This is a genomic window from Labrys sp. Lb11, from assembly GCF_057554225.1.
Map to the genome: position 1 here is coordinate 170940 of NZ_BAAJOT010000007.1, position 56490 is coordinate 227429.

Genomic DNA, 56490 nt, shown 5'->3' on the forward strand with positions numbered 1-56490 from the left:
GACGGCCGGCGCGACACGATCGCCGGCTTCCTCGAGACCAGCTACAATGACGGACTGCTGGTGCTCGATCGCGGCACTGTCGCCGCCGAGCGCTACCACAACGGCATGGACGCGCGCACGCCGCATTTGTCGCAATCGGTGACGAAATCGGTCGTCGGCACCCTCGCCGGCATTCTCGTCGGCCGCAGCCTGGTCGATCTGGCGGCTCCGGTGACCGAATACCTGCCGGAACTCGAGGCGACGGCCTATCGCGGCGCCACGGTCCAACAGGTTCTGGACATGACGAGCGGCGTGGTCTTCGACGAGACCTATACGGCGCTCGATTCGCATATCGCCAAGATCGACGCCGCCTCCGGCTGGAAGGAGCGCCGTGCCCCGAGCTGGCCGTCGTCGGTCTGGGAGCTCATCCTGACGCTGACGGAGGCGGAATGCCCGCACGGCGCCTCCTTCCGTTACCGGTCGATCGAGACGGATGTGCTGTCATTCGTCCTGCAGCGCGCCACGGCGACGCCCCTGGCGGAGTTGGTGAGCCGCGAATTGTGGGCGCCGATGGGAGCGGAGGAAGACGCCTATTTCACCGTCGATCCCGCCGGCTATGCGCTGGGCGACGGCGGCTTCAACGCCACATTGCGCGACTATGGACGTCTCGCCCTTCTGCATCTGCGCGGCGGCGAGACGAATGGCCGGCGCATCGTGCCCGCCGCCTGGATCGGGGACATCACCGCCGGCGCGCGGCCGGACCTGTTCGGCGGCGCCTACCACGCGTTGCTGCCGCACGGCGCCTATCACAACCAGTTCTGGATCGAAGGCGGCGCAAGCGCGGCCTACATGGCGCGCGGGGTGTTCGGGCAGTTGATCTACATCGATCCCGCGGCGGACTTCGCCGCGGTGATCCTTTCGAGCTGGCCGGACTTCGTCGACGTGACGCGGACCCGCACCGCGCTGGCGGCCGTCAGGGCCATTCGCGACACGCTGATCCGATAAGGGACCGTTCACAGCAGGCGCTGAGACAGGGCGGACCATGGCGCTCCCGAGGGAGGCGACGCCCTCTCAGCCGTGCCAAGCAACAGGGCCTCGCGCCTTCCGCCGAACGCAGGCGCGAGCTTGGCGCGGCACGGCGCGCATTCGATGCGGTGCGGCCTCACGGCCGGCAGGATGCGGAAGCCGCCTGCAGCAAAGGCAACAGCCTCGCCCGTGAAGCGGGCTCCGGCAGCATCGGCCGCACCATCCAGCCCGAAACCGAAATCCGCACCGGACGCGATGCCGGCTTTGGCGCGGCCCCCGGACAGCGCGCCGACCGTTTCGTGGAGCGCTGGCGGAGGCTCGATCAGACGAGTCAGCGCCAATATCAGGCCGGCGACATGACTGGCGACAAGGCCACGCGCTCGCAGATGGGCGACATGGCCAACAGCCTGCAACGCGATCCGCAGCTTGAGTCCATTCTTGCCGGTCGCAAGAAAGACCTCGGCACCGGCGGAGGCTTCGACTCAGGGCGCAGCCTTGGCCGGGAACTGGCCTTTACCCACGGCCTCGACCTCGGCCGGGGCCGCAGCATCGGCATCTGAACCCGTCCCATGGGGCCGTTCGCGAACACGTGAATCAACGTGAGCGTCATGGCCGGACTTGACCCGACCATCTCGACGAGATCGCATGCGATCTCGTCAGGGAACGGGACGAAGGCGGGTCTCGGTGCAATCCTTGTCCCTATCCTGCACCGACAGTGGCCGCGTGGATGGCCGGGTCAAGCCCGGCCATGACGGTTGGGACGGAGCGCCCTACGAGCAACGAAGCACTTGTTCGCGAACGGCCCCTTACCTTCTGGTGATCGACCGCGCGCCGAAGGCCGTTCAGAAGGCATTGCAGGCGGCGTAACCCGTCCTATGTGCCGCCGTTCCTTCGCCATCGCCGCACGCTCGGGTTTTATGCCTTCACAGCCTGAATCCCATGCCGCTTCATGCCTGTTTGTCTCGGTTAAAACTCGGGCTTGATCCGGCCATCCACGCGACCGCGGATCTGGTAGAATGACACCGGGGTAGCCTCACAGGACTACTCAACTGTCGCATTCCCTCACGAGATCGCAGGCGATCTCGCCGGGATGGCCGGTTCCTTTTGATGACCGCCACCCCGCCTGCCACGCACCCCGCCCGGTCCCGGGAACTCCGGGGCCGGCCGCGCGTTGGGTTTTGTGAAGATCCGGGCGGCGCGAACGGGATGATCTCTCATCCGGGGCAAAAACAGCAAATCCTTCCCGATCGACGGGAAACGGCCGGCCGGGAGGGAAAAATCTCCGCTCCCCGGAAAAAGTTGATGTTGACAATGTCGACTGAGTTAGTCGACATAAGATCGACAACGCTCTCTCGGGGAGACCTCCGGACATGACGGTTTCATTTCGCCTCGCTCGCCTGCGCGACTTCGTCCTGGTCCTGCTGGCCCTCGGCTTCATCGCCTGGCTGACGGTCGGCGCCCATGCGGCCGAGCTGCTCAACGTCTCATACGATCCGACGCGCGAGCTCTACAAGGCGCTCAACCCGGCTTTCGCCGAGACCTGGAAGGCACAGACCGGCGAGGATGTCGTCATCAAGCAGTCGCATGGCGGCTCGGGCAAGCAGGCCCGCTCGGTGATCGACGGCCTCGACGCCGACGTGGTCACCCTGGCGCTCGCAGCCGACATCGACGCCATCGCCAGGAACGCCGGGAAGCTGCCGGCGGACTGGCAGACGCGCCTGCCGCACAATTCCTCGCCCTACACCTCGACGATCGTCTTCGTCGTCCGCAAGGGCAATCCGAAGGGCGTCAAGGACTGGGACGACCTGGTCAAGCCCGGCATCGCCGTGATCACGCCCAATCCCAAGACCTCCGGCGGCGCGCGCTGGAACTATCTGGCCGCCTGGGGCTACGCCAGCGACAAGTTCGGCGGCGACGAGGCGAAGGTGCGCGACTTCGTCGGCGCCCTGTACAGGAACGTGCCCGTGCTCGACACCGGCGCCCGCGGCTCGACCGTCACCTTCGCCCAGCGCGACCTCGGCGACGTGCTGATCGCCTGGGAGAACGAGGCCTTCCTGACCCTGAACGAGTTCGGCGCCGACAAGTTCGACATCGTCGTGCCGCCGACCTCGATCCTGGCCGAGCCGCCGGTGGCGCTGGTCGACGCCAATGTCGACGCCAAGGGCACCCGCAAGGTCGCCGAGGCCTATCTGAACTTCCTGTACACGCCCCAGGCCCAGAAGATCATCGCCCACAACTATTACCGCCCGACCGATCCGTCCGCCGCCGACCCGGCTGACCTCGCCCGCTTCCCCAAGCTGAAGCTGTCCAGGATCGACGACCCGGTCTTCGGCGGCTGGACCAAGGCGCAGGCCACCCATTTCGGCGACGGCGGCGTGTTCGACCAGATCTACAAGCCCAAGTCCTGAGGCGCCGTTCGAGGATTTCGCGCGAAGTCTGGAGGTCCTCCCCCTCCGAACCTCCTCAAGGGTTCCGACTTCGACCTTGGCGGCCGGCGTTCCGGCCGCCTTTTTTGAAACCAGGCCGGCAACGGGTTCGCCCCCGCGGCAGGCGGATCGGAAAGCTCTCGCCCATGGCATCGACCCTTGCGGCTCCGGGCATTCTGCGCCCCTCGGGCGGCAGCTTCGTCAAGCCGAGCGCCCTGCCCGGTTTCGGCCTCTCCTTCGGCTACACGCTGGTCTATCTCGGCCTGATCGTGTTGATCCCGCTGGCGGCGCTGGCGCTCAAGGCCAGCGGCCTCGGCCTCGCCGGCATCTGGGAGATCGCCCGCGACCCGCAGGTGGAGGCGGCGCTGCGCATCACCTTCGGCATCTCCCTGGTCGCCGCCCTGGTCAACGTCGTCTTCGGCCTGATCGTCGCCTGGGTGCTGACGCGCTACGACTTCCCCGGCCGCCGCCTGCTCGACGCCGCCGTCGACCTGCCCTTCGCCCTGCCGACGGCGGTGGCCGGCATCGCCCTCTCCTCGCTCTATGCCGGCAATGGCTGGATCGGCTCGCTGCTGGCCCCGCTCGGCATCAAGGTCGCCTACACCCCGGCCGGCATCGCCGTGGCGCTGGTGTTCATCGGCCTGCCCTTCGTGGTGCGCACCATCCAGCCGGTGCTGGCCGACCTCGACAGCGAGGTGGAGGAGGCTTCCGCCTCGCTCGGGGCCGACCGCTTCACCACCATCCGCCGCGTCGTGCTGCCGCCGCTGATCCCGGCCACCCTCACGGGCTTTGCCCTCGCCTTCGCGCGGGCCGTCGGCGAATATGGCTCGGTGATCTTCATCGCCGGCAACATCCCCTACGTCTCGGAGATCGCGCCGCTCCTGATCGTGCAGAAGCTGGAGGAGAACAACTACGCCGCCGCCACGGCCATCGCCGTGATCATGCTGGCCATCTCCTTCGCGGCGCTGCTGCTGATCAACCTGATCCAGGCCTGGAGCCGCAGGAGGTCCGGCCATGTCTGATCTCGCCGTCCCGCTCTATCGCGAGCCGCCGGTCTTCCGCGAACACCGCGTCACCACCGAGCAGCGCTGGGTGCGCCTGGTGCTGATCGGCGTCGCCCTGGCCTTCCTCGCCCTGTTCCTGGTCCTGCCGCTGGTCTCGGTGTTCTACGAGGCGCTGCGCCGCGGCTTCGGGCCTTATTTCAGCGCGGTCGCCGACAGGGACACGCTGGCGGCCATCCGCCTCACCCTGTTCATCGCCGCCATCGCCGTGCCGCTCAACCTCGTCTTCGGCGTGGTCGCGGCCTGGTGCGTCGCCAAGTTCGACTTCAAGGGCAAGAGCCTCCTGGTGACGCTGATCGACCTGCCCTTCTCGGTCTCGCCGGTGGTGTCCGGCCTGGTCTACGTGCTGCTGTTCGGCGCCCAGGGCTATTTCGGTTCCTTCGTCAAGGCGCACGGCATCCCGATCATCTTCGCCGTGCCCGGCATCGTGCTGGCGACGATCTTCGTCACCTTCCCCTTCATCGCCCGCGAGCTGATCCCGCTGATGGAGAGCCAGGGCAAGGCCGACGAGGAAGCGGCGCTGACGCTCGGCGCCTCGCCGTTGAAGATGTTCCTGACCGTGACGCTGCCCAACATCAAATGGGGCCTGCTCTACGGCGTGCTCCTGTGCAACGCCCGCGCCATGGGCGAGTTCGGCGCCGTCTCGGTGGTCTCGGGCCACATCATCGGCGGCACCAACACCATGCCGCTGCACATCCAGATCCTCTACGAGGGCAATGATTCCGTCGGCGCGTTCACCGTCGCCTCCCTGCTCGCCCTGCTCGCCCTGGTCACGCTGGTCCTCAAAACCGTCCTCGAATGGCGCTATGGTGACGAGCTGGCCCGCGGCTCCAAACATTGAAGGAGTGCGTCATGGACATCCGCATCCAGGGGATCGCCAAGACCTACGGCCAGTCGCCGGCCCTGCACGGCGTCGACCTCGATATCCGCTCGGGCGAGCTGATCGGCCTGCTCGGCCCGTCCGGCTCGGGCAAGACGACGCTGCTGCGCATCATCGCCGGCCTGGAGAACCCGACCGGCGGCAAGATCTTCTTCGGCAACGACGACGCCTCCACCCGCACCGTGCAGGAGCGCCAGGTCGGCTTCGTCTTCCAGCACTACGCGCTGTTCCGCCACATGACGGTGGCCGACAACGTCGCCTACGGGCTGACCGTGCGGCCGCGCCGCCTGCGCCCGTCCGCTGCCGAGATCGCCCGGCGCGTCGGCGAGCTCCTGGAGCTGGTCCAGCTCGGCAGCTTCGGCCAGCGCTTCCCCGGCCAGCTCTCGGGCGGCCAGCGCCAGCGCGTCGCCCTGGCCCGGGCGCTGGCCGTGGAGCCCAGGGTGCTGCTGCTCGACGAGCCCTTCGGCGCGCTCGATGCCAAGGTGCGCAAGGATCTGCGCCGCTGGCTGCGCGAAATCCACGACAAGACCGGCCACACCACCGTCTTCGTCACCCATGACCAGGACGAGGCGCTGGAGCTGTCCGACCGCATCGCCATCCTCGACAAGGGCCGCATCGACCAGCTCGGCGTGCCCGACGACATCTATGACCATCCGGCCACGCCCTTCGTCTTCGGCTTCATCGGCGAGTCCAGCCGCATTCCGGCGGCGATCGCCGGCGGCCGCGTCACGGTCGACGGCACCGCCCTGGCGTTCGACGCCTCGGGCCTGCCCGATGGCCCGGCGACGCTGTTCGTCCGTCCGCACGACGTCTTCCTGGCCGAGGCCGGGCACGGCATCGTCAACGGCCTGGCGCTGGCCCAGCGCCGCGCCGGCGCCACACGCCGCATCGAGGTGGCGCTCGGCGCCCAGCGCACGGTGATCGAGGCGGATTTGCCGGCCGCCCGCCTCAGCGAGATCGGCAAGCCGATCGGCCTGCGCTTCCTTGGCGGCAGCGTCTTCACCGCTTCCGGCGAAGCGCGGCACTTCCGCGCCACGGCCGGCGGCGACACCGCCGGCCTCCTGCGTCCGCACGCCTTCGGCCTCGCCGGCTAAAGCGCTTTGCGATTTGACGGAATCGCGTCAAGCCGCAAATACGTCTCGAAACAAAGAGTTAGAGCAAAGCGCGTTTCCACCGAAACGCGCTTTGCTCCAGGGCACGTGGACGGGGCGGAGAGAGGGACGGCGCGCCCGGACCGGCCTTCCCTCCGCCCGCCCAACCCATTAGGGTTCGGCGGGCCCGTCCCGTCCCCGCAGGTTTGCCTTGTTCTCCCGTCTCCGGCTCGATCCCTTCACCGTCGCCATCGTCGGCGCCGTGCTGCTCGCCAGCCTGCTGCCCGTCCAGGGCCGGGCCGCCCACGCCTTCGGCATCGCCACCGACCTTGCGATCGCGCTGCTGTTCTTCCTGCACGGCGCCCGGCTGTCGCGCGACACGGTGATCGCCGGCGCCACGCATTGGCGGCTGCACCTGACGATCCTGGCCTGCACCTACGGCCTGTTCCCGGTGCTCGGCCTCCTGATCAACTGGACCCTGCCGGGGCTGCTCACGCCGGCGCTGACCGCCGGCATCCTCTACCTCTGCCTGCTGCCCTCGACCGTGCAGTCCTCCATCGCCTTCACCTCGATGGCGCACGGCAACGTGCCGGCCGCGGTCTGCGCCGCCTCGCTCTCCAACATCCTCGGCATCTTCCTGACGCCGGCCCTGGTCGGCCTCCTGTTCCACACCCAGGGTGTCGGCTTCTCCTCCGACGTGCTGCTGACCATCCTGGCCCAGTTGCTGCTGCCCTTCGTGCTCGGTCAGCTCGTGCAGCCGCTGGTCGGAGACTTCGTCCGCCGCCACCGCAAGGTGCTGAGCCTGGTCGACCGCGGCTCGATCCTGATGGTGGTCTATCTCGCCTTCAGCGAAGCGGTGGCGACCGGCCTCTGGCACCAGTTCTCGCTCGCCGCGCTCGGCGGCATGGCTCTCGTCGACGCCGCGCTGCTGGCCGCCGTGCTCGGCCTCACCACCTGGGGCAGCCGCCGCCTCGGCTTCTCGCGCGAGGACGAGATCGCCATCGTCTTCTGCGGCTCGAAGAAGAGCCTGGCCAGCGGCGTGCCCATGGCCAACGTCATCTTCGCCGGCCAGAACATCGGCGCCATCGTGCTGCCGCTGATGCTGTTCCACCAGATCCAGCTGATGGCCTGCGCCTGGCTCGCCCAGCGCTATGCCGGCGAGCACGCCAGGCGCGAGGCGACGCGGCAGGAGGGCGCCGCCGTCACGCCTCGACCTCCAGCGCCGTGAGCGGCCGCGAGCAGCAGGCCAGGATGTAGCCCTCGGCGATGTCGTCGTCGAGGATGCCGCCATTGTGGGCCATCTCGACCTCGCCCGCGATCTTCCTCACCCGGCAGGTGCCGCACAGGCCGGACTCGCAGGCGGCGGGAATGCGCACGCCATTGGCGCGGGCCGCCTGCAGCACCGTCTGCCCGGTGCCGCAGCGGGCCTCCACGCCCGACCCGGCAAAGTGGACCGCCAGGGTCTCGCCGGCCGCCGGCTGCGGCGCTTCGGCAGGGGCGGGCTCGGCCGCGGGCGTACCGAAGCTCTCCTGGTGGTAGGCGGCCATGTCGAGGCCGGCCGCCTCGAGCATGCCGCGCACGGCCCGCATGAACGGGTCCGGCCCGCAGCAGAACACCGTGCGCTCGCAGAAGTCCGGCGACAGCAGCGGCAGCCGGGCCGCGTCGATGCGTCCGACATGGCCGGCCCAGCCCTCTCCGCCCGACCGTTCCTCGACCAGGAAGGCCAGGGCGAGGCCCGGCATGCGGCCGCCGAGCCACTCCAGCTCGCGCCGGAAGATGATCTCCTCCGGCCGTCGGGCGCAATTGACGAAGGCGACGTCCGCCTCCGGCGCGCAGTCGCTCAGCCAGCGCAGCATCGACATCATCGGCGTGACGCCGGAGCCGGCGGAGATGAACAGGTACTTTCCCGCCGGGCGGCCCTGGTGGGTGAAGTCGCCCGCCGGCCCGAAGGCCCGCAGGCGCGCGCCCGGCCGGAGATTGTCGAACATCCAGCGGGTACCGATGCTGCCAGGCTGGGCCTTGACGGTGACGGCGATCGAGAAGGGCCGCGACGGCGAGGACGACAGCGTGTAGGTGCGCATCAGCGGCCCCTCGGCGGTGGGCAGTTCCAGCGTGATGAACTGCCCCGGCTTGTAGCGGAACCAGGTTCGCGCATCCGAGCGGAAGGTGAAGGTCTTCACCGCCGGCGCCTCGTCGGCGACACCGATCACCTCCAGCGCCTGCAGCCGGTCGTTCCACGGCGCCATCTCGTCGAGAGGGCGCAGGAGATGCATGTCGGTCATCGCGTTCACCGCCATCCCCTTCTCACGCGACGCTGCGCAGAGCGGGCTTGCCGCCCTCGGCGAGGCGCGGCTCCATGAAGCGCGCATACCAGTCGACGAACTGGATGACGCCGCCCTCGTGCAGCTCCGAATAGGGACCGGGCTCGTAGGCCGGCGAGCGGATGCCGAACGCGTTCTCCTCGACGATCCGGCGATCCTCGTCATTGGTCTCGGTCCAGACGTGGATCAGCTCCTGCAGATCGTAGTCGACGCCCTCGACCGCGTCCTTGTGCACCAGCCACTTGGTGGTGACCGCCGTCTCGGTGGCGCTGAGCGGCAGCACCCGGAAGGTCACGGCATGGTCGCCCAGCACATGGTTCCAGGTAGTCGGGTAGTGATAGAGCATCAGCGTGCCGATGCGGTCCTCCCGCACCCCGTCGATGAGGCGGCGGCGCACGGCCGGGCGGCCGGTGGCGGTGTAGCTGACCGCGTCGCGCAGCAGCGGCGCCCGCGTGGCGCGGTACTGGCCGGCCGGATCGATGCTGAAGCGCGAGGGCAGCCCGGCCTCCTCGCACCGGCGCCAGTGCTCCAGCATCTCCGGATCGCTCTCGGCGCCGCTGACGCCGGTCACCGCCGGTGTCTCCGGGAAGGTCTTGCACAGCTCGGGATGATTGGCCGCGCAATGATAGCACTCGCGGTTGTTCTCCCAGACCAGCTTCCAGTTGCCCTTCTCGACGATCGTGCTCTCATGCGCGACCTTGGCATCGGCCAGGGCGTGCGGCGCGAAATAGGGCTCCATCAGCGTGCGGAACGGCGCGAAGTCCATCGGCTCGCGGGCGAGGCAGATGAAGATGTAGCCGCCGACATTCTCGCAGGCCACGGGCTTGAGGCCGAACTCGCCCTTGTCGAAGCCCTCGGCCATCTGCCGGGCGAACAGGAGCTTGCCGTCGAGGTCGTAGGTCCATTGGTGATAGGGGCAGACCAGCCGGGCCGAGGTGCCGCGGGTGCCGGTGCACACGCGGCTGCCGCGGTGGCGGCAGGAATTGTGGAAGGCGCGGATCCGCCGCTCGCGGTCGCGGACCACCACGACGGGATAGTCGCCGACCTGCACGGTGAAATAGCTGCCGGGGCGGGCGACCTCGCAGTCATGGCCGACGAACAGCCAGTCGCGGTACCAGATCAGCTCCATGTCGAGCTTGTGGAACTCGGGGTCGATATAGAAAGGCTGCTCCAGGCTGAACCCATCCCGCCGCTGGCGGATCAGCCTGAGCATCTCGTGGCGCGTATCCATGTCCTGTCCTCGCAAGGGACCGAGCACGGCGGTGGCGGAGACACGAAATGCCGCCGGGCGCAGAGCCTGCCCGGCGCATGCTTGCCCCCTGACCGCCCACCGCGATCAGTCGAGTATCTCGGGTTCAAGGCTGGTTTCCGGGCTCCGAAGCGGTCCTGACGGACTGTCCCGACACCTTCCCGGGCCCATGGCCCAGTGGTCGTCGTCGGGACGCAACGCTTCGCTACCGTTGCGGGGGCAGCGCCGGCATCACACCGGCTTCCCAATTATCCCGCCGGCGCATTGCCGGCGGGCACCTTGAACGCGGCGATGTAACCACGAACGCCCTGCGCCCGTCGATGCGAAAGCGACGCTTTGCAGTGGCAAACGCGACCTCCGGCGGGCCGCGGACGCGCCGCCGCGGCGGCGCCGGGACGTCTCGCGCGCCTACCGCGTCAGCAGCGGCGACCAGGCCGGGTCGGAGCCGAAGCCCGGCGTCGGCACCCGCTGCTCGGGGAAGCCCATGATCGAGACCTGCCATAGCTGCGGCCCCTGGCCGAGGTCGCGGAAGAACATGAGGTAGAGGCCGTTCGGGGCCCAGGTCGGCCCCTCATTGTGGTAGCCCTCGGTGAGGACGCGCTCGCCGCGGCCGTCCGGCTTCATCACGCCGATGGCGAACTTGCCGGCGGCCTGCCGGGTGAAGGCGATCAGGTCGCCGCGCGGCGACCACACCGGGGTGGAATAGCGCCCTGCGCCGTAGGATATGCGCTGGGGATTCGAGCCGTCGGCGCCCATCACATAGATCTGCTGGTTGCCGCCGCGGTCGGACTCGAACACGATCTGCGAGCCGTCCGGCGAATAGCTCGGCGCGGTGTCGATGGAGGAATCGCTGGTCAGCTGCTGCACGGCGCGCGACTGCAGGTCCATCACCTGGATATTGGCCGTGCCGTTGTTCTCCAGGCTCATGATCACCCGCCGGCCGTCCGGCGAGAAGCGCGGCGAGAAGGTCATGCCGGGGAAGTTGCCGACCATCTCGCGCTGGCCGGTCTCCAGGTTGAGCAGGTAGACGCGCGGGTCGGCCTGCCCGAAGGACATGTAGGTCACTTCCTGGCTGGTGGGCGAGAAGCGCGGCGTCAGCACCAGGTCGTCGCCGCGGGTGAGGTAGCGCACATTGGCGCCGTCCTGGTCCATGATGGCGAGGCGCTTGCGCCGGGCCTCCTTGGAGCCGGTCTCGTCGACATAGACGATGCGCGTGTCGAAGCAGCCCTGCTCGCCGGTCATCGCCTTGAAGACGGCGTCGGAGATGATGTGGGCGATGCGCCGCCAGTCGCCGGGATTGCCGAAATATTGCTGCCCCTCGACCTGCTTGCCGGCGACGATGTCCCACAGCCGGAACTGCGCCCTGAGCCGGCCGTCGCCCTCCTTCGACACCCGGCCGGCGACCAGGGCCTGGGCATTGATCACCCGCCAGTCCTGGAAGCGCGGCGGCGAGTCCGGATTGGTGATCTGCTCGATGAACGCCTTCCGGTCCACCGGCTGGAACAGGCCGGAGCGCCGCAGATTGTTGGTGATCACGCCGGAAATGTCCGTGCCCGACTTGTCGGCCGCGATGAAGTCGGTGACCGCGATCGGGATCGGCTGGACGCTGCCGCCGGTGATGTCGACATGCAGGCGCCCGCTCTCCTGGGCCCGGGCGCGTGGGCCGAGGCCGAGGGCGGCGGTGGCGGCAAGGCCGGCGAGGACGGTGCGGCGGGTGGGGATCAGCAAGGTGGTCATCGGCTCGGGCTCGGGTGGCTGTCGCGGGCTGCCATCAGCCGCTCATCAGGTGGCGAATTCCAATTCGATCTCTTCCCGGGATTCGGAGAGATCGGGCGGAAGCTTGAGCGGGCGCTCGGGGGTGACGCAGCGCTGCACGGCGCGCAGGGCCGCGGCGGCGCTCGTGGCGCCGACCGGATATTCGAGGGCTCGAGGCTTCTCCGCCGGCGTGCGGTCCCGGTTCAGCCTCGCGCCGACGACGACGGCAAGCCGGGTGCTGCGCCCCGACGGTGCCTCGGGCGTCCGGCAAGGCGCGACATGCCGGCGGATCGCCGCGGCCGGGCTGGCGCGATCGGCCGTCCCGACCTTCGGGGCCTCGCCCGTCCGGCAGGCCGATGTGGCGGCCGCCGCGCCGACGAAAGCCGGCGCGTCATGCGCTCCTGCCGGACTGCCTCCGACTCCGGCCATCAGCCACCCGCCTCCATCTCGGCCGGATTGAAGTTGATCTCGAGGTTCTTCCAGCCCTCGTAGAGATTGGCCGGAAGCCTGAGCGGCTTGGAGTCGGTGACGCAGCGCTGGATGGCGCGGATCGCCGCCCCGGCGACCGCGGCGCCCGAGCCGCCAGCCTGCGGATATTTGAGGACCGACGGCGCGGCCGACAGGGTCCCGTCCGGATTGAGATTGACCTCGATCAGCACGGAAAGCTTGGACGGATCGGCGGCGAAGGTCGGCGAGCTCCAGCACGGCGCGACCTGCTGCCTGATCGAGCCGACCAGCGCGTTGCGCTCCGACAGCGACAGCTTGACCGCGGCGCCGCGCGGCGAGCCGAGGGCCGCGGTGGTCGAGGTCCGCGCGTCGGCAGTGGCGGCCCGGGCCGGGGCTTCCTTGCTGTTCAGGGCGGCCCGCGCGGACGAGGGCTTGCCGGCCAGCAGCTTGCTGATGTCGGCGGCGTTGAACTCCCGCTGCTTGGACGACGCACCGTCCGGCTTGGACGGCTTGGCGTCGGCGGCCTTCTGGTCGTTCGCCGCGGCCTCCGCCAGCTTGGCGAGCTGCTCCGCAGCCTTGGCCTCGGCCGCCTTGGCCTCGGCGACCTTGTTCGGCTTCTCGGCCGGCTTCTCCACGGGCTTCTCGACCGGCTTCGGCGGCTCGGGCTTCTTGTCCTGCTCGACCGGCTTGTCCGGCTCAGCCGCCTTGAGCGCCAGCTCGTCGAGCTTCTGCGTCTCCGCCTTCGGGATCGGCTTGGGCTCGGGCTTGGGCGGCTCGACCTTCTTCGGCTCAGGCTTCGGCGGCTCGGCCTTGGCCACCGGCTTGGGCGGCTCGGGTTTCGGCGGCTCGACCTTGGGCGCCGGCTTCGGCGGCTCGGTCTTGGCGACCGGCTCCGGCGGCTTCGGCTCGGGTTTCCGCGGCGGCTCGGGCACCGGCGGCGTCGGCTCGAGCTTGGCCATCTGCTCCGGCTTCGGCTCGGGCAGCGGCGGGCGCTCGGGCGGCTGGGCGACGGCCTCGCGCTTGACGGTCTCGACCCGGCTTTCCTCCACCGGCGTCGGCTCCGCGGCCTTGTCGGCGCGGGTCTGCGGCTTCTCCTGGGGCTTGGCGGTCTTCTCGCCCTTGGTCAGGGCGTCGAACTGCTCCGGCGTCATGATCTCCACCGGCAGGCTCTCCACCGCAGGCGGCAGCGGCGCCGGCCCCGGCATGGCGAACAGCGCCGCCGCCAGGACCAGGACGTGCGTCGCCGCCGAGACGGGAAGCCCGTAATCCTTCATCGCGTCCTCAGCTCTCCGGATCGGTGATCAGCGCGACCTTCTTGAAGCCGGCACCGGAGATCTTGCCCATGACCTGCATGACCTGGCCGTAGTTCACGGCCTTGTCGCCGCGCACGAAGACCCGCTCCTCGTAGCCCTGCTGGGCGATCGAGGTGAGCTTCGGCACCACTTCGTCGAGGGTAACCTTGGTTTCCTGCAGGTAGATGTCGCCCTTGCCGTCGACCGAGACGGTGAGCGGATCCTTGTCCTGGTTCAGGGCGTTGGCCTCGGCCTTCGGCAGGTCGAGCGGCACGCCGGCGGTGAGCAGCGGCGCCGCCACCATGAAGATGATCAAGAGACACAGCATGACGTCGATGAACGGCGTCATGTTGATGTCGGCGATCGGCCCCTTGCGCCCCCCGCGCCTGCGCCGGCCGCCGGCCCCGCCACTCGTACCCGCAACTCCTGCACCCATCGTTCCAGTCTCCTCAGGCCGCCATCCGCTCATCGATCTGACGCGACAGGATCGCCGCGAACTCGTCGGCGAAGCCTTCGAGCCGCGCTTGCTGCTTGACGACCTCTGCATTGAACTTGTTGTAGGCGATGACCGCGGGGATCGCCGCCACCAGGCCCATGGCCGTCGCGAACAGCGCCTCGGAAATACCGGGCGCCACCGCCGCCAACGACGTGTTCTTCGATGCGGCGATCGACTGGAACGCCGTCATGATGCCCCACACCGTGCCGAACAGGCCGATGAACGGGCCGGACGAGCCCACGGTCGCCAGCACCAGCAGTTTCGACTCCAGCCGCTCGACCTCGCGCTGGATGGTGACGTCCATCACCTTCTCGATGCGCGCCTGCAGCCCCAGGAACGATCGGCCGGGCTGCTCGAGCGAGCGCTTCCACTCGCGCATCGCCGCGACGAACAGCGCCGCCATGCCGCTGGTCTGGCGCTGCGCCAGCGAGCGATACAGCTCCTCCAGGCTCTGCCCCGACCAGAAGGTCTGCTCGAAGCGGTTCATTGCACTGCGCGAGCGCGTGTAGAGGATCGACTTGTCGAAGATGATGGCCCAGCACCACACCGAAGCGCCGAGCAGGCCGAGCATGACCAGCTTCACCACCCAGTGGGCCTGCCAGAACAGGGCCCAAAGCGATACGTCGCTCGTCGCCGCCAGGGCCGTCGCGGCGATTTCGGGGGTTGAGTTCATGACATTCTTGTCCTCGTCCGGGCACCCGGGGGCCAGGATCGCGCCGATTGAAACGATGCGGGATCGTCGGGTCTGATTGTGCAACGCAACAACAGAAAACCCATGATTTCCTTCATCGCTGTCGAATGTGACCGCAGTACGGCACGAACCCGGCGCCGCAAAGGGCGGCGCTTTCCGGTTCCAGTGACGGTTTCTATGGTTAACAACCGGTTACAATCCAACGGCTTTTCAGCAAAATGTCCATATGCTGCAACGCAAAAACAAAGGATGGCCCGACTCGGCGAAGCAGCGTGCAGGGAAAAATTTACCATGACCGCGACGATCTCTCTCAGTCCTGTCCGGCAGGCTCGCGCATTTTTGGCCGGGAGTGAGGTTGCCGGGCAACAGTCGAACGGACTTCGCCGCCTGCCGACACGGGAACGGCAGGGCTTTGGGCGCGGCACAACTTGCCGGAGAGGGGGATCTTGCACCGATGCACTGTCCCCGCCCCCCGGGGCCTGGGATTCTTCACAATCCCCGCGCGGCCGAAACTGGGCGCGGCGCCGCATCTTCTATACCGCCAGCGGCGTCAGGCCTGGTCCCCGTTTCCGAGCGCCGCGCGCATGGCGGAGGGCAGGCGCTGCGGCCGGCCGGCCTTGATGCAGACGACCCGGACCTGCGCCGTGGTCAGCACCTCTTCGCCGCGGCTCAACGTCTGGACGAGGCGCAGGGACGACGCGCTGACCTCTCCCACCCGGGTCTCCACCACCACGACGTCGTCCATCCGAGCCGGCCTGACATAGTCGATCGTCATCGTGCGCACGGCGAAGGAGGCGCCGGTCTCTTCGTACAGCGCCTTCTGGTCGATGCCGATGGCGCGGACGAACTCGGTGCGGCCCCGCTCGAAGAAGCGCAGATAATTGGCGTGGTAGACCACGCCGCTGAAGTCGGTGTCCTCGTAATAGACCCGCAGCGCCAGTGTGTGGCGGCCGCCCTGCAGCAGGCCGCCCGAAACGGAAACGAAATTCTCGCTCATTCCCCGCAGGTAGCATGAGCGAACGGCGAACTTCAAAATTTCGCCGAACTCGATGGTTGTGCTATCGACGGCCAACCCTGTCGCCCAAGCCGCCGGTCCCTGATGAATCGCCTCACGCTCCGTCTCGCAGCAGCCGTTTTCGCCCTGTCCGCCGCCCCGGCCCTTGCCGGTCCCTTCGATCCGGGCGCGCTGCGGCCGCCGGCCCTGGTCGGCGACGACCATGTCGTGCAGGTCCAGGATGGCACCATCGGTGACCTCGTGGCGCGCGTCCAGCGCCTGGAGGGCCAGAACCGCCAGTTGACCGGACAGGTACAGGAACTGCAGAACCAGCTGCGCCGCACCCTCGACGACTTCAACCGCTATCGCGAGGACACCGAATACCGCCTCCAGGCGGTCGAGGGTGGCGGCAAGGCCGCTCCGGCGAAGCCGCAGAAGCGGACGGATATCGCCCCGCCGCCGGCGCAGCGCCAGGCCACCCTCGCCCCGCCGCCGCAGACCCTCGGCACCCTGCCGGCCGACCCCGGCCCGCCCATGCTCGACAATGGCGGGCAATATCCGCCCGACGACCCGCAGGCGATGGGCGACCCGAACGCGCCCATGGCCCTGCCGGGCGGCGCTCCCGCCCAGGCCCAGCCGAGGTCGTCGCTGACCCCGCCCGGCTTGCCGGGTGTCGCCGTCAACACGGCGGTGGCACCGCCGGTCTCGCCCCAGGCGGCGGCGCCGCGCACGCCCGAGGAGGAGTACGCCGCCGACTACCGCCTGATCGAGAGCGGCAACTACGATGCGGCGGAGACCGCCTTTCGCAGATTCCTCGCCTCCTATCCCAAGGATAAGCGCGTGCCGGACGCTATCCATTGGGTGGGCGAGAGCCTGTTCCAGCGCAAGCAGTACCGCGAGGCCGCCGAGCAGTTCCTGACGGTGACCAAGTCCTATTCGGGCTATCGCCGCGCGCCCTCCAGCATGTACCGGCTCGGCATGTCGCTCGCCGCGCTCGGCGAGAAGGAAGCGGCCTGCGCCACCTTCCAGGCCATCGGTTCCAAGTATCCGAACGCCGCCGCCACGGTGAAGAACGGCGTCGCCCGCGAGACCCAGAAGAACGGCTGCTGAGGCGGCGGAGCGCGGCCCGCCGATGGGCACGGCCGCCGCCCCGGTCGACGCGGCCGAGCTGCCGGCGCTGCTGCGCGGCTTCGAGGGCCGCCGCGGCGTGGTGCTGGCCGTGTCCGGCGGGGCCGATTCGACGGCGCTGCTGCTGCTGGCGGCGCGCTGGACCGCCGCCGGCGGCGCGACGCCGCTGACCGTCGCCACGGTCGACCATGGCCTGCGGCCCGAGGCGGCAGGCGAGTGCGCCGCGGTCGCGGCCTTGGCGGCGCGGCTGGCCCTGCCCTGCCGGATGCTGCGCTGGGACGCGGCCAGACCGGCCGCCCGCCTGCAGGAGCGGGCGCGCGAGGCCCGCTACGCCCTGCTGGCCGGCCTTACCCGCGAGGTCGGCGCCGATGCCATCGCCACCGCCCACACCCTCGACGACCAGGCCGAGACCGTGCTGATGCGGCTTGCGCATGGCTCGGGCATCGACGGGCTGGCGGCGATGCGCCCGCAGACGACGCGCTCGGGCCTCGCCCATCTGCGCCCGCTGCTCGACCTGTCCAGGGCGCGGCTGGTCGCGACGCTGCGCGCGGCCGGCGTCGCCTGGATCGAGGATCCGTCCAACGCCGATCCGCGCTTCGAGCGCGTGCGGGCCCGCCGGTTGCTCGCCCTCACCGCCGGCGCCGGGCTGACCGCGCCACGTCTCGCCGCCCTCGCCCGCCGGGCGGGGCGGGCCGCGGCGGCGCTGGACGAGGCTGCCGCGACGCTGCTCGACCGGCTGGCGCGCGCCGACGGCGAGCATCTGCACCTGGCCGGCCCGGCATTCGTCGCCGCCGCGCCGGAGCTGCGCCTGCGCGTGCTTGCGCTGGCGGTCGACCGCGTCGTGCCGGCGCCCGGCTACCCCCTGCGCCTCGAGCGCCTGGAGGCGCTCGAGGCCGCGCTCGCGGCGGCGAGCAGCCATGGCCGGCCGCTGCGCCGCACTCTGGGCGGCGCCCTGATCGCCGCCGCCGCCGACGGGAGCCTGACGCTCGCGCCGGAGGGGCCGCGACGCCGCGGCCGTCCCGTCGATCCGGCGGAAAGCCGTCCATGACGACGCTCCGCCTTGGCATTTCCACCACGGACGCCTAGATTAGGGCCAACGGTTGGTGGAACTCCCCGCACCGGCGGGTTGTCCGCCGCATGAAGGTTCGAGATGAACGCAAATTTCCGCAATTTCGCCCTGTGGGTGATCATCGTCCTGCTGCTGCTGGCGCTGTTCACGCTGTTCCAGAACCCCGGGCAGCGCACGGCGTCGAACGAGATCTCGTATAGCGAGCTTCTGACCCAGGCCGATCGCGGCAATGTGAAATCGGTCGAGATCGCCGGCTCGCAGCTGACCGGCGTCTATACCAACAACACCACCTTCACCACCAACCTGCCCAACGACTCCTCGCTGGTGCAGCGCCTGGCGGCCAAGAACGTCGACATCAGCGCCCGCGCGCCCGGCGACGGCTCGCCCTGGTTCCTGCAGATCCTGATCAACCTCCTGCCCTTCCTGGCGCTGATCGCCGTCTGGGTGTTCCTGTCGCGCCAGATGCAGGGCGCCGGCGGCAAGGCCATGGGCTTCGGCAAGTCCAAGGCCAAGCTTCTGACCGAGGCGCATGGCCGCGTCACCTTCGAGGACGTGGCCGGCATCGACGAGGCCAAGGAGGACCTGCAGGAGATCGTCGAGTTCCTGCGCGATCCGCAGAAGTTCCAGCGCCTGGGCGGGCGCATCCCGCGCGGCGTGCTGCTGGTCGGCCCGCCCGGCACCGGCAAGACGCTGACCGCCCGTGCGGTCGCCGGCGAAGCCAACGTGCCGTTCTTCACCATCTCCGGCTCGGACTTCGTCGAGATGTTCGTCGGCGTCGGCGCCTCGCGCGTGCGCGACATGTTCGAGCAGGCCAAGAAGAACGCGCCCTGCATCATCTTCATCGACGAGATCGACGCGGTCGGCCGCCATCGCGGCGCGGGCCTGGGCGGCGGCAACGACGAGCGCGAGCAGACGCTGAACCAGCTCCTGGTCGAGATGGACGGCTTTGAGGCCAACGAAGGCATCATCATCATCGCCGCCACCAACCGTCCCGACGTGCTCGACCCGGCGCTGCTGCGGCCCGGCCGCTTCGACAGGCAGGTCGTGGTGCCCAACCCCGATGTCGGCGGCCGCGAGAAGATCCTGAAGGTGCATGTGCGCAAGGTGCCGCTGGCCCCCGACGTCGATCTCAAGATCATCGCCCGCGGCACGCCCGGCTTCTCCGGCGCGGACCTGATGAACCTCGTCAACGAGTCGGCCCTGATGGCCGCCCGGCGCGGCAAGCGCATGGTCACCCATGCCGAGTTCGAGGACGCCAAGGACAAGATCATGATGGGCGCCGAGCGCAAGACGCTCGCCATGTCCGAGGAAGAGAAGAAGCTGACCGCCTATCACGAGGCCGGCCACGCCATCGTCGGCCTGAACGTGCCGGCCGGCGTGCCGGTGCACAAGGCGACGATCATCCCGCGCGGCCGCGCGCTCGGCATGGTCAAGTTCCTGCCCGAAGGCGACCGCTACTCCATGAAGTACAAGGAGTATACCTCGCAGCTCGCCGTCGCCATGGGCGGCCGCGTGGCGGAGGAGATGATCTTCGGCCGCGAGAACGTCACCTCCGGCGCGGTCGGCGACATCGACCAGGCCACCAAGATGGCGCGCGCCATGGTCACGCGCATGGGCTTCTCCAACGAGCTCGGCATGGTCGCCTATGGCGACAACCAGGAAGAGGTCTTCCTCGGCATGTCGATGGGCCGCCAGCAGAACGTCTCGGAGGCGACCGCCCAGAAGATCGACGCCGAGGTGCGCCGCCTGGTCGAGGAAGGCTATCGCGAGGCCCAGCGCATCCTCACCGAGAAGCGCCACGACTTCGAGACCCTGGCCGAGGCCCTGCTCGAGTACGAGACGCTGTCGGGCGACGAGATCCGGGAGCTGCTGCGCGGCAACCCGCCCCACCGCGACGCCGGCGACGAGCCGCCTTCCTCCTCGCGCGGCTCGGCCATCCACACCACCAAGTCCCGCAAGACCCCGCCCAAGGCGGATCCGGGCGGGCTGGAGCCGGCCCCCTCCGCCTGAGGGTCACGGACAATTCCAGGGGCGGGTCCGCAGGGACCCGCCCCTTTGCTTTGGGACGGTGCGGCGGTCGCCTTGCTCCGGCCGGCGTGGCATGACCGACGCGCCGCGTCGTGGCACCCGATAGGTTATCGAAGCGGCAGGGCTGCGACATGCTCCTGCCCGGGCGCGCCGCCGGACGGCGGAGGAGCCTGGCTCGCTTCCCGGATGGCGCAGGCAGGTGCCGCGTCGGTGCCGCTCGGCCCTACTGCGCGGGTTTGGCCGGTTCGGCCGCGCTGGCACGGGTCGGTACCGAGCCGACCACGTCCACCAATGGCGCACCGGCGGCTGCAGCCTGCGGCCGGGCCGGCGCATCGGCATAACGAAGATAGGTCGTGGCCGCCGCGGCCACGCAGGCTGCCACCACGGCGAAGGCGAGCACGGCCGGCACGAAGCGCCGCGCGAACAGGCCGAACCGGCCCAGCCACAAGATTGCCATGCCCAACTCCCGAGACTCCACGCTGACTTGCTGCGCCGGGAGGTAGACCAGGGTTTCGGGGCCGCATTAGGGCACAGGCCGGCCGATTTCTGGGAACAGCCTTTCCGCACCGTTAAGGCGATGTCCGGGACTAAGTGCTTCACCTCCATTTTGTGAAGCCCTCCTGTGGGCGAGATGGGCTCCATGCCGGACTTGCCGCGCCGCCCGCGTCTTCCCTCCCCCGGCAAGTCGGATGTTTCCGACTTGCCTTCCTTGTCTGCCCATCTCGGGAACACCCGAGATGGGTGGGGAGGGATACAGGGTGGGGGTCGTGCAGGATAGGATGAACCCTACGTCTACGACCCCCAGCCCTTCACCCCTCCCCGCAAAGGGGAGGGGACCGGCCGGCGTCGCGCCTGGAGCACTTATTCGCGGAACGCCTAAGAACACCAGGTTCGCGTCGCGCTCGGACGCGGTTCCTCACGCCCAACCGCCGCCGGACAAAGCGGAGACCCGCAGCTTCGAGGCAATCGAATGACCTCACGACGGGGCCGTCGTCGGCCAAACGACAAGGTTCGGACGGGTCTTGCCGCCGGATGGCACGAGTGTCTCAGGATGACGACGGGAAGTCGCGCCGATCGGATGCCCGATGCGGGCGGCAAAATGTCTCAATCTTCGGGCGGGCGTTGTCACTCACCTGTCGCCGACTTCCGGCCATGGAGCTTTCCGACCGCATGACGGTCGCATATCTGGACAGGTGCTCCATGACGCTCCGACTGATAGTCTTGCTGGCCTTGGCGAGCCTCGCCTCTGCGCCGGCATTCGCATCGCACGGCAACCCGAAGGACTTCTCCGCCGTGCAGCGATGGGTGCCGAAGAAGGCCGCCGACACGGTCGCGGCCCATCCCGACGCTCCCAAGTGCGCCGGAAAGGCCTGCCGGCATCGCTGATGCCGTCCGCCGGCGAACCCGCGGTCGCACCAGGGACGACGGCCACGAGCCCGACCCGATTCCGCCTGGCGAAACTGGGCGGGACGACGTTCCGGGACGGTCTTGTCCGGAACACCGGCGCCGTGGCCCGCCGGCGTCGCGGCCGCCTCAGGCGGCCGCGTCCTTCATGCCGAACTGCAACTCGGCCAGGCGGGCGTAGAGCCCGCCCCGGGCCGCCAGCACCGCATGGGTGCCCTCCTCGACGATGCGGCCCTCGTCCATCACCACGATCCGGTCGGCGGCCAGCACCGTCGACAGGCGGTGGGCGATGACCAGCGTGGTGCGGCCGTGCATCAGCCGGTCGAGGGCCTGCTGCACCGCGGTCTCGCTCTCCGAATCGAGCGCCGACGTCGCCTCGTCGAGCAGCAGCACCGGCGCGTCCTTGAGGATGGCGCGGGCAATGGCGATGCGCTGGCGCTGTCCGCCCGACAGCGTCACGCCGCGCTCGCCGATCGGGGTGTCGTAGCCCTGCGGCATGGCGCGGATGAAGCCGTCGGCAGCCGCCAGGCGCGCCGCCTCCTCCACCTCGGCGTCGCTGGCGTCGGGCCGGCCGAAGCGGATGTTGTCGCGGGCGCTGGCGCCGAACACCACCGGATCCTGCGGCACCAGAGCCAGGCGCCGGCGCAGCGCCGCGGGATCGGCCTCGCGCAGGACGACGCCGTCGAGCAGCAGCCGTCCGTCCTGCGGGTCGTAATAGCGCAGCAGCAATTGCAGCAGGGTGCTCTTGCCGGCGCCCGAGGGGCCGACGATGGCGAGCGTCTCGCCGGGCTTCACCGCCAGGGTCAGATGCTCCAGCACCTTGCGGTCGGGCTGGGCGGGGTAGGCGAAGGACACGTCCTCGAAGCGGATGGCGCCGCGGCCGGGCTCGGGCAGCGGCGTCGGGCGGGCCGGGGCGGCGATCGCCGGCTTCTCGGCCAGGAGTTCGCCGAGCCGCTCGGCGGCGCCGGCCGCCTGGCCGATCTCGGCCCAGACCTGGCTGAGCTCGGACAAGGCCCCGGCGCCGAACACCGCATAGAGCACGAACTGGCTGAGCGTGCCGGCGGTGAGGCGCCCCTCGATCACGTCATGGGCGCCGTACCACAGCACGGCCACCACCGAGCCGAAGACCAGGAAGATGGCGATCGAGGTCAGCAGCGCGCGCGTCCGGGTCGAGTCCGCCGCCGCGTCATAGGCCTTCTCCACCTCGCCGGAGAACCTGGCCGTGGCCAGCCGCTCGGCGGTGAAGGCCTGCACGGTGCGCATGGAGCCGATCATCTCGGAGGCATAGGCCGAGGCCTGGGCGAGCATGTCCTGGGCCAGGCGCGAGCGGCGACGGACATTGCGGCCGAAGGCCACCAGCGGCAGCACGATCACCGGAATCGCCACCAGCACCAGGGCGGACAGGCGCGGGCTGGTGATCACCATCATGATGACGGCGCCGGCGAACAGGAACAGGTTGCGCAGCGCCACCGAGGCGGAGGAGCCGAACGCGGCCTTGATCTGAGTGGTGTCGGCGGTGAGGCGCGAGACCACCTCGCCGGTGCGGGCCGTGTCGAAGAAGGCCGGGGAAAGCCGGGTCAGGTGCTCGAACACGGCGGTGCGCACATCCGCCACCACCCGCTCGCCCAGCGTCATCACCAGGTAGTAGCGCGAGGCGCTGGCCACGGCGAGCACGGCCGCCACGCCGAGCATGGCCAGGAAATAGTCGTTGATATAGGCGGCATTGTCGGCGCTGAACCCGAAATCGATCATTCGTCTGAGCGCCAGCGGCACCACCAGCGTCGCGCCGGAGGCGGCGAGCAGGGCGAAGAAAGCCGCGACCACGCGGCCCTTGTAGCGCAGCGCGTAGGGCGCCAGCCCCAGCAGCGGACCGAAGGTCCGGCGCCGGCCCGCGGCCCTGGTTTCAGCGTCCGAAACGGGGGATCCTGTGGTCAAGCCGTCCTCATCAAAAATCGGCGCGACAATGCCGCGCCGCGCCGGAGATCGCAATCTTTGCCGCCATTTCCGGCCGCTTCAGTTTGCCACGCCGTGCGCCGGCGCACGCTGCGATTTTCCTTGACGCAGCGCAGCAGGAGGCGCAAGTCGTGCACAGCTCGCGCGCAGGTCCGTCCTGCGCCGGGCCTCACCGGAACAACCCCATCAATGCCCAGCGACAGTCTTAGTCGATTGTTCTTGCCGTCTCCGGCGATTGTGATCTGACCGCGTCCGCGGCTCACCACGATCGGTCGGCGACGGCCGATCGAGAGGAAGTGAGCCATGGAAGACCTCGTTGAGGCGGCCGCCCCGGTCGTCGAAGCCAACAACGTGGCCGCCGACGATGTTCTGGCCGCCTGTCTGGCGCTGGACCACGTGGCCGACATCGTCGAGCTGCTGAACGAGCATGAGCTCGACGAGCAGGCGCATGTCCTCGTCCACCTGCCCGACGAGCGGGCGATCGAGGTGCTCGACCAGCCGGGCCTCGACGATCCCGCCGGCCTGATCGAGGCCCTGCCGACCGACCGCGCCCTCAAGCTGATGGCCGGCATGTCCGCCGACCGGGTGGCGGAGGTCTTCCGCTACATGAACGACCCGCCGCGGGGCGACCTCCTGCGCCAGCTCGATCCCGAGACCCGGGCGGCGCTCGACCGCGTGCTGTCCTATCCCGAGGCCACGGCCGGCAGCCTGATGACCACCGAGTTCGTCAGCGTGCCCGCCACCTGGACGGTGGAGCAGACCCTCGACCATATCCGCCGGGTCGAGCGCACGCGCGAGACCATCTACGCCATCTACGTGCTCGATCCCAAGACGCGGACCCTGCTGAAGTCGGTGGCGCTGCGCCGCCTGATCACCGCCGACCCCAAGGCGCCGGTGACCACGGCGGCCCGCTACGACAAGCCGGTGACGGTGGGCCCGCTGGTCGACCGGGAGGAGGTCGCGCGCCTGATCTCCAAATACGACCTGCTGGCCGTGCCGGTGGTCGACGATGCGCGCCATCTCATCGGCATCGTCACCGTCGACGACGTCATCGACGCCATCGTCGCCGAGGGCACCGAGGACGCCCAGAAGTTCGGCGGCATGGAGGCGCTCGACGAGCCCTACGACCAGATCGGCTTCTTCCAGATGATCAAGAAGCGGGCCGGCTGGCTGTGCGTCCTGCTGCTCGGCGAGATGCTGACCGCCAGCGCCATGCAGTATTTCGAGGGCGAGCTGGAAAAGGCGATCGTCCTGACCCTGTTCATTCCGTTGATCATGTCCTCGGGCGGCAATTCCGGCTCGCAGGCGACGTCGCTGCTGATCCGCGCCCTCGCCCTCAACGAGGTGAAGCTGCGGGACTGGTGGCGCGTGGCGCTGCGCGAGCTTCCCACCGGCGTGGTGCTCGGCGCCATTCTCGGCGCCGTCGGCATCGCGCGCGTCATCGTCTGGCAGAAGCTCGGCTTCTACGACTATGGCGAGCACTGGATCCTGATCGCCGCCACCATCGGCGCGGCCCTGACCGCGATCGTCACCTTCGGTTCGCTGACCGGCTCGATGCTGCCTTTCATCCTCAAGCGCGTCGGCTTCGACCCGGCCAGCGCCTCGGCGCCGCTGGTCGCCACCCTGGTCGACGTCACCGGGCTGGTGATCTACTTCAGCGTCGCCCTGGTGATCCTGCGCGGCACGCTGCTCTGAGCACAAGCGGCAAGGCCGGCCCGAGCCGACCTTGCCCACCGTAGCGGCCGACGCTAGCGTTGCAGGCAAACGTGGCGTTTGGGGGAACCCATCACTGTGAGGTCGATTGCTATAGCCGCCCTGGCGTTGATCGCCGGAGCCTGCGTGTCATCGCCGGGGGCCCAGGCCGAGCCGAGGTGGACCAACCCACCCGGCCCCTACGTCCATCGGGGCTCGGGCTTCGTCTTCCCGACATCGGTGGGAGAGTTCCAACGGATCAGCGTCACGCTCTACGACGCGGACGAGATGGATGTCAGCGCCGCATACAGGAGCGGTGCCGAGGCCGATCGGATTACGGTAACCGTCTACGTCTATCCCGCTCCTCCGATCGAAGCCGCCGGCCTGTCGAAGGCTGCGCTCGTGGCGGCTCAGGATCAGGCATGCGCCCAGCACTTCGAAAGCATGATGAACGACGTCGTTCAGTTCAACCCCAGCGCCCGGCGCGTCGAGCTTGGGGCCCTCGCCTCCCCGTCACCGACACACATGCAGCCTGGCAGAAAGGCAGTCTTCTCTTTCGAGCGTCCCTTCGCCGGCCTGGCGCAGAAAGTGCGGTCGGAAGCGGACTTGTTCTGCTATGTCGACGGTCAATGGCTCATCGCCTATCGGACAACGGCGGCGGCAAGCGCCGACTCGGAGCCTGCGCTCGCCCGGTTGATGCGAGAGCTGAAATGGCCGGAAGGGCGCTGACGTCATTATAATACCGCCAATCCGACAAGTGTCTTCTGAGGGATCAAGCCAGGCGCGCCTCACCATCTCCCATAGTGGCGGCCGAAGCGAACGTGGCCGAGGAGAACCTATGCCGAATCCGTCTTCCCTCCCCTGGCAGGTCTGGGCGCTGCTCTCCGCCGCCTTCGCCGCCCTCACCGCCATCTTCGCCAAGATCGGCGTGGCCGAGATCAATTCCGATTTCGCCACCCTGATCCGCACCGCCGTGATCCTGGTGGTGCTGGCGGCGATCGTCACCGCCACCGGCCAGTTCCAGGCGCCGGCCTCGATCCCCGGGCGCACCTACGGCTTCCTGGTGCTGTCGGGCCTCGCCACCGGCGCCTCGTGGCTGTGCTATTTCCGTGCCCTGCAGCTCGGCAACGCCGCCCAGGTCGCGCCGATCGACAAGCTCAGCGTCGTGCTGGTGGCGGTGTTCGGCGTCGCCTTCCTCGGCGAGAGCCTGAGCGTGAAGAACTGGCTCGGCATCGCCATGATCGCCGGAGGCGCGGTGCTGGTGGCCATGCGGGCCTGAGCCGTCCTTGGAGCCCGGCGCGGCCGGCTTTCGAGCGAGACTCTTACGCCTTGCTCCTCGGACGGTTTTGCGCTATCGACCGCGCGAATTTTCCAACAGCATCGCGCTGCACCTCCGGGTCTCGTCCCGGCTCGAACCAGGATTGACGGCCATGAAGGACAACATCCACCCCGACTATCACGACATCAAGATCGTCATGACCGACGGCACCGAGTTCGTCACCCGCTCGACCTACGGCAAGGCCGGCGACACGCTGCAGCTCGACATCGACCCCAAGACCCATCCGGCCTGGACCGGCGGCTCCCAGCAGCTCCTGGACCGCGGCGGCCGCGTCTCCAAGTTCAACCAGCGCTTCGCCGGCATCAGCTTCAAGCGCTGATTCCCCGAGCAGGTTCGACCGACGGAGGCGGGCTTTCGGCCCGCCTTTTGTTTTGGGCGAACGATCGATCCGGTACCGGCGGGCCGCCTGGCCCGAGGCCCCTCTCCCGGCGCATCGCGGCCAGGCGCGCTCCCCGGACGGCCGCGAGGGAGCGATCTGGCGGACTCGGCCCGCGCCCGCTCAGTTGCTCCAGCCGCCGTCGATCACATGGATCTGGCCGGTGGTGAAGGTGGCGCCGGCGAGATAGACGACGAGGTCGGCGATCTCCTCCGGCCGGCCGATCCGGCCCATCGGCTGGCGGGCGACGAAGGCGGTACGGGCGGCCTCGAAATCGCCCGTGGCCCGCAGGCGATCCTGCAGCGACGGGCTCTCGACCGTGCCGGGGCAGATGGCGTTGCAGCGGACGCCCTGGGTGACGAAGTCCGCCGCCACCGACTTGGTGATGCCGACCACGGCCGCCTTGGAAGCCTGGTAGGCGAAGCGGTTGGGCACGCCCTTCACGCTCGAGGCGACCGAGGACATGTTGACGATCGAGCCGCCGCCCCTGGCGATCATGCCGGGCAGCACGGCGCGGATCATGTGGAACATGGCGGTGGCGTTGAGGTCGAAGGCGAAGGCCCAGTCCTTCTCCGAGCACTCCAGGATAGTGCCGGCATGCACCACGCCGGCGCAGTTGAACAGGATGTCGACGCCGTCCGGGATGCCGGCGACGAAGGCGGTGATCGCCTCGTTCGACAGGACGTCGAGCCGCGCCGTGCTGACGCCGGGCACGGAAGCGAGGTCGCCGAGCTTGTCGGCGGCGATGTCGGTCGCGTGCACCCTGGCGCCGGCCGCCGCCAGCGCCTCGGCCGCGGCGCGGCCGATGCCCTGGGCCGCGGCGGTGACGAGGGCGGTCTTGCCTTTGAGATCGATGGTCATGGCGGGGGTGTCCCTTGGTTCGACGTGCAGGATGAGGCGGCCGCCCGGCATCGCCCCCGGCCGCATCGGCAGGGATAATGCGGATGGAGCCCGGTTCAAAGCCCCGTGAACGGCGCCCCGCGACGCCTCAGGTCAGGCATTCGCTGAATCTACGGGCGGTTCCAGGGATTGGTCACGGCAAGCCCCACCGCCTGAAAAAGCGCGACGCGCCTCGTCGGAAACATTCCGCACCGTCAGGACAGACATAGTCAAAGCCTCTCTCGTGCTTTCACTGCCTTCAATTGCATGCTCGTGACAGCATCAGGACAAGGCCGGTCCTTCAAACCGGCCGACCTTCGGTCGGGCCCTCAGTCGCAATGAAACACTTCTTCCATCGGCGCCCACCATTCGCCGGGCTTGCGGCTCTCCAGGGGCCGCTGCATCGGACCGCACACCGACCACCATTCCCGTGTCTTCGGATCGGCGGCCATCTCTGCCGAATCGGCGGCGAAATCCGAGCCGTGATACTCGAAGCTGGCGAAGAGCAGGTTCTCCGGCTCGCGCAGGAAGATCGAATAGTTCCGGATGTTGCAGTCGGCGATCTTGGCCAGCACCTCCGGCCAGACCGCGGCGTGCAGCCGCTTGTACTCGGGGATCGCCTCAGGGCTCAGCCCGATCACCATGCCCATGCGCTGCATGCCGCTCTTCCTCGCGTCCCGCCGATGCTGCGCGGGTCCACCTCCATTCATAGGCGAGCCGCCCGCCGTTGCAACGTCCATCCGCGGCCGCGAACGGCCCGTCTCCCGGGGGCACGAGGGTCATGGGCGGGCGATCCGCCCATGACCTCGTCCGGCCGCTCCTACAGGACGAAATCGGCGGCCTGCAGCGTGGCGACGCCGTTGAGCTGGACCGAGACATCGGCCGCCCCGTCCCCGTCGACGTCGCCATAGACGAAGGCGTTGCCGTTCACCACCGCGTAGCGCAGCTCGCCCGCGTGATGGCTGAAGCCGGCGGTGCCGACGAAGGTGAACGCCTGGTCCCCGGCAACGCCGATGTCGGCGTCGATGCCCGACAGGACGATCCGGTCGCGCTCCGCGTGGTGGAAGTCCAGGATCACGTCGCGTCCGCTGCCGGACTGGTTGCTGTCGGCGACCGAGGCGAAGACGAAGCTGTCCGCCCCGGCGCCGCCGGTCAGCTTGTCGGCCCCGAGGCCGCCGGCAAGCCGGTCATTGCCATCCCTGCCGTCGAGGCTGTTGTTGCCGTCATTGCCCGTGATGACATTGGCGAGGGCGTTGCCGGCGGCGTTGATGGCCTTGGCGCCGGTCAGGGCGAGGTTCTCGACCGCGCCGAGCACATGGCTGCCGTCGGCCAGGTCGAAGCTGATCGAGGCCCTGACACTGTCCAAACCGAGGGTCCCGGTCTCGTCGACGACGTCGCCGGCATTGTCGACGACATAGGTGTCGCTGCCGTTGCCGCCGATCATCCGGTCGGCGCCGGCGCCGCCGTCGAGGCTGTTGGCGCCGGCATTGCCGGTCAGCGTGTTGGCGAGGGCATTGCCCGTGCCGCCGATGGCGCCCGAGCCGGTCAGCACCAGGTTCTCGACATAGGCCGCGAGGGCAAAGGTGACGGAGCTGCGGACCGTATCGTTGCCGCCGCCCACGGCCTCGACGACCATGTCCCCGGTATTGTCGACGACATAAATGTCGTCGCCGCCGCCTCCCGTCATCCTGTCGGCGCCGGCGCCGCCGTCGAGCACGTTTGCCGCAGCATTGCCGACGAGGGCGTTGTCCAGGCTGTTGCCGGTGCCGTCGATCTTCGCGGTGCCGGTGAGCCGGAGGGTCTCGATCTGGGCGGCGAGGGTCCAACTGATCGAGCTCTGCACGGTGTCGTTGCCGCCGCCCGCGAACTCGACCGTCCGGTCGCCGGCATTGTCGACGACATAGGTGTCGTCGCCGGCCCCGCCGGTCATCACGTCGGCGCCGCCGCCGCCGTTCAGCACATTGGCCGCCGCGGTGCCGACGATGACGTTGTCCAGGCCGTTGCCGATGCCGCGGATCGCCGCGCCGGTCAGCCGCAGCGTCTCGACCTGCCCGGCCAGCGTCCAGTCGACGGAGCTCAGCACCGTGTCGTTGCCGCCGCCGGCCACTTCGATCGTCTTGTCGCCGGCATTGTCGACGACATAGGTGTCGTCGCCGGCCCCGCCGGTCATCACATCGGCGCCGGCGCCGCCGTTCAGCACATTGGCCGCCGCGGTGCCGACGATGACATTGTCCAGGCCGTTGCCGATGCCGCGGATCGCCGCGCCGGTCAGCCGCAGCGTCTCGACCTGCGCGGCCAGCGTCCAGTCGACGGAGCTCAGCACCGTGTCGTTGCCGCCGCCGGCCACTTCGATCGTCTTGTCGCCGGCATTGTCGACGACATAGGTGTCGTCGCCGGCCCCGCCGGTGAGGATGTCGGCGCCGGCGCCGCCGTCCAGCCTGTTGGCCGCGGCGTTGCCGGTGAACACGTCGTTGCCGGCGCCGCCCGTGGCGTTCTCGAAATTGCTGAGCGTGTCCGTGCCGTCGCCGGTCGCCGTGCCGCCGCCGCTGGCGGTCATGACCCATGTCACGCCGGCGGTGGCATCGCTCCAGTCCGCCGTGTCGTTGCCGCCGCCGCCATCCAGCGTGTCGTTGCCGCCACCGCCGCGGACGATGTCGTCGCCGCCGAGCAGCACGATGCTGTCATTGCCCGAGCCCAGCCGCACGTCGAAGCGCTCGATATTCGTGAAGCTGACCTGGGTGTTGCTGAAGTCGGTGATGGTGTTGGCGCCGGCCATGGCGAAGTTGGCGGTGTCGCCGGTCCAGTCGATCACCAGGAGGTCGTCGCCGGCGCCGCCGTCGACGGTGTCGATGCCGCCGCCGACCCCGAGCGTGTCGTTGCCGTCGAAGCCGTTGAGCACGTCGGCAATGCCGTCATTGGGGTCGTCGTGCCGGGTGATCAGCACGTCGTCGCCTTTGCTGCCGGTGATGGAGAGCCCCTCGATGCCGGTAAGCGAGCTGCGATTGCCGATGTCCTGCACCCCGGCAAGGCCGAGGTCGACGGTGAAGCCGGCGGTGAAGGCCGAGAGGTCCGCCGCCCAGATGTCGGTGCCCGTGCCGCCGTCGACCACCGCCGCTCCGGCCCCCGTGTTCAGCGTGTCGTTGCCGGCGCCGCCGTGGACGATGTCGTCGCCGCCGAGCAGCACGATGGAATCGTTGCCCGAGCCCAGCGTCACGTCGAAGCGCTCGATATTCGTGAAGGTGACCTGGGTGTTGCTGAAGTCGGTGATCCTGTTGGCGCCGGCCATGCCGAAGCTGGCGGTATCACTCGCCCAGTCGATGACCAGGAGGTCGTCGCCGGCGCCGCCGTCGACGGTGTCGATGCCGCCGCCGACCCCGAGCGTGTCGTTGCCGTCGAAGCCGTTGAGCACGTCGGCAATGCCGTCATTGGGGTCGTCGTGCCGGGTGATCAGCACGTCGTCGCCCTTGCTGCCGGTGATGGCGAGGCCCTCGATGCCGGTGAGCGAGCTGCGATTGCCGATGTCCTGCGCCCCGGCAAGGCCGAGGTCGACGGTGAAGCCGGCGGTGAAGGCCGAAAGGTCCGCCGCCCAGATGTCGGTGCCCGTGCCGCCGTCGACCACCGCCGCCCCGGCCCCCGTGTTCAGCGTGTCGTTGCCGCCGCCGCCGCGGACGATATCGTCGCCGCCGAGCAGCACGATGGAATCGTTGCCCGAGCCCAGCGTCACGTCGAAGCGCTCGATATTCGCGAAGGTGACCTGGGTGTTGCTGAAGTCGGTGATCCTGTTGGCGCCGGCCATGCCGAAGCTGGCGGTATCACTCGCCCAGTCGATGACCAGGAGGTCGTCGCCGGCACCGCCGTCGACGGTGTCGATGCCACCGCCGACCCCGAGCGTGTCGTTGCCGTCGAAGCCGTTGAGCACGTCGGCAATGCCGTCATTGGGGTCGTCGTGCCGGGTGATCAGCACGTCGTCGCCCTTGCTGCCGGTGACGACGAGGCCCTCGATGCCGGTGAGCGAGCTGCGATTGCCGATGGCCTGCGTGCCGGCAAGGCCGAGGTCGACGGTGAAGCCGGTCACGAAGGCGGACAGGTCCGCCGCCCAGATGTCGGTGCCGGAGCCGCCGTCGACCACCGCCGCCCCGGCGGCCGTGTTCAACGTGTCGTTGCCGCCGCCGCCACGGACGATATCGTCACCGCCGGTCAGCACGACGGAATCGTTGCCGGATCCGAAGGTGGCGTCGAAGCTCTCGATCCGGGAGAAGTTGACCTGCGTATTGCTGAAGTTGCTGATCGCACCGGCGCCGGCCATGACGAAGCCGAGCGTGTCGCTATGCCAGTCGATCACCAGGAGATCGTTGCCGATGCCGCCGTCCACGGTGTCGACGCCGCCACTCACCGTGATGATGTCGTTGCCGTTGCTGCCGCTGAGGGTCTCGTTGCCGGTGATGGTGTCGTGCAGGATGATGCGATCATTGTCGCTCCAGCTCACCAGGCCGAAGGACAGGGCGGAGAAGGTCGCGCTGCTCTGAACGAAGATCTCGAGCGTGTCCTGATAACCGCTGCCGACATAGACCGAATCCGTGTGCAGCCCCGGGCCGGCGTAATATTGCGAGGAGGCGAGCTGGACCCGGGTATCTCCGGACGTCGCGAAGGTAATGCCGTCATAATGTTCCAGATCGGTCCCGCGAAGGTCGACGAGTCCCGAGCCGTTGACTTGAAAATTGGCCATTGCATCCTCTGCCGTGTTGACGTGGTTCGTCCCGCCGGGGATGCGCATGCTGCCTGCGGGCAATGCCTCGCCGTCCGACGGTCCGCAGCCGGACGCGCGGCCGCGAGCCTCGCGACGGAGGATCCCGGCTCGCGCGCCGGCACGCCCCGGCCGGCCGCAACGGCGATGGACATCGACCCGGGGGATCGCCCGACCGCCCCTCGAACCAAGCCGCGATCATCTGCCGGGCCATCATCCGGCCGGCATCAGGCATCCCTGGAGAATTTTCCGAAAGTCCGAGGAATAGTTCCACGGCCCTCCGCCGCCGTCATCTCCACCGTTCGTGGACTTGACTTTTGCGGCGTTTCAGGACAGCCCGCCGAGGACCAGTTGCGCCACCGCCTGGGGGCGCGTGCGGACGCCGAGCTTGCGGCGGGCCTGGTCGACATAGGTCTTCACCGTCGCGGGCGACAGGCCCATGATCGTACCGATCTCCCAGTCCGTCTTGCCGGCGCCGACCCAGCGCAGGCATTCCAGCTCCCGGTGCGTCAGCGCCGCCTTGGGGTCGGCGATCGCGGCGATGCCCCACAGTTCCCGGCAGCGCTCATGGGTGAGGAAGGACAGGATATGCAGCCGGTTGCGCAGGGCCGGCGGCATCGGCCGCTCCTTGCCGGCCATGGCGACGATGGCGAGATATCCGCCCGGCCCGTGGATCGGCACCGACAGGCCGTCCGTCCAGCCCCATTCCACCGCGGTGTCCCAGATGTCCTGCTCGGCCTGCGACAGCGTCCGCGCCGACTTGGCTTCCAGCCAGGTGAAGGGCGCGATGCGGCGTCGGGCTTCGGCGACGCTGTAATCGGCCGCGACGAAGTTGCGCCGGTGATAGAGCTCCATCCATTCCGGCGGCCAGTCGAGGAAGAAGAAAAGCGACTCCGGTCCCTTGTCCGTCGGCAGGAACGCGCCGCAGGCGCTCGCGGTGTAGCCGTAGGCGGCGATCTCGCCCTTGAAATAGGCCTTCACCGCCTCGATCGACGCGCACGCCGCCAGCGCCTCGGCAAATTCACCGCCCATCCCTGCCCCCGGTCTCGCGGACTTCGCAAAATCTTATCGAGACCGGGACATGCCGCAAGGGCGGCGGGCCCATCCGACACGGCTCGCGGCGCCTCAGCGCGATTTTATCCGAAAATGGGCAGCGGCAGCCGAGGTCGCGGCGGGGCGCGGCTGGTTCCTCAGCCCCGGTGAGCCAGGATGTTGACGAGGTTGCCGCAGGGATCGCGCAGATAGAAGCGCCGGACGCCCCACGGCTCGTCGGCCGGACCGTAGGCGATCTCGTATCCGGCCGCGACGGCGCGCCGGTGCGCCGCGTCGACGTCGTCGACCTCGATCGACAGGGACGGGACCGGCGTGCCCGAGCCGCCCTCGCTGGCGACGCTGAGCTGCACCCGCATCGTCGCGTCGCCGGCGAAGGTCAGGATCCAGCCATGGTCCATCGCGACGTCGAGCCCGAGCAGCTCGCCGTAGAAGGCTCGAGCGGCCGCCGGGTCGGCGGCGGCGAGGTTGGCGACGATGCGGCGGACGGTCATGGCCTCCTCACGTCGAGGCCGGCAGGGCGGTCAGGTCCCAGCTCCGCGCCTGCCCGTCGATGGTCAGCTCCAGCCTCACCCCGGCCAGCCCCGGCGGCAGCACCGGCGTGGCGCTCCGCTCGCCGTAATGGCGGCGGATGCCGAGCGCATGACCGATCAGCGCGTTGGTGTAGAGGCCGGGGCCGCTGGAATAGATGCGCCAGCCGCCGTCGGCCGGGATGCCGCCGGTCCGGACGAGACCCCAGTCGCGGCTCGCCGCCGCCCGGTCCGGGAAGGCGGCGTCGCTGCTGGAGAAATAGCAGTTGCGCTGGCGCGGCGAGGCATGCGCCAGCCGCTCGGTCACGGTGATCGGGTTGGCCACGGCCAGCGCCGTCCACAGCTCTTCCGCCTCGCCCAGGAGAGCCATCGCCTCGGCGTGCCAGACATGGGCATGGACATACATCAGGCCGATCTCGCGCCCGAAATAGGCGGCGGACTCGGCGCGGCGGAACAGCGTCTCCAGCCCGCCATGATAGGCGACCGGCCGGTCCATCAGCCTGACGCCGTCGGGGAACATGAGGTGCTCGCGGATCACGGCGAGGTGCGTTCGCGCCTCCTCCGGCGTGAACAGGCCGGAGAGGATGGCGCGCGTCATCGGCAGCAGCGAATAATGCAGGCCCGTTCGCCGGTCGCTGGGGTGGAGCACCAGCTCCGTCTCCGCCCGCCCGGGCTCGAACACGCCGTAGCCGGCCACGACGCCGTCGCGCATGAGGTGGCGGTGGAAGTCCGCGGCCATGGCGGCGGCGAGTTGCTCCAGCTCCGCCGCCCTGGCCGCGCCGCCGGCGCGGCGCTGCACCTCGGCATAGCGCTTGAGCTGGTGGTAGAGCAGCGCCACCGTCCAGCTCGAGACCATGCGCTCCTGCATCGCCGGATCGACCGGCTGCAGGCTGTCGTTCCAGTCGCCGCCGCCGTAACGCACCAGGTGGGTGCCGGGCACGAACTGGCTCTTCACCGTGTCGAGGAGCTTGTCGACATGGGCGGCGACGCTGCTGGTCCGCTCGGTGCGGGCAAAACCGTCCTCGCGCCGCCAGGCCACGGGCTCGTCGAGGAAGGCCAGGTCGTTGGTGGCCTCGATATAGTCGCACAGCGCCTTCAGCGGCCAGACGATGACGTCGCCATGCGAATGGGTGTCCTGGATGATGGAATAGGGCTCCAGCATGAACCATTGCGGCCAGCTGCCGAGGGTCTCGTATTGCTGGGCGAAGACGGTGCGCAGGATGTCCTTCACCGGCGCGTCATGCTCGAGCGCCAGCATGAACTCCACCGGCCCCTGGCAGACGTCGCGCGTGCCCCAGGCCGCGCCGGTGTACTGCTCCAGCCCGTGCGGCACGGTGAGGTGCATCATCACATTGTGGGCGAGCCAGGGAAACACCGTGGCGATGTCGGCGATCTCCGCCGCCGAACGGCCGGCGCCTGCCGCACGGTCCGACCCGTCCGCCCGCAGCCGGAGATCGCGCGTCACATGGCTCCAGTACCGCCTGGCCGGCGCCAGCAGCGCCTCGTCCGCCACCCCCGCCTCATGGCGCTGCGCCAGGCGCTCGGCCTCGGCCGCATCGGTCATCGAGCCGACCACGGCGAAGGAGAAGCCGGTCGTCGGCACGGTGCGCAGGGCGACATGGCCGCCCTGGCGCCAGACGCCGTCGGCGTGCAGCAGTTCGTCGCCGCCGATCGCCTCGATCGCCTCGGGCGTGCCGCTGACCAGGTGATAGACCGCGTCGGGATAGCGCTGGCCCCAGAGCCAGGCCGGATCCGGCCGGAAGGACAGGCGCTTGCGCGCGGGGTCGACCGTCACCGGGCTGGCATGGTCGAGCTCCCGCTCGCCGAGCACGAGATGGCCGAAGACCAGGAAGCGGCAGGGCTCGCCCGCCACCTCGACCCGCCACTGCATGGCCGCGTCATCGCCGGCGGCGATGGCCCGGACGGTGATGGTGCGATCGTCCAGCCGGTAGATCCAGCGGCAGTCGCTGAGGCCGATGTCGAAGGCCGAGGGCACCGCCAGCAGGCGCCAGGCGCCGGCGATCTCGGCGAGGATGCGCAGGCCGCTCGCCCGGGTGATGTTGTAGGGGTCGCGCGAGACCGAGAACAGCTTGTGGAACGAGGTGTTGCCGATGGTCAGCTGCGCCGCGAACACGCCGTGCATCCAGGCGGTGGCGCACAGCGTCGTCTCGTCGAGCAGCATGCCCTGGCCGCTGCGCAGCAGGGTGCCGTGGCGGCGCGGCACCGCCTCCTCCTTGGCGCGCAGCACGACATGACGGTTCTGCGCACCCTCCGGCACGAAGAAGGACAGGAGGCGGCCGTCGCGCCGCTCCTCATGCGCCCGCTGCGGGAACAGCCGTGCCACCTCGTCTTCGCCGAGGTCGCCCGCGACGACCGGCGCCGCGTCCTGCGGGATGGCGCGCCCGGCCGGCGCCAGCGCCACCGGCTCGGGCCGGAACGCCGCAAGCGCCTGGCGCAGCGCGGCGAGGCGGGCAAGGTCGGCCTCGCCGGAGGCGGCGGGATGGTCCGGCTCGTAGAGGCCGAAGAAGCTCCAGGCGGCGCTGTCGCCCGCGGCCGGCCGCGACTGGAGCGCCGCGCAGGCGACCTCGTGCTGCAGCCGCTCGCCCGGCAGGTCCTGGCCGAAGGCGAGCGCCAGGCCGGCGGCGTCGCGGAAGGCCGGGCCGAACACCTGGCGGGCGTCGGTGGCGAACCCGGCGGCGCCGTCGAGACAGCCCTGCATCAGCCAGGGATGGCCGCCGCCCTGCCCCTGGTTCTGGCGCGACAGCACCACCGCGCCCGCCTGCGGGTCGGTGACGACGGTGTGGTCGATATATTGCGAGACATAGGCCTCGTTGTTCATCAGGAAGCCGCGCTCGCCCAGGCCGATGTCCTGCACCAGCACCGCGTCGCAGGGCCGGCCGCCCAGGCCCTCGGCCTCGACCCGCCACAGCCAGGCATTGCTGTCCGGATGCAGCCAGAGGGTGACGCGGTGGCGCACCCCCGCCGTCTCCCCGGCCCAGACGATGCGGTCCGTGCCGACGCCGACCGCGATGCGCGCGCTGCCGCCGCAGACCTCGACCGTCCGCGGCTCCGCGCCGCCGAGGCGCAGCACCAGACGGCCGATGCCGCCCTGCACGGGCGATCCCAGCACCTGGTTGACCATGATCCGGCGATTGTCGCGCTCATGCTCGAGGGCGAAGATCGCCCCGTTCGGCAGCACGCTGGCGGCAAGGCCCGTGCGGTTCGCGACGCGCCTCAGTCCGAGGTCGCCCTCGCGCGGGGTGACGAAGCTGCGCCTGTCGGAATTGGCCATCGTCCTGGTCTCCTGCCTGCCGCCCCGGCTGAGTCGCCCTACGTTACCGCGCGCCCGCCCGGCCTGTCACGGGCGTGGGCCGCATCGACGGATCGGGAGGAGGAGGCCGCGAATGTCCGCGCCTCGATCTTCGGGACGTCCCGGGTCACCGAAATCGTCCCCTCGGCACCGGTCGAGCTTCTGTCCGATCCGGACCCGGCGAGGTCGAGCCGGGCGATGGCGGCGGCGATGCGGACGGGCAGGATCGGCATCGCCGGGCTGCGGGAAGCCCATCGCGGCTGAAGCCCCCGATCGGGCGGTCAAATTGACAGGCCGCGGACGGGCCTGTTACCCCTTGGGCATCTCCTCCGCATGACCATGGCCGCCCGGTGAAGGACTGGATCGTCAAACTCCTGGGCAAGGCGGCGGAGCCGGCGGCGGCCAGGCCCGATGACGGCCTCGATGTCTACAGGTCGCGGCCGGCCGTTTCGGTGGTGATGATCACCGTGATCGGCGTCGATCCGGCCCTGCTCGACGAGGTCGTCACCGTCACCACCGGGCGGCTCTCCCGCGCCGGCCGCCTCGTCTACCTCACCGACTGCGCCGATTTCACGGTGTTCCGGCGCCACGGCGTCATCTTCGAATACCTGCCGCCCCTGGTCGAGCAACGGCTGCACGAGGCGGCGATGCCCTGGCAGGCCTATATGCGCGAGCGCTGGGCGCTGCTGCTGGCCAAGTGGCGGCCCCGGCAGATCCTGACCTACGGCACCAATATCGAGGCCTTCCTCGCTGCCTGCCCGAAGGGGCTCGGGCGCGACGCGCCGGGCCCTGCATGACGCTCAGGCTCGACATCCTCTTCGTCGCCGACGTGCGGTTCGAGGGCGGCACCTCCACCGCCCTCGCCGTCGAGATCCGCGCCGCGGCGCGCGCCGGCCTGCGCGCCGGGCTGCTGGCGGTGAAGGGTCCGCTGCTCGGGCTGCCCTTCCCGATGCATCCGGACCTGCGCGCCCTGGTCGACGACGGCGCGGTCGAACGGGTCGACCCGGACATGCCGGTCGAGACCGGCCTCGTCCTGGTGCATCATCCGACCATCCTGGCCAACCGGCCCAACCGGCCGCTCGCCGTCCGCACCCGCCGGCTGGCGCTGGTGCTGCACCATCCCATGGTCGACCGCGGCGGCCGGCGGCAATACGACGTCGAGAGGGTCGCTCTCCACTGCCACGACGCCTTCCGGGCGCGGGTCGCCCTGGCGCCGGTCAGCGACGTGGTGCGCCGCAGCCTGCCGCGCGACCTGCCGCCTTTCGCCGACCTCCTCGACGAGGACTGGACCAACCTGATCGATCCCGACGACTGGCCGGCGCGCCCGCCGCGCCCGGTCGGCCAGCCGATCGTCATCGGCCGGCACGCGCGTCCGGATCCCTTGAAATGGCCGAGCGCCCCGATCGACGCCACCCGCGTCTATCCGCCGGACGGCGAGCGCTACCGCATCCGCATCCTCGGCGGCGGGCCGTTCCTGGAGGAACTCTACGGGCCGCTGCCGCGCAACTGGGAGCAGTTGCCCTTTTCCTGGACCGGCGTGCCCGAATTCCTCGCCGGCCTCGACTTCTACGTCTATTTCCACAGCGACAGCTGGTCGGAGGCCTTCGGCCGCACCATCCTGGAGGCCCTGCTCGTCGGCCTGGTGGCGGTGCTGCCGCCGCATTTCGAGGGCCTGTTCGGCGAGGCTGCCGTCTATGCCACGCCGCGCGAGGTCGAGCGGGTCGTCGCCCGCTTCGCCGGCGACGCCGAGGCCTATGCCGCGCAGGCCGCCCGGGCCCGCGCCTTTGCCCTGGCCCATTGCTCGATCGACCTCTTCCCCGGCCGCCTCGAACGGCTGGCGTCGTGGTTCCGACGCACGAATCCGGTCGCCGAGCAGGAAACGCGGCACTGGGCCGACGGTCCGGCGGGGACCGTCGGAGCCGGAACGCACGCGGCTGCAGCGGCGCCGGCGTCCGAGCCGGCCGGCTTCGCGCCGGCGCTGCCGGTGCGCAACGTGCTGTTCGCCTCCTCCAACGGCATCGGCGTCGGCCACGTGGCGCAGCAGCTGGCGATCGCCCGGCGCCTGCCGCTCGGGCTGAGGCCGGTGTTCGCCACCATGTCCTATTCGATGAAGGTCGCGGTCGACGAAGGCTACCAGGCGCATTTCCTGACCTATCACCGCCATATCGGCGCCGACCCGGACGACTGGAACCGCGTCCTCGCCGAGGAGCTGTTCGACCTCGTCGGCATGCTGCGTCCGCGCGTCTTCGCCTATGACGCCACCGCGGTGTTCGACGGCGTCGCCCGGGCGCTGGCCATGCACCCGGACCTGTTCTCGATCTGGGTGCGCCGGCCGATGTGGCGCGAGGCCCACCGCCCCTTCCTCGACTATGCCGCCGGCTTCGACGCGGTGATCGAGCCGGGCGAGCTCGCCGAGGAGTTCGACCATGGCCCGACCCGCGCCCTGCGCGACCAGGTGCTGCTGGTGCCGCCGGTGCTGCATCTCGGCCCGGACGAGCGCCTCGATGCCGACACCGCCCGCAAGGCGCTCGACCTGCCGGAGGGACTGACGGTGGTGGCGCTGCAGCTCGGGGCCGGCACGAATTTCGACATGCGCCCGGTACGCCGGGCGCTGATCGACGCCATCCTGGCCCGCCCCGACACGTTCGTCCTCGACATCCGCTCGCCGATCGCCGCCGAGTTCGGACCGGAGGAGCCGGCCGGGCCGCGCCATCGCATCGCCGCCCTGTTCCCGAGCTTTCGCTACAGCCGCGCCTTCGACGCGGCCGTGTCGGCCGCCGGCTACAACGCCTTCCACGAGAACGTGCTTGGCGCGGTGCCGACCCTGTTCGTGCCGAACGAGGCCGACGAGATGGACGTCCAGCTCAGCCGCGCCCGCTGGGCCGAGATCACCGGCCGCGGCTGGCTGATGCGCCGCGACCACGACCTCGCCTTCGTCGAGGCCCATGTCGAGCGCCTGCTCGACCCTGCCGCCCGCGCCGACATCGCCGAGCGCTGCCGGGCCATCGCCTGGACCAACGGCGCCGAGGCGATCGCCCGCTACATCGAGGACCACGCCCGCATCGTGCGGACCGACCGGGACGCCGCAAAGCCGGTGTAGGGACCCGGGGGGCCTTCGCACCGTCGGCGCCGGTCCGGGCGCCCGCTGAACGCGACGGCTCGTCCAGAGCCGATGGCCGGGACGAGCCCGGCCATGAGCATCCGCGGCCGATGGACCCGCCTCACGCCTCCCGGGCGACCGGCACCGCCGGCCGGGCGCGGCGGGCGTCCAGGCTGAAGCTGCCGGCGCCGAAGGCGGCCACCTGCAGCAGGCCGCCGGCCATGGCGAGGTTCTTCAGGAAGTGGATCATCTGGTTCTGGTCGGCGAAGTTGGCGTGGAAGATCAGCGCCGTCGCCACCGAGAACACGGCCAGGGCCAGGGCGACGAGGCGGGTCTGATAGCCGAGGGCGAGCAGCAGGCCGCCGCCGAGCTCGACGGCGATGGCGACCACGAGGCCGAGCGTCGGCGCCGGCAGGCCGACCGAGGCGATATAGCCGATGGTCATGGCGGGCGCGGCGATCTTGCCGATGCCGCTGAAGACGAAGATCACGGCGATCAGCAGGCGGCCGATGGCGGGCAGATAGCGGGTATCGTTGAGCATGGACTGTTCCTTTGCGGTCTGGACGGCCGGACCTGGCGCGCTCCGCTTGCGACATGTGGCCCGGCGGCTCGTTCGGAGATGCCGCCGCGGCGGTGGTCCCGATTTCCGCAAAGACTATCGGCGATCTCACAGATCAGGAAAATAGGGATAATATCGACAAAACCGTTCGATAAATTGGAACGTCCATGCGTTCGCGCCGAACCGGTGCGCTCAATCCGCCGGCCACGGCGCCGGGCCTGGCCGTCCGAGCTTACGCTCTCCGATCCAGCCGGCGATCTCCCGGCCGATCACCGCTCTCGCGGTGACTGGAGGGATGCGCCGATGGACGGCCCCGTCAGGCTCCGCGGGGGGCGCCCTTGCCCGGCGCGGCCCGGCTGGCGGAGACGATGACGATGCCGGTGATCACGATCAGGCCGCCGGCGATCTCGCGCGCATCGACGCGCTCGCCGAGCACCGCCATGCCGATCAGCACGGTCCAGAACGGGATGAGATAGCTGTTCATCGAGCCGCGCGTCGGGCCGGCCGTGCGCAGGATATGCATGTAGAGCAGGATCGGCAGCGCCGTGGCGAAGATGCCGAAGGCGGCGAGCTCGAGGGCGTGCTGCGGCACCGCGGCGAAGGCGGCCGGTCCGCCCGTCGCCAGCACCAGTGCCAGGGTCGGCACGCCGGAGAACAATTGCTGGCCGAGCGCCAGCCGGGACGGCCGGGCATGGGGGATGCTGCGCACGTAGAGGCCGCCGATCGCATAGCTGACGGCGGTCGCCACCGTCGCCCAGATACCGAGGGCGCTGCCGCCGCCGCTCAACGCCGCGGGTCCGATCAGCACCGCCATGCCGACGAAGCCGGTGACCACGCCGAGGATGCGCCGGCCGGTCAGCCGCTCGTCCGGGAACAGGAGATGGGCCGCCACCGCCACCATGAGCGGGCTCGCCGCCGAGATGATGGCGGTCAGCCCGGTGGCGAGCTCTGACAGGGCGTAGACGGTCAGGGTGTTCGGGATCATGCCCTGGGTCATGCCGAGCACCAGCCAGTCCAGCCATTCGCGGCCGCGCGGCACGATGCTCTGGCGCTGGGTGAGGAACCAGGCGGCGATCAGGCCGCCGCCCATCAGCCCGCGCAGCGCGGCCACGGCCAGCGGCGACAGGTCGGCGCCGATCCACTTCATCAGCGGGAACGAGGTCGCCCACATGAACGAGCAGACCAGGAGCTGCAGCAGGAGCGGCGCCGACGCGGCCCGGGCCAGGCCGGTGCGCGGCCGCACCGTCGCGCCGGCAGAATCGGACAGGGCGAGATCGGGGTCGGACATGTCTCGGCTTCCCTCGGCGGCCCGGTGCATCCGGCCCTGTTGCGTGCGGCGACAATGCAGCGCATCGTGGTCTCGGAAAAGGACCACGAACTGCAAAAACGATGGAGCCAATTTTCGAGCTGGCGATCGAGCTGCCGGTCCGCGGCTCGCGCCGGCGCCTGCGCGGCCTGCACGCGCAGCTGCGGACGGCGATCCTCGACGGGCGCCTGCAGCCGGGCCTGCGCCTGCCGGCGACGCGCACGCTGTCGCACGCCCTCGGCCTGTCGCGCAACACCGTCGTCACCGCCTATGATCTGCTGCTCGGCGAGGGTTACCTCGTCGCCCGCCCCGGCGCCGGGACCTATGTCGCCGACGCGCTGCCGCATCCGCCCGCCACCGGCGCCGCGAGCGCTCCGCCGCCGCAAGACGACGAGCGCCTCGCCGCCGCCTGGCGCTCCCCCCGGCCCTCGATCGGCCCGGGCCCGTCGGCGCGCTTCGATTTCGGCCTCGGCACGCCCGACCAGGCACAGCTTCCCTTCGCCGTCTGGCGGCGCCTGTCGACGCGCGCGCTGCAGGCCCTGTCGAGGGTGCCGGCCTTCTATGGCGAGACGGAGGGCAGGCCGGCTCTGCGCGAGGCGATCGCCCGCCACGTCTCGGTCACCCGCGCCGTCGCCTGCCGGACGGAGGACATCGTCGTCACCGCCGGCGCCCAGCAGGCCTTCGACCTGCTGGCGCGCATCCTGGTCACGCCGGGGCGCACGCTCGTCGCCGTCGAGGACCCCGGCTATCCGCCGATGCGCGCCGCCTTCGCCGCGGCGGGCGCCACGATCGCCCCCGTGCCTGTGGACGAGGAGGGATTGCGGGTCGAGCGCCTGCCGGCCGAGGCACGTATCGTCTGCGTCACGCCCTCGCACCAGTTCCCGCTCGGCGTCGCCATGTCGCCCGGCCGGCGCGCCGCCCTGCTCGACTTCGCCCACCGGCGCGGCGCCGTCGTGATCGAGGACGACTACGACTGCGAGTTCCGCTTCGGCGGCCGGCCGCTCGACGCGCTGCAGACGCTCGATCGCGCCGCCACCGTGTTCTATGTCGGCACCTTTTCCAAGACCCTGACGCCGGCGCTGCGCCTCGGCTTCGTGGTCGTCCCGCCCTGGGCGCGGCAAGCCCTGGTCGCGGCCAAGAAGGTCGGCAGTTGGCTCAGCCCGGTGCTGGCCCAGGACACCCTGGCCGCCTTCATCGCCGAAGGGCATCTCGCCCGCCACGTCCGCCGCATGCGCAAGACCTATGGCGCGCGCCGGGCCGCGCTGCTGGAAGCGCTGGCGCGCCATGCCGGCGGCCGGCTCGAGCCGATACCGGGCAGCGCCGGCCTGCATCTGTCCGCCCGCCTCGCCGCGCCCGGCGCCGCCGAGGCCATGGCTGCGCGGGCGCTGGACCGGGGCGTCCGCGTCGAGCCGCTGCAGCGCTACGCGGTCGCCGGGATGCCGTGGGACGGCCTCGCCTTCAGCTATGGCACGGTGCCGGCGGCCGGCATGGACGAGGCCGCCCGCCTCCTCGCCGGCGTGCTATGAGCCCGGGCGGGACTTCGCGGGCGCACGCGCCGCTCGACGGGCGGCGGCGCGGTCGCGCGATCGCCTGTCCGGAGCTTATTCGGCGAGGCCGCCGAGGCGGATCAGCGCCGATCACACGCCCTGCCGCACGGCGACGAACCGCTTGCGATATTCCGCCGGCGTCACCCCGACATGCCGGGCGAATGCGCGCCGCAGCGTGTCCGCATCGGCAAAGCCGCACTGCGCGGCGACCTGCTTGGGCGCGTCCCGTCCCTGTTCGAGCAGCCGGCGCGCGGCATGCACGCGCGCCTCCTCGACCCAGCTCGCCGGCGTGACGCCGACCTCGCCGCGAAACAGCCGCGAGAAATGGCGCGGACTGAGGTCCATGCGCCTGGCGAGGTTCGCCACGCTGTGGTCGAGCGCCGGATTGGCCGCGACCCAGCGCTGGAGTTCCTGGAGGGCGGCGCGCCCGGCGGGCACGGCCTCCCCCTTGCGGCTGAACTGCATCTGCCCGCCGGGCCGCTTGAAGAACATCACCAGTTGGCTCGCCACACGCATGGCGAGGTCGCGGCCGAGATCTTCCTCGACCAGCGCGAGCGCCAGGTCGAGCCCGGCCGTGACCCCGGCCGCCGTCCGCACCGGACCATCGCCGACCTGGATCGCGTCCTCATCCACCATCACCCGCGGAAACTGCTTCGCGAGTTGCTCCGCCACGGCCCAATGCGTGGTCACGCGCCGGCCGTCGAGCAGGCCCGCCGCCGCGAGGAAGAAGGCGCCGCTGCACACCGAGCCATAGCGTCGCGCCCCCGGCGCCCGCCGCCGCAGCCAGTCGACCACGGCCCGGTCCGCCGGCACCGCGGCCGCGTTCGGGCAACCGGCGACGAGAAGCGTGTCGATGGGGTCCTCGAAATCGCGGTCGATGATCCGGTCCGGCATCAGCCGCGCCCCCGACGAGCTGCGGATCGGGCCCGGCTCGCCCGCCGCGACGAAGAGCCGATAGGCCTCGGCGCCGGCCTGAGCGTTGGCCTCGGCGAAGACGTCCAGCGGACCGGAAACGTCGAGAAGCTGCACGCCGGGCAGCGCGACCATCACAATCGTTTTCGCCTTTGCGTGCATTCGCGTCCGCCTCGGTCGGGGTTTGTCCGTTTTTGACGTATTACATCGATTGCAGACAAAACTATCCGGCTTCTATCATCCTGGCGAGCGAAAAAGCCAGGAGAAGAGGATGTCACCGATCGTCAAGGACGCCGCCGTTCCCGACAGCAAGCTGGCGCGGGCAATCACGGAGTATATCCGCGACACAGAGACGGAACTGCTCTTCAATCATTCGAGCCGCGTCTATCATTTCGGAGCGATCGCCGGCATTCATCGCGGGCTGACGTTCGACCGCGAGCTGCTCTACGCCGGCGCCATGTTCCACGACATCGGCTTGATGCCGAGCCATGCCAGCAAGGACGAGCGCTTTGAAGTCGACGGCGCCCATGCCGCCCGCGACTTCCTGTTGAGCCACGGCATTGCGGCGGAAGATGCCTACACCGTCTGGACCGCGATCGCCCTGCACACCACGCCGGGCGTGCCGGTTCACATGCACCCCGTCGTCGCCCTGGTGACCGCCGGCGTCGAGATGGACGTGCTCGGGCTCACCTACGACCAATATTCCGATGCCGAGCGCGAGGCCGTCGTCAGCGCCTTCCCGCGCACGCCGCGGTTCAAGGAAGACATCATCCAGGCCTTCTACGACGGCATCAAGCACCGGCCGGACACGACGTTCGGCAACGTCAAGGCCGATGTCATCGCCGACAAGGAGCCGCATGTCCATCGCGGCAATTTCTGCAGCGTCATCCGCCGCTCGCACTGGCACGGCTGAGGAGCCGTTCGCGACCACCCGCGACGCCGGCCGATCCCCTCCCCCCGGGCAAGTCGGATATGGCCGGCCTGCCTTCCGGCTTGTCGATCCCGGGACCATCCGGGATCGACGGGGAGGGAAGACGCAGGCATCGCGCCGTCCCCGGCGGGGACCGCGCCTCGCCCGCGGGACGCCCGCACGGACCCGATGTGCAGCACCTCTCCGCGAACGGCGCCCGGGCGTGTCAGATCCCGCGCTCGATGGCGATGGCCGTCGCCTCGCCGCCGCCGATGCACAGCGCGGCGACACCGCGCTTCAGGCCGTGGCGCTCCAGCGCGTGCAGCAGCGTCACGATCAGGCGGGCGCCGGTGGCGCCGATGGGGTGGCCGAGGGCGCAGGCGCCGCCATGCACGTTGAGCCGCTCGCGCGGAATGGCGAGGTCGCGCTGCGCCGCCATGGCCACGACGGCGAAGGCCTCGTTGATCTCGAACAGGTCGACTTCGCCGACGCTCCAGCCGACCTTGTCGAGCAGCTTGCGGATCGCCGGGATCGGCGCCGTCGTGTACCAGGCCGGCGCCTGGGCATGGCCGGCATGCCCCCGGATCCCGGCCAGGATCGGCAGCCCCTCGCGCTCGGCGATCGAACGCAGGGTCAGCACCAGGGCGGCGGCGCCGTCGGCATTGGCGGAGGAGCTTGCCGCGGTGATGGTGCCGTCCGCCTTGAAGGCGGGCTTCAGCGCCGGGATCTTCTCCGGCGAGACCTTGAGCGGGTGCTCGTCGTCGGCGACGAGGCTGTCGCCGCCCTTGCCGGCCACGGGCACCGGCGCGATCTCCGCCCGGAAGGCTCCGGTCTCGATCGCCCGGCGCGCCCGCGTCAGCGTCTCGACGGCAAAGGCGTCCTGGTCGGCGCGGCTGAACCGGTAGGCCTCGGCCGCCGCCTCGCCGAACTCGCCCATCGAGCGCCCCGTCTCGTAGGCGTCCTCCAGGCCGTCGAGCATCAGATGGTCGAAGATGCGGTCATGGCCGATGCGATAGCCCCCGCGCGCCTTCGCCAGCAGGTAGGGCGCGTTCGACATGGATTCCATGCCGCCGGCAACCAGGATCCCGGCCGTGCCGGCGGCGATCAGGTCGTGCGCCAGCATCGTCGCCTTCATGCCCGAGCCGCAGACCTTGTTGACCGTCGTGGCGCCGGCCGCGTCCGGCAGACCGGCGCCCCGGGCCGCCTGCCGCGCCGGCGCCTGGCCCTGCCCGGCCGGCAGCACGCAGCCCATCAGCACTTCCTCGACCCGGTCGGGCGGCAACGCGGCCCGTCCCAGCACGGCACGGATGACATGGGCGCCCAGGGCGGGCGCCGGCAGGCCGGCCAGCGCCCCCTGGAACCGGCCGAGCGGCGTGCGGGCGGCGGCAACGATGACCACCGGGTCGGCGGCAGGCATGGGAACCTCCATCAAATGTCGATCGATGGATCATATGGTGATCGCCGAGGCCGTCCGCCGCCATGACAGGCGACAAGGTCCCGCAGATCGACACCCGGAGCACCTGCCCCCGCACCGCGTTACGCCCGCCGCAGCATCACCTCCACCGGCCCGGTCAGGCGCGCGCGGTCCGCCGCCGGCCCGACCAGGATCTCGACCGCGCCCGGCTCGAACACGGGCTCCAGCCTGGGACCGAGGAAACGCAGATCCCGCGCCGGCAGCGACAGGCGCACCGTGCCGCGCTCGCCCGGCCCGAGGGCGATCTTGCCGAAGCCCTTCAGCTCCAGCACCGGCCGGGTCACGCTCGCCACCGTGTCGCGGGTGAACAGGAACACGGTCTCCTCGCCCGCATGCTCGCCCTCGTTGACGACGTCGACGCCGATCTCGATCGTGTCCTGCTCGGTCACGGCCTCGGGCGCGACCTTGAGGTTCGACAGGGCGAAGCGGCCATAGGAGAGGCCGTGGCCGAAGGGGAAGAGCGGCGAGTTCGGCACGTCCAGATATTTGCTGGTGTAATGGTCGTTCGGATTGTTGGGCCGGCCGGTCGGCCGCTCGCCGAAGAACACCGGGATCTGCCCCTCGACCCGCGGCCAGGCCATCGGCGTGCGCCCGCTCGGAGAGACCTTGCCGGTCAGCAGGTCGGCAATGGCGTTGCCGGCCTCGCAGCCGGGGAACCAGGCGGCCAGCAGCGCATCCGCCCGGCCGGCGAGGCGCGGGATCACCAGCGGGCGGCCGGAAAACAGCACCACCACCACGGGCTTGCCGAGCGCCTTGGCCCGGTCGAACACCGCATCGGCGAAGGCCTGCTGCAGGCCGGGTAGGCCGAGCATGGCGCGGCTCGCCGCCTCTCCGCTCATGGTCGCCCCCTCGCCCACGCATAGGACGATGGCGTCGGCGCTGTCGCACAGGGCCAGCGCCCTGGCGAGGTCCGGCGGGTCGCCGTCGTCGATGGGCACGCCCGGCGCGTGGTCGATCGCGACCCCGGGCAAGGCGGCATCGAGGCCGGCGAGCACGCTGACCTGGTCCTCCGCCACGGCGACGCCCCACCAGGGGCCGCGCATCTCGGCAGGGGCGTCGGCCAGCGGCCCGAGCAAGGCGATGCGCCGGACCGAGGCGGCGAGCGGCAGCGCCCCGCCCTCGTTCTTCAGCAGCACGGCCGAGCGCCCGGCGGCCTCGCGCGCGACCTGGCGCCGGCCGGCGAGCGCGCCTGCATCCTCCGGCACGGTGCCGCGCCGATAGGGATCGTCGAACAGGCCGAGCCGCTCCTTCAGCGTCAGGACCCGGCGCACCGCCTCGTCGATCTGCTCCTGCGCGACGAGGCCGCGCTTCAGCGCCTCGGGCAGGCCGTGGCGATAGCAATCCGCCATCATGTCGATGTCGATGCCCGCCTTGAGCGCCAGGGCCGCCGCCTCGACCTTGTCGGCGGCGATGCCGTGCTTGATCAGCTCGGCGACGGCGTTGTAGTCGCTGATGATCACGCCCTCGAAGCCCAGGCGCCCGCGCAGCCAGCCGCGCAGCAGCTCGACATGGGCCGACATCGGGATGCCGGCGAGGTCCGTGAAGGCCGGCATCACCGTCGCCACGCCGGCCGCCACCGCCGCCTCGAACGGCGGCAGGTACACCTCGTGCAGCGTGCGCTCGGAAATGTCGACCGAGGCATATTCGCGCCCCGCCGTCACCGGCCCGTAGGCGCAGTAATGCTTGGCGCAGGCGGCCATCGCGTCATGGGCGGCCAGCCCTCCGTCGCCCTGGATGCCGCGCACCTTGGCCCCGGCGATGCGCACGGCGAGCCAGGGATCCTCGCCCGGGCCTTCGACGCTGCGGCCCCAGCGCGGGTCGCGCGAGACGTCGAGCATCGGCGCGAAGGCGAGCGCCACCCCGTCGGCCGCCGCCTCCCTGGTCGCCTCGCGCGCCGTGCGCCGCCACAGGTCCGGGTCGAAGGCAGCGGCCTCGGCCAGCGGCACCGGAAAGGCGGTGCGATGGCCGTGGATGACGTCGAAGCAGATCAGCAGCGGAATCTTGAGGCGCGATTCCTCCACAGCCAGCCGCTGCATTTCTCGCACCGGCACCGGACCGAACAGGTTGAGCACGTTGCCGATGGCGCCGCTGCGGATCGCGTCGGTGGAATCGCCGGCGACGGTCGGCCCGGTGACGGCATAGCCCGCGCTGGTCATGGTGAGCTGGCCGAGCTTCTCCGGCAGCGTCATGGCGCCGAGCAGCGCATCGATCCGACTCATTGTCTTCCTCCGCCTTGTTTCCCTTATTACATAGACCCGTTGCCGGCGGTTTCTCCATCCCGCCTTTCCAGCCGGCGCCGAACTCCGCAGGAGGGCGACCAGACATGAGGAAGATGCAGGCAAACATCGCCGATGCCGCGTCCGACATCGAGGAAGCCGCCCATGCCGGCCTGGTGACGCAGCTCACCATGATGGTCGAGGCGCTGATGGCGTCCTCTGTCCGCAACACCCTGTTCGCGCTGGCGGGAGGCCTCATCCTCGTGGTCGGCGCCACGGCCTACGGCCAGATCCTGCTCAACGGCTGGAACCAGCCCTTCTACGACGCCCTGTCGCGGCGCGACCTGCCCGGCTTTCTCACCCAGCTCGGCGTGTTCGGCCTCATCGCCGGCTTCCTGCTGGTGCTCAACGTGGCGCAGCGCTGGCTCAACGAGATGAGCAAGCTGAAGCTGCGCGAGGGCCTGGTCGACGATCTCATCAACCAGTGGCTGGTGCCCGGCCGGGCCTTCCGCCTCGCCAATGCCGGGCCGATCGGCGTCAATCCCGACCAGCGCATGCACGAGGATGCGCGCCATCTCACCGAGCTCTCGGCCGATCTCGGCATCGGGCTCCTGCAGGCTTCCATCCTGCTGGCGAGCTTCGTCGGCGTCTTGTGGATGCTCTCCTCGGGCTTCGTCTTCCACATCGGCGGCCGGGATATCTCGATCCCCGGCTACATGGTCTGGTGCGCCGTCATCTATGCCGGCTCGGCCTCGCTGGCCAGCTATTGGGTCGGGCGACGCCTGGTGCCCCAGAACTCCGAGCGCTATGCCCGCGAAGCGGATCTGCGCTTCTCGCTGATGCGGGTCAACGAGCACATCGACGCCATCGCGCTGGCACGCGGCGAGGCGGACGAGCGCCGCCGCCTGCGGATCGACGTCGACGCCGTCCTCACGGCCATGCGGCATCTCCTGCTCGGCCTCACCAACCTGACCTGGATCACCTCCGGCTATGGCTGGTTCACCCTGGTTGCGCCGATCCTCGTCGCCGCGCCGGTCTATTTCGCCGGAAACCTGTCCTTCGGCGGCCTGATGGTGGCCGTCGGCGCCTTCAACCAGGTGCAGTCGTCGCTGCGCTGGTTCGTCGACAATTTCAGCACCATCGCCGACTGGCGCGCGACGCTGCTGCGCGTCGCCAGCTTCCGCAGCGCGGTGATGACCACCGACGTGCTGCATAAGGTCGAATGCCGCATCGAAATCGCCGAAGGCGAGCCCGGCACCTTCGGCATCGAGGGCCTGGAGATCGCCTCGCCCAGCGGCTGCACCCTGCTCAAGGAGACAGACGTCAAGATCAAGGCGGGCGACCGCGTGCTGATCGTCGGCGAATCCGGCACCGGCAAGACGCTGCTGTTCCGCGCCCTGGCGGGGCTGTGGCCCTGGGGCGCCGGCACCATCCGCCGGCCGCGCGGCGAGGACATCCTCTACATGCCGCGCACGCCCTACCTGCCGCCCGGCACGCTCCGAGAGGTCCTGGCCTATCCCGCCAAGACCGACAGCTTCGAGCAGGGCGCCTATCCCGACGCCCTGTCGCTGCTCGGCCTCGACCATCTCATGCCGATGCTCGACGTCTCCAAGCGCTGGGACCGGGAGCTCGCCGACGACGACCAGCAGGCCGTGGCCTTCGCCCGGCTGCTGCTGCACCGGCCGGCCTGGGCGCTGATCGACGAAGTGCTGGATTCGATCGAGGAGGAGACACACGAACGCATCGTCGATATCCTGGCCAAGGATCTGCAGCATACCGGCGTGATTCACATCGGCCGGGCCGAGACTCACGACCACGTGTTCTCGCGCGTGCTGCACCTGATCAAGAATCCGGAGACACGGCAGCTGCCGGCGCGCCAGCGGGAGAAGACAACGCCGGTGAGAGCCGGCAGGACCAGAAGAACCGTCAGCTGAAGGAGCATCGGGGGCGTCATGGCGAAGTCGGCACAGATGCTGGCGCTGTCATTCCTCTCCCCTCTCCGCTTCGCGTCGCAAGGGGTTGACGATTTGAAGCCCCCTGAAGTCTTTCTCGTTGTCCGTGACCACCACGCAGTCGTTCGCTCCGGCAACAGCCGCTATGATCATATCGAGCGCACTGCGCGGGCGACCTGCGGCCGTGCCTTCAGCCATCAACCGGGCCCAGATCAGGGCCGCCTTGTCATCGAAGGAGAGGATACGGCCAGCGAACAGCCCTTGAGGGCCCTCCGGCCCCGAGAACCAGATGTCGAGTGCGTCCCGCTTCTTGCCACGCGGCTTTTCGAGAATGCCGCGCCGGATTTCGGCAATCGTCAGCGAAGCCACGAACAGATCTTCGTCGCGTTGCCCAGCCCACCAGGCCAGCAGCATGTCCGACGGCTGAGGCTTGACGATGCTACTGATGATATTGGTGTCGAGAAGATAGCGCGTCACAGATCGACCCTGCGCCCTTTCTCGCGCGGACGCGACAGATCGAGATCGGCCCCGACCAGCGGCGAGCGGCGCAGGGCGGACAGGATACCGCCGGACTTGGGAGGCTCGCCCGCCACAAGGGCCTTCACCGCTTGCCGGGCTTGCTCCGCGTCCGGCCCTTCCTCCGCCAGATGTCGCGCAAGCGAGCGAATAAGGTCACGGTCGGACTCCAGCGCCATGACCTCAAAGCGCTTGAAGCCGCGCTGCGTCAGGCGCGCGCGGTAGTTCCGGATCGCTCTCTTCTGTGCAGCGTTGCCCATGGTTGGCCCCATATTATCGGCTCGCCCATACTATATCCAGATATATGACCGTTTTCCGCAACACCAACAAGGGGCTCCATGACAGCAGGGCGTTGGATTCGATCGAGGGGAGACGCACGAACGCATCGTCGATATCCTGGCCAAGGCCCCGCGGCACACCGGCGTGATTCACATCGGCCGGGTCGGGACCCACGACCCCTTGGTCTCGCGCATGCTGGACCTGATCAGGAATCCGCAGTCGCAGCAGCTGCCGTGACTGCGGGAGAAGACAACGCCGGCCAGATCCGGCAGAATCAGAAGAGCTGTCAGCTGAAGGAGCATCGGGGGCGTCATGGCGAAGTCCGACAAGCCGAAGTCGCAGGAAAAGGGCGGGTCCGCCGGCAAGGCCGCCGGCATGACGCCGGCCCAGCTGGCCGCCCTGCCGGACGAGGCGCTGCTCGATGCCGTCCAGCACCAGACCTTCCGCTTCTTCTGGGAGGGCTCCCACCCGGTCAGCGGCCTGGCGCCCGACCGGCGCACCGCCCACGATCCGCTGCCCGACGACCTCACCGCCATCGGCGGCTCGGGCTTCGGCGTCATGGCCTGGATCGTCGCGGTCGAGCGCGGCTGGATCACCCGGGCCGAGGCGCTGGACCGGCTGTGGCGCATGCTGGAGGTGCTCACCCGCGCCACCTGCTATCACGGCGTCTACCCGCACTTCATGAACGGGGCGACCGGCGCTACCATCCCGTTCAGCCGCAAGGACGATGGCGGCGACCTGGTCGAGACCTCCTATCTGATGATGGGCCTGCTCTGCGCCCGGCAATATTTCGACCGCGACACGCCCGAGGAAGACCGGGTGCGCCGGCGTATCTCCATCCTCTGGGGCGAGGTGGAGTGGGACTGGCACCTGCGCGACGGGCGCAAGGTGCTCGCCTGGCACTGGAGCCCGAACAATGGCTGGGCGCTCGACCACGAGATCCGCGGCTGGAACGAGTGCCTGATCACCTATGTCCTGGCCGCCGCGGCGCCGCGCTATCCGATGACCCCGCTCGCCTATCACCGCGGCTATGCCACCGGCCGCGACTTTCTCAACGGCAAGAGCTATTACGGCATCGAGCTGCCGCTGGGCGTGCCCTACGGCGGCCCGCTGTTCTTCACCCATTATTCCTTCCTCGGCCTCGACCCGCACGGCCTGAAGGACCGCTATGCCGACTATTGGCAGCAGAACCTCGCCCATGCGCGCATCAACCACGCCCACTGCGCCGCCAATCCGCACGGCCACAAGGGCTACGGCCCGGCGTGCTGGGGCCTGACCGCCAGCGACGACCCAGCCGGCTATGCCGCCCACGCCCCGGACGGCGACAACGACAACGGCACCATCTCGCCCACCGCGGCGCTGTCGAGCTTCCCCTACACGCCGAAGGAATCGATGGCGGCGCTGCGCCATTTCCTCGGCGCCCACGGCGAGCGGGCCTGGGGCCGCTTCGGCTTCGTCGACGCCTTCAACGAGGGCCGGGACTGGTATGCCGAGACGTTCCTGGCCATCGACCAGGGGCCGATCGTCATCATGATCGAGAACCACCGCACCGGCCTCCTCTGGAAGCTGTTCATGAGCGTGCCGGAGGTGCGCGAGGGCCTGCGCCGGCTCGACTTCGCCAGCCCCTGGCTCGACGCGCCAGTCGCCTGATGAGCGACCTCGACACCAGGATCGAGCGGCAATATCGCCGGGCCGCGGCGGCGATGCTGCGCAGCGTCTCGCCGCTCGGCGTGGTCAAGCCGCGCCCCGGCTTCGGCCAGACCGTCACCGCTCGCGCCGGCGCCGTCGTCGCCTCGCCGGTGCTCGGCTCCTACGACCCCGATCCCGACTATTTCTTCCACTGGCACCGCGACGGCGCCGTGGTGATGGACGCGGTCCGCCGGCTCCATGCCGACGGCACCCTCGGCACGATCGCCCCGCACTATTTCGCCGATTTCATCCGCTTCAACCGGGCCCTGGCCGATCTCGACGGCCGGCGCCTGGCGGACGATCCGACCTGGCGCGGGCGCGTCGCGCCGGACTTCGTCAAGTTCCTGCGCACCGACGCCGACCTCGGCGCCGTCCATGGCGAGGCGGTGGCCGCCGAGACGCGCGTCAATGCCGACGGCAGCCTCGACATCTCCAGCTGGCCGCGCCCGCAGGCCGACGGGCCGGCCCTGCGCGCGCTCACCGTGCTGCGCTGGCTCGGCTCGGGCGCCCCCCTTCCGGCCGATGTCGCCGCCGAGGCCGCGGCGCTGCTGCATGCCGACCTCGCCTTCACTCTCGGGCGCTGGCGCCAACCGAGCTACGACATCTGGGAGGAGGAAAGCGGCCTGCACTACTACACCCTGCGCCTCCAGGCCACCGCCCTGGGGGCGGCCGAGCCCTGGCTGCGCCGGCGGGCCGAAACCGGCCTCGCCGACACCTGCGCCGACGAGGCGGCGGCGATCCGCCGGCTGCTCGAGGGGTTCTGGCTCGAGGACGAGGGCTTCTACGCCTCGCGCCGCCTCGAAGGCGGCGCGCGCTCGAGCAAGGAGCTCGACGTCGCCGTGATCCTGTCGGCGATCCATTCGGACGGCGACGGACCGGCGCCCGCCGGCCTCGACCCGCGCATGCACCGGACGCTCGCGCGGCTGGAGGCCCTGTTCGACATCGCCCTCGCCATCAACCACGCCCGCCCGCCCGGCCGCGCCCCGGCCCTCGGCCGCTACGGCGGCGATGTCTACTACAGGGGCGGCGCCTGGTATGTGGCGACGCTGGCGGCGGCCGAGTTCCTCTACGGCGCCGCCGCGGCCGGCCATGCCGATGCCGCGGCGCTGCTGCAGCGGGGCGACGCCTTCGTCGAGACGGCGCTGGCGTTCATCCCCGAGGACGGCTCCATGTCCGAGCAGTTCGACCGGGACACCGGCGAGCCGATCTCGGCCAAGCACCTGGCCTGGAGCTACGCCGCCTTCATCTCCTGCACCGCGGCGCGGCGGGCGGCGCTCGGCCGATGATCGAGGCCTGGCAGCTCTCCGCCGGCATGGCGCCGGCGGCGGTCGGCAGCCGGCTGGGGCGGCGGCTGCCGGCCCTGCTCATCCGCGGCCTGATCGTCACCGTCGGACTGGCGACGTCGATCGCCTTCTTCCTGAAGAGCTGAGCGGACCGGCCCCGCCCGCTTCCCCTCCAACCAAGCTGGAGACGCAAGACATGACCGACACCGACACAGCGGCCGCGCCGGCCGCGACCATCGCCGTCCTCGGCACCGGCATCATGGGCGCGCCAGTGGCGCGCAACCTCGCCAGGCGCGGCTTCGCCGTCCGCGCCTGGAACCGCACCCGCGCCAAGGCCGAGGCCCTGGCCGAAGCCGGCGTCGCGGTGGCCGACACGCCGGCGGACGCGGTCCGCGGCGCCGACATCGTCCTGACCGTGCTCAATGACGGCCCCCGCGTGCTGGAGGCGATGACGGCGGCGGGACCGGATCTGGCGCCCGGCACCGTCTGGGGCCAGGTCAGCACCGTCGGCGTCGCCGCTCTCGCCCCGCTCGCCGCCTTCGCCGAGCGGCACGGCCTCGTCTTCTACGACGCGCCGGTGCTCGGCAGCCGGCAGCCGGCCGAGCAGGCCCAGTTGCTCGTCCTCGCCTCCGGTCCGCCGGCGGAGCGCGGGCGCATCCAGCCGGTCTTCGACGCCATCGGCAAGCGTACGATCTGGCTCGCCGACACGGCCGGCGCCGGCAGCCGCCTCAAGCTGGCGCTCAACCACTGGATCTTCGCGCTGACCCACGGCGTCGCCGAGAGCATCGCCATCGCCAGGGGCCTGGGCGTCGACCCCAGGCATCTCGTCGATGCGATCACCGGCGGCCCGACCGACAATCTCTACTTCCAGGCCAAGTCCGCGGCGATCCTGGCCGGCGACTACACGCCCAGCTTCTCGGTGGAGAACGCCGCCAAGGATTCCCGGCTGATCGTCGAGGCGGCCGAGGACGCCGGCCTCGAGGTCGACGTGGCCGTCGCCGGCCTCAGGCGGTTCCGCCGGGCCATCGAGGCCGGGCACGGCGACATGGACATGGCCGCCACCTTCCTGGTCAGCACCCGGCCCGACAAGGCCTGAGGCGGACGCGCGGGCCGGCCGTCAGCGGCGGAAGAGCAACGGCAGGAACTCGATCAGCGAAGCCCGCCAGGACGCCATCTCGTGCCCGAGGCCGGGATAGTCGCGGTAGAGGTGGGAGATCGCGCGGGTCTCGAGCTCGGCCCTCAGCTCGGCGGCCTCGGCGCCCGTCACCGGGTCGTCGGCGCCGGTGGTCACCATGAACAGCCGCAGCAGGCGGTTGAGCTCGTCGGGCCGCCGCAGCGCCGCCGTGATGCCGTCATGGGGCACGCGCGTCGGCCCGACGCCGCTGAACGTGCCGAGCCAGGCGAAAGTGCCGGGGCGCCCCAGCCCCGACACCAGGGCCTGGTAGCCGCCTTGCGACAGGCCGGCGATCGCCCGGCCGTCGGCGTCGCCGCGCACCCGGAAGTGCTGCGTCACCGCCGGCAGGATATCCTCGGTCAG

The 56490-nt window shown here is 70.1% G+C and carries 49 protein-coding genes, 1 pseudogene and 1 riboswitch (2 of these 51 running past the window's edge); of the genes and pseudogenes, 24 read left to right on the top strand and 26 right to left on the bottom strand.

Features of this window, described 5'->3' with window-relative positions:
* The 7 genes and pseudogenes from AC27L4_RS25855 to AC27L4_RS25885 all read left to right on the top strand — a co-directional run.
* On the top strand, positions 1-984 hold the 3' portion of the coding sequence (locus AC27L4_RS25855) for a serine hydrolase domain-containing protein (protein WP_487145406.1). It extends 207 nt beyond the left edge of the window; only the last 984 of its 1191 coding nucleotides appear in the window; its start codon lies beyond the left edge, outside the window; its stop codon occupies positions 982-984.
* Positions 985-1061: 77 nt separating this feature from the next.
* Positions 1062-1565, top strand: a pseudogene (locus AC27L4_RS25860) (Ti-type conjugative transfer relaxase TraA); the annotation flags it as partial.
* 810 nt (positions 1566-2375) lie between these two features.
* Positions 2376-3413, top strand: a complete 1038-nt coding sequence (locus tag AC27L4_RS25865; protein WP_487145407.1) for a sulfate ABC transporter substrate-binding protein — start codon at positions 2376-2378, stop codon at positions 3411-3413.
* A 164-nt stretch (positions 3414-3577) separates the two neighbouring features.
* Positions 3578-4453, top strand: coding sequence for a sulfate ABC transporter permease subunit CysT (cysT, locus tag AC27L4_RS25870; RefSeq protein WP_487145408.1), 876 nt, complete (start codon positions 3578-3580; stop codon positions 4451-4453).
* On the top strand, positions 4446-5333 hold the full coding sequence (gene cysW, locus AC27L4_RS25875) for a sulfate ABC transporter permease subunit CysW (RefSeq protein WP_487145409.1): 888 nt from the start codon (positions 4446-4448) through the stop codon (positions 5331-5333). Before cysT ends, cysW begins: the two co-directional genes overlap by 8 nt.
* Before the next feature lie 11 nt (positions 5334-5344).
* Positions 5345-6466, top strand: a complete 1122-nt coding sequence (locus AC27L4_RS25880; RefSeq protein WP_487145410.1) for a sulfate/molybdate ABC transporter ATP-binding protein — start codon at positions 5345-5347, stop codon at positions 6464-6466.
* A gap of 208 nt (positions 6467-6674) precedes the next feature.
* Positions 6675-7691 (top strand): bile acid:sodium symporter family protein, encoded by a 1017-nt coding sequence (locus AC27L4_RS25885; protein ID WP_487145411.1) that lies wholly within the window; start codon positions 6675-6677, stop codon positions 7689-7691.
* Here the strand turns inward: AC27L4_RS25885 and AC27L4_RS25890 are convergent.
* From AC27L4_RS25890 to ybgC, 8 genes are all read right to left on the bottom strand, one after another.
* Positions 7666-8745, bottom strand: a complete 1080-nt coding sequence (locus tag AC27L4_RS25890; RefSeq protein ID WP_487145673.1) for an FAD-binding oxidoreductase — start codon at positions 8743-8745, stop codon at positions 7666-7668. The genes AC27L4_RS25885 and AC27L4_RS25890 overlap by 26 nt on opposite strands.
* 22 nt (positions 8746-8767) lie before the next feature.
* Positions 8768-10015, bottom strand: coding sequence for an aromatic ring-hydroxylating oxygenase subunit alpha (locus AC27L4_RS25895; RefSeq protein WP_487145412.1), 1248 nt, complete (start codon positions 10013-10015; stop codon positions 8768-8770).
* Between the two features lie 111 nt (positions 10016-10126).
* A riboswitch (cobalamin riboswitch) is annotated at positions 10127-10330 on the bottom strand.
* 111 nt (positions 10331-10441) lie between these two features.
* Positions 10442-11770 carry a Tol-Pal system beta propeller repeat protein TolB gene (gene tolB, locus AC27L4_RS25900; protein WP_487145413.1) on the bottom strand — a complete coding sequence of 443 codons (1329 nt, stop codon included), beginning with the start codon at positions 11768-11770 and terminating at the stop codon, positions 10442-10444.
* 45 nt (positions 11771-11815) lie between these two features.
* On the bottom strand, positions 11816-12217 hold the full coding sequence (locus AC27L4_RS25905; RefSeq protein WP_487145414.1) for a hypothetical protein: 402 nt from the start codon (positions 12215-12217) through the stop codon (positions 11816-11818).
* The gene (locus tag AC27L4_RS25910) at positions 12217-13509 is read right to left on the bottom strand and encodes a hypothetical protein (protein WP_487145415.1); all 1293 of its coding nucleotides are present in this window, start codon (positions 13507-13509) and stop codon (positions 12217-12219) included. The genes AC27L4_RS25905 and AC27L4_RS25910 overlap by 1 nt, the downstream gene beginning before the upstream one ends.
* A gap of 7 nt (positions 13510-13516) precedes the next feature.
* Positions 13517-13963, bottom strand: coding sequence for a protein TolR (gene tolR / locus AC27L4_RS25915; protein ID WP_487145416.1), 447 nt, complete (start codon positions 13961-13963; stop codon positions 13517-13519).
* 13 nt (positions 13964-13976) lie between these two features.
* Positions 13977-14696: a protein TolQ gene (tolQ, locus tag AC27L4_RS25920; RefSeq protein WP_487145417.1), complete on the bottom strand. Its 720-nt coding sequence runs from the start codon at positions 14694-14696 to the stop codon at positions 13977-13979.
* Positions 14697-15264: 568 nt separating this feature from the next.
* Positions 15265-15711, bottom strand: a complete 447-nt coding sequence (ybgC, locus tag AC27L4_RS25925; protein WP_487145418.1) for a tol-pal system-associated acyl-CoA thioesterase — start codon at positions 15709-15711, stop codon at positions 15265-15267.
* Between the two features lie 102 nt (positions 15712-15813).
* Here ybgC and ybgF point away from each other — a divergent pair, with 102 nt between their 5' ends.
* The 3 genes from ybgF (at position 15814) to ftsH (ending at position 19915) form a co-directional block, all read left to right on the top strand.
* A complete protein-coding gene (ybgF, locus tag AC27L4_RS25930; protein WP_487145420.1) occupies positions 15814-16818 on the top strand; it encodes a tol-pal system protein YbgF in 1005 nt (334 codons plus the stop codon).
* A 22-nt stretch (positions 16819-16840) separates the two neighbouring features.
* Complete coding sequence (gene tilS, locus AC27L4_RS25935; protein WP_487145422.1) at positions 16841-17884, top strand: tRNA lysidine(34) synthetase TilS; 1044 nt, start codon at positions 16841-16843, stop codon at positions 17882-17884.
* A gap of 102 nt (positions 17885-17986) precedes the next feature.
* The gene (gene ftsH / locus AC27L4_RS25940; protein WP_487145423.1) at positions 17987-19915 is read left to right on the top strand and encodes an ATP-dependent zinc metalloprotease FtsH; all 1929 of its coding nucleotides are present in this window, start codon (positions 17987-17989) and stop codon (positions 19913-19915) included.
* Positions 19916-20156: 241 nt separating this feature from the next.
* Here ftsH and AC27L4_RS25945 read toward each other — a convergent pair whose 3' ends face one another.
* Positions 20157-20390, bottom strand: coding sequence for a hypothetical protein (locus tag AC27L4_RS25945; protein ID WP_487145424.1), 234 nt, complete (start codon positions 20388-20390; stop codon positions 20157-20159).
* Positions 20391-21085: 695 nt separating this feature from the next.
* Here AC27L4_RS25945 and AC27L4_RS25950 point away from each other — a divergent pair.
* Positions 21086-21319 carry a hypothetical protein gene (locus tag AC27L4_RS25950; protein ID WP_487145425.1) on the top strand — a complete coding sequence of 78 codons (234 nt, stop codon included), beginning with the start codon at positions 21086-21088 and terminating at the stop codon, positions 21317-21319.
* A 147-nt stretch (positions 21320-21466) separates the two neighbouring features.
* Here AC27L4_RS25950 and AC27L4_RS25955 read toward each other — a convergent pair whose 3' ends face one another.
* Together AC27L4_RS25955 and AC27L4_RS25960 are read right to left on the bottom strand one after the other, a co-directional pair.
* Positions 21467-23272 carry an ABC transporter transmembrane domain-containing protein gene (locus AC27L4_RS25955; protein ID WP_487145426.1) on the bottom strand — a complete coding sequence of 602 codons (1806 nt, stop codon included), beginning with the start codon at positions 23270-23272 and terminating at the stop codon, positions 21467-21469.
* Positions 23269-23595, bottom strand: coding sequence for a hypothetical protein (locus AC27L4_RS25960; protein ID WP_487145427.1), 327 nt, complete (start codon positions 23593-23595; stop codon positions 23269-23271). The genes AC27L4_RS25955 and AC27L4_RS25960 overlap by 4 nt, the downstream gene beginning before the upstream one ends.
* On the opposite strand from AC27L4_RS25960, the gene mgtE reads away from it, so the two are divergent.
* The 4 genes from mgtE to rpmE all read left to right on the top strand — a co-directional run bounded on the left by mgtE (position 23594) and on the right by rpmE (position 26640).
* Positions 23594-24985, top strand: a complete 1392-nt coding sequence (mgtE, locus tag AC27L4_RS25965; RefSeq protein ID WP_487145428.1) for a magnesium transporter — start codon at positions 23594-23596, stop codon at positions 24983-24985. The genes AC27L4_RS25960 and mgtE overlap by 2 nt on opposite strands.
* A gap of 144 nt (positions 24986-25129) precedes the next feature.
* Complete coding sequence (locus AC27L4_RS25970; protein WP_487145429.1) at positions 25130-25711, top strand: hypothetical protein; 582 nt, start codon at positions 25130-25132, stop codon at positions 25709-25711.
* A 109-nt stretch (positions 25712-25820) separates the two neighbouring features.
* The gene (locus AC27L4_RS25975) at positions 25821-26261 is read left to right on the top strand and encodes an EamA family transporter (protein ID WP_487145430.1); all 441 of its coding nucleotides are present in this window, start codon (positions 25821-25823) and stop codon (positions 26259-26261) included.
* A 151-nt stretch (positions 26262-26412) separates the two neighbouring features.
* Positions 26413-26640 carry a 50S ribosomal protein L31 gene (rpmE, locus tag AC27L4_RS25980; RefSeq protein ID WP_487145431.1) on the top strand — a complete coding sequence of 76 codons (228 nt, stop codon included), beginning with the start codon at positions 26413-26415 and terminating at the stop codon, positions 26638-26640.
* 180 nt (positions 26641-26820) lie between these two features.
* On the opposite strand, the gene AC27L4_RS25985 is transcribed toward rpmE, so the two are convergent.
* From AC27L4_RS25985 to AC27L4_RS26015, 7 genes are all read right to left on the bottom strand, one after another.
* On the bottom strand, positions 26821-27558 hold the full coding sequence (locus AC27L4_RS25985) for an SDR family oxidoreductase (RefSeq protein ID WP_487145432.1): 738 nt from the start codon (positions 27556-27558) through the stop codon (positions 26821-26823).
* 347 nt (positions 27559-27905) lie between these two features.
* Positions 27906-28235, bottom strand: a complete 330-nt coding sequence (locus tag AC27L4_RS25990; RefSeq protein ID WP_487145433.1) for an L-rhamnose mutarotase — start codon at positions 28233-28235, stop codon at positions 27906-27908.
* Positions 28236-28396: 161 nt separating this feature from the next.
* Complete coding sequence (locus tag AC27L4_RS25995) at positions 28397-32302, bottom strand: hypothetical protein (protein ID WP_487145434.1); 3906 nt, start codon at positions 32300-32302, stop codon at positions 28397-28399.
* 345 nt (positions 32303-32647) lie between these two features.
* Positions 32648-33352, bottom strand: a complete 705-nt coding sequence (locus AC27L4_RS26000; protein ID WP_487145435.1) for a LuxR family transcriptional regulator — start codon at positions 33350-33352, stop codon at positions 32648-32650.
* A 158-nt stretch (positions 33353-33510) separates the two neighbouring features.
* Positions 33511-33864 (bottom strand): VOC family protein, encoded by a 354-nt coding sequence (locus AC27L4_RS26005; protein ID WP_487145436.1) that lies wholly within the window; start codon positions 33862-33864, stop codon positions 33511-33513.
* 7 nt (positions 33865-33871) lie between these two features.
* On the bottom strand, positions 33872-37192 hold the full coding sequence (locus AC27L4_RS26010) for a GH36-type glycosyl hydrolase domain-containing protein (RefSeq protein ID WP_487145437.1): 3321 nt from the start codon (positions 37190-37192) through the stop codon (positions 33872-33874).
* A 38-nt stretch (positions 37193-37230) separates the two neighbouring features.
* Positions 37231-37443 (bottom strand): hypothetical protein, encoded by a 213-nt coding sequence (locus AC27L4_RS26015; RefSeq protein ID WP_487145438.1) that lies wholly within the window; start codon positions 37441-37443, stop codon positions 37231-37233.
* A 117-nt stretch (positions 37444-37560) separates the two neighbouring features.
* On the opposite strand from AC27L4_RS26015, the gene AC27L4_RS26020 reads away from it, so the two are divergent.
* Together AC27L4_RS26020 and AC27L4_RS26025 are read left to right on the top strand one after the other, a co-directional pair.
* Positions 37561-38007, top strand: coding sequence for a hypothetical protein (locus AC27L4_RS26020; protein WP_487145439.1), 447 nt, complete (start codon positions 37561-37563; stop codon positions 38005-38007).
* The gene (locus tag AC27L4_RS26025; RefSeq protein ID WP_487145441.1) at positions 38004-40310 is read left to right on the top strand and encodes a glycosyltransferase family protein; all 2307 of its coding nucleotides are present in this window, start codon (positions 38004-38006) and stop codon (positions 40308-40310) included. The genes AC27L4_RS26020 and AC27L4_RS26025 overlap by 4 nt, the downstream gene beginning before the upstream one ends.
* Positions 40311-40431: 121 nt before the next feature.
* Here the strand turns inward: AC27L4_RS26025 and AC27L4_RS26030 are convergent, their stop codons facing one another.
* Both AC27L4_RS26030 and AC27L4_RS26035 read right to left on the bottom strand, forming a co-directional pair.
* Positions 40432-40851 (bottom strand): DoxX family protein, encoded by a 420-nt coding sequence (locus AC27L4_RS26030; protein ID WP_487145442.1) that lies wholly within the window; start codon positions 40849-40851, stop codon positions 40432-40434.
* Between the two features lie 334 nt (positions 40852-41185).
* On the bottom strand, positions 41186-42157 hold the full coding sequence (locus tag AC27L4_RS26035) for a DMT family transporter (RefSeq protein ID WP_487145443.1): 972 nt from the start codon (positions 42155-42157) through the stop codon (positions 41186-41188).
* A gap of 101 nt (positions 42158-42258) precedes the next feature.
* Here AC27L4_RS26035 and pdxR point away from each other — a divergent pair, with 101 nt between their 5' ends.
* The gene (pdxR, locus tag AC27L4_RS26040) at positions 42259-43701 is read left to right on the top strand and encodes a MocR-like pyridoxine biosynthesis transcription factor PdxR (RefSeq protein WP_487145445.1); all 1443 of its coding nucleotides are present in this window, start codon (positions 42259-42261) and stop codon (positions 43699-43701) included.
* A 111-nt stretch (positions 43702-43812) separates the two neighbouring features.
* Here pdxR and AC27L4_RS26045 read toward each other — a convergent pair whose 3' ends face one another.
* The gene (locus AC27L4_RS26045) at positions 43813-44769 is read right to left on the bottom strand and encodes a GlxA family transcriptional regulator (RefSeq protein ID WP_487145446.1); all 957 of its coding nucleotides are present in this window, start codon (positions 44767-44769) and stop codon (positions 43813-43815) included.
* Positions 44770-44905: 136 nt separating this feature from the next.
* On the opposite strand from AC27L4_RS26045, the gene AC27L4_RS26050 reads away from it, so the two are divergent.
* Entirely contained in the window at positions 44906-45547 is a 642-nt protein-coding gene (locus tag AC27L4_RS26050) for an HD domain-containing protein (protein WP_487145448.1), read from the top strand.
* Positions 45548-45770: 223 nt separating this feature from the next.
* On the opposite strand, the gene AC27L4_RS26055 is transcribed toward AC27L4_RS26050, so the two are convergent.
* Together AC27L4_RS26055 and AC27L4_RS26060 are read right to left on the bottom strand one after the other, a co-directional pair.
* Positions 45771-46961 (bottom strand): acetyl-CoA C-acyltransferase, encoded by a 1191-nt coding sequence (locus AC27L4_RS26055; protein WP_487145449.1) that lies wholly within the window; start codon positions 46959-46961, stop codon positions 45771-45773.
* 119 nt (positions 46962-47080) lie between these two features.
* On the bottom strand, positions 47081-49237 hold the full coding sequence (locus tag AC27L4_RS26060) for a glycoside hydrolase family 3 N-terminal domain-containing protein (RefSeq protein WP_487145451.1): 2157 nt from the start codon (positions 49235-49237) through the stop codon (positions 47081-47083).
* Between the two features lie 104 nt (positions 49238-49341).
* Here AC27L4_RS26060 and AC27L4_RS26065 point away from each other — a divergent pair, with 104 nt between their 5' ends.
* On the top strand, positions 49342-51168 hold the full coding sequence (locus AC27L4_RS26065; RefSeq protein WP_487145452.1) for an ABC transporter ATP-binding protein/permease: 1827 nt from the start codon (positions 49342-49344) through the stop codon (positions 51166-51168).
* A 48-nt stretch (positions 51169-51216) separates the two neighbouring features.
* On the opposite strand, the gene AC27L4_RS26070 is transcribed toward AC27L4_RS26065, so the two are convergent.
* Positions 51217-51663, bottom strand: coding sequence for a PIN domain-containing protein (locus AC27L4_RS26070; protein WP_487145453.1), 447 nt, complete (start codon positions 51661-51663; stop codon positions 51217-51219).
* On the bottom strand, positions 51660-51962 hold the full coding sequence (locus AC27L4_RS26075) for a hypothetical protein (protein WP_487145454.1): 303 nt from the start codon (positions 51960-51962) through the stop codon (positions 51660-51662). The genes AC27L4_RS26070 and AC27L4_RS26075 overlap by 4 nt, the downstream gene beginning before the upstream one ends.
* Positions 51963-52293: 331 nt before the next feature.
* Between AC27L4_RS26075 and AC27L4_RS26080 the strand changes: the two genes are divergently transcribed.
* From AC27L4_RS26080 to AC27L4_RS26095, 4 genes are read left to right on the top strand one after another with little or no spacing between them, the layout of a single operon-like run.
* Complete coding sequence (locus AC27L4_RS26080) at positions 52294-53631, top strand: glucoamylase family protein (protein ID WP_487145455.1); 1338 nt, start codon at positions 52294-52296, stop codon at positions 53629-53631.
* Positions 53631-54956: a glycoside hydrolase family 15 protein gene (locus tag AC27L4_RS26085; RefSeq protein ID WP_487145457.1), complete on the top strand. Its 1326-nt coding sequence runs from the start codon at positions 53631-53633 to the stop codon at positions 54954-54956. Before AC27L4_RS26080 ends, AC27L4_RS26085 begins: the two co-directional genes overlap by 1 nt.
* A complete protein-coding gene (locus tag AC27L4_RS26090) occupies positions 54953-55099 on the top strand; it encodes a hypothetical protein (RefSeq protein ID WP_487145458.1) in 147 nt (48 codons plus the stop codon). Before AC27L4_RS26085 ends, AC27L4_RS26090 begins: the two co-directional genes overlap by 4 nt.
* Positions 55100-55149: 50 nt before the next feature.
* A complete protein-coding gene (locus AC27L4_RS26095) occupies positions 55150-56049 on the top strand; it encodes an NAD(P)-dependent oxidoreductase (RefSeq protein WP_487145459.1) in 900 nt (299 codons plus the stop codon).
* Positions 56050-56070: 21 nt separating this feature from the next.
* Here AC27L4_RS26095 and AC27L4_RS26100 read toward each other — a convergent pair whose 3' ends face one another.
* Positions 56071-56490 carry the final stretch of an alpha/beta hydrolase-fold protein gene (locus AC27L4_RS26100; protein ID WP_487145461.1) on the bottom strand. 690 nt of this gene lie beyond the right edge of the window, so only the last 420 of its 1110 coding nucleotides appear in the window; its start codon lies beyond the right edge, outside the window — the gene reads right to left on this strand; its stop codon occupies positions 56071-56073.

Excerpts from the sequence above, each read along its gene's own strand:
- AC27L4_RS26010 (WP_487145437.1), bottom strand. The coding sequence starts at position 37,192 with ATGGCCAATTCCGACAGGCGCAGCTTCGTCACCCCGCGCGAGGGCGAC.
- AC27L4_RS25975 (WP_487145430.1), top strand. The coding sequence starts at position 25,821 with ATGCCGAATCCGTCTTCCCTCCCCTGGCAGGTCTGGGCGCTGCTCTCC.
- AC27L4_RS25910 (WP_487145415.1), bottom strand. The coding sequence starts at position 13,509 with ATGAAGGATTACGGGCTTCCCGTCTCGGCGGCGACGCACGTCCTGGTC.
- AC27L4_RS26095 (WP_487145459.1), top strand. The coding sequence starts at position 55,150 with ATGACCGACACCGACACAGCGGCCGCGCCGGCCGCGACCATCGCCGTC.
- ybgF (WP_487145420.1), top strand. The coding sequence starts at position 15,814 with ATGAATCGCCTCACGCTCCGTCTCGCAGCAGCCGTTTTCGCCCTGTCC.
- AC27L4_RS26005 (WP_487145436.1), bottom strand. The coding sequence starts at position 33,864 with ATGACCGTCCGCCGCATCGTCGCCAACCTCGCCGCCGCCGACCCGGCG.
- AC27L4_RS25990 (WP_487145433.1), bottom strand. The coding sequence starts at position 28,235 with ATGCAGCGCATGGGCATGGTGATCGGGCTGAGCCCTGAGGCGATCCCC.
- AC27L4_RS25895 (WP_487145412.1), bottom strand. The coding sequence starts at position 10,015 with ATGGATACGCGCCACGAGATGCTCAGGCTGATCCGCCAGCGGCGGGAT.
- cysW (WP_487145409.1), top strand. The coding sequence starts at position 4,446 with ATGTCTGATCTCGCCGTCCCGCTCTATCGCGAGCCGCCGGTCTTCCGC.
- tilS (WP_487145422.1), top strand. The coding sequence starts at position 16,841 with ATGGGCACGGCCGCCGCCCCGGTCGACGCGGCCGAGCTGCCGGCGCTG.
- cysT (WP_487145408.1), top strand. The coding sequence starts at position 3,578 with ATGGCATCGACCCTTGCGGCTCCGGGCATTCTGCGCCCCTCGGGCGGC.
- AC27L4_RS25985 (WP_487145432.1), bottom strand. The coding sequence starts at position 27,558 with ATGACCATCGATCTCAAAGGCAAGACCGCCCTCGTCACCGCCGCGGCC.
- ybgC (WP_487145418.1), bottom strand. The coding sequence starts at position 15,711 with ATGAGCGAGAATTTCGTTTCCGTTTCGGGCGGCCTGCTGCAGGGCGGC.
- AC27L4_RS26080 (WP_487145455.1), top strand. The coding sequence starts at position 52,294 with ATGGCGAAGTCCGACAAGCCGAAGTCGCAGGAAAAGGGCGGGTCCGCC.
- AC27L4_RS26025 (WP_487145441.1), top strand. The coding sequence starts at position 38,004 with ATGACGCTCAGGCTCGACATCCTCTTCGTCGCCGACGTGCGGTTCGAG.
- AC27L4_RS25945 (WP_487145424.1), bottom strand. The coding sequence starts at position 20,390 with ATGGCAATCTTGTGGCTGGGCCGGTTCGGCCTGTTCGCGCGGCGCTTC.
- tolQ (WP_487145417.1), bottom strand. The coding sequence starts at position 14,696 with ATGAACTCAACCCCCGAAATCGCCGCGACGGCCCTGGCGGCGACGAGC.
- AC27L4_RS26045 (WP_487145446.1), bottom strand. The coding sequence starts at position 44,769 with ATGGTCGCGCTGCCCGGCGTGCAGCTTCTCGACGTTTCCGGTCCGCTG.
- AC27L4_RS25880 (WP_487145410.1), top strand. The coding sequence starts at position 5,345 with ATGGACATCCGCATCCAGGGGATCGCCAAGACCTACGGCCAGTCGCCG.
- AC27L4_RS25960 (WP_487145427.1), bottom strand. The coding sequence starts at position 23,595 with ATGGCTCACTTCCTCTCGATCGGCCGTCGCCGACCGATCGTGGTGAGC.
- AC27L4_RS26000 (WP_487145435.1), bottom strand. The coding sequence starts at position 33,352 with ATGGGCGGTGAATTTGCCGAGGCGCTGGCGGCGTGCGCGTCGATCGAG.
- AC27L4_RS25865 (WP_487145407.1), top strand. The coding sequence starts at position 2,376 with ATGACGGTTTCATTTCGCCTCGCTCGCCTGCGCGACTTCGTCCTGGTC.
- AC27L4_RS25950 (WP_487145425.1), top strand. The coding sequence starts at position 21,086 with ATGGAGCTTTCCGACCGCATGACGGTCGCATATCTGGACAGGTGCTCC.
- AC27L4_RS26090 (WP_487145458.1), top strand. The coding sequence starts at position 54,953 with ATGATCGAGGCCTGGCAGCTCTCCGCCGGCATGGCGCCGGCGGCGGTC.
- mgtE (WP_487145428.1), top strand. The coding sequence starts at position 23,594 with ATGGAAGACCTCGTTGAGGCGGCCGCCCCGGTCGTCGAAGCCAACAAC.
- AC27L4_RS26050 (WP_487145448.1), top strand. The coding sequence starts at position 44,906 with ATGTCACCGATCGTCAAGGACGCCGCCGTTCCCGACAGCAAGCTGGCG.
- ftsH (WP_487145423.1), top strand. The coding sequence starts at position 17,987 with ATGAACGCAAATTTCCGCAATTTCGCCCTGTGGGTGATCATCGTCCTG.
- AC27L4_RS26065 (WP_487145452.1), top strand. The coding sequence starts at position 49,342 with ATGAGGAAGATGCAGGCAAACATCGCCGATGCCGCGTCCGACATCGAG.
- AC27L4_RS25890 (WP_487145673.1), bottom strand. The coding sequence starts at position 8,745 with ATGACCGACATGCATCTCCTGCGCCCTCTCGACGAGATGGCGCCGTGG.
- tolB (WP_487145413.1), bottom strand. The coding sequence starts at position 11,770 with ATGACCACCTTGCTGATCCCCACCCGCCGCACCGTCCTCGCCGGCCTT.
- tolR (WP_487145416.1), bottom strand. The coding sequence starts at position 13,963 with ATGGGTGCAGGAGTTGCGGGTACGAGTGGCGGGGCCGGCGGCCGGCGC.
- AC27L4_RS26085 (WP_487145457.1), top strand. The coding sequence starts at position 53,631 with ATGAGCGACCTCGACACCAGGATCGAGCGGCAATATCGCCGGGCCGCG.
- AC27L4_RS26035 (WP_487145443.1), bottom strand. The coding sequence starts at position 42,157 with ATGTCCGACCCCGATCTCGCCCTGTCCGATTCTGCCGGCGCGACGGTG.
- AC27L4_RS26030 (WP_487145442.1), bottom strand. The coding sequence starts at position 40,851 with ATGCTCAACGATACCCGCTATCTGCCCGCCATCGGCCGCCTGCTGATC.
- AC27L4_RS26060 (WP_487145451.1), bottom strand. The coding sequence starts at position 49,237 with ATGAGTCGGATCGATGCGCTGCTCGGCGCCATGACGCTGCCGGAGAAG.
- AC27L4_RS26015 (WP_487145438.1), bottom strand. The coding sequence starts at position 37,443 with ATGCCGATCCTGCCCGTCCGCATCGCCGCCGCCATCGCCCGGCTCGAC.
- AC27L4_RS26055 (WP_487145449.1), bottom strand. The coding sequence starts at position 46,961 with ATGCCTGCCGCCGACCCGGTGGTCATCGTTGCCGCCGCCCGCACGCCG.
- AC27L4_RS25995 (WP_487145434.1), bottom strand. The coding sequence starts at position 32,302 with ATGGCCAATTTTCAAGTCAACGGCTCGGGACTCGTCGACCTTCGCGGG.
- pdxR (WP_487145445.1), top strand. The coding sequence starts at position 42,259 with ATGGAGCCAATTTTCGAGCTGGCGATCGAGCTGCCGGTCCGCGGCTCG.
- AC27L4_RS26075 (WP_487145454.1), bottom strand. The coding sequence starts at position 51,962 with ATGGGCAACGCTGCACAGAAGAGAGCGATCCGGAACTACCGCGCGCGC.
- AC27L4_RS25905 (WP_487145414.1), bottom strand. The coding sequence starts at position 12,217 with ATGGCCGGAGTCGGAGGCAGTCCGGCAGGAGCGCATGACGCGCCGGCT.
- rpmE (WP_487145431.1), top strand. The coding sequence starts at position 26,413 with ATGAAGGACAACATCCACCCCGACTATCACGACATCAAGATCGTCATG.